This window comes from Alkalibacterium putridalgicola (assembly GCF_900109825.1).
Lineage (GTDB): Bacteria > Bacillota > Bacilli > Lactobacillales > Carnobacteriaceae_A > Alkalibacterium > Alkalibacterium putridalgicola.
Map to the genome: position 1 here is coordinate 1 of NZ_FOBL01000021.1, position 46,524 is coordinate 46,524.

Here is a 46,524-nt window from a genome sequence, read left to right on the forward strand (position 1 = left end):
TCCTCATGGTTTCGGTAAATGTTCTAAAAAGCGTCAGCGGTTAGAACGTTTACCGAAACCTTGAGGCCTCAAAACGGGTCCATGTTTCATTAAGAAATTCTCTTAAATCGTGTCCAAGATATTGACGTAATACCATAATAACAGTCTAAAATATTGCATTTCAAAACTCATTAATAAACTAACATTAAAAATACCCATTACAATAATGGGAACCTATTAAACAGAAATATAGCTGATATAGGAGTATAGACTTGAAGAGGAATGAGAAGCTGAATATTAGCCGAGGAAAAAAGATTGGAAAACAACTTATTTTTGTGGAGAATTTAATAATAAGTGAAATGAAACTATTCGCTATAAATTTATATATTCAAAATAATTTAATTACAATCTGACTCTAGGTGAAAAAAATATTATAAAAGTACAGGAGGAAAAAATGCTAATGTATTATTGGAATGACAGCCTATTTTATGAAGTTATGAATAAAGAAATTTTACATCTACCTATGGAACATGGAGATAAGGATTACTATTATAGTTTAAGAATACTTCTAACAAAGTATTATACAGAAGTAAAATACTTACTCAATAAAAAAGAGAGAAAGAAATTACTCAAAATCATAAAATTACTTTTGGATATAATATTAATGTATGATTTTAATGATTTTGCTAAGATGGATTCATGTTTTGAGAGAGTTGTTGAAATTCTACCAAAAATTGGAGATGATAAAATTTTAAAAAATTTCTATAGTACTCATGGAGATGATCCGTTAAAACTCTATAGAAGTGTTCCGTATTACAAGGGAAATACTCCTGCTCATAAATACGGGAGGAAAGGAATCTTTCATATTCGGTTTAGTGAAAAGGGGAAAGCAAGTTCATCTAGATATAGTATAGAGGGAGAACCATGCTTATACTTAGGTACAAATCTAGCCACATGTATTAATGAAGCTGGATTAGAAGAAGGGTTAATTTCTAGATTTAGATTTGATAGACTTAATTCAAGTAACATAGTATACGTTTATGATTTAGCAATAAAACCTCAAGATTTTTTTGATGAGAGCAAGATAGAAGAAATTAAAGATTGGACAGGTAGGGATATTTCTGAAAAAGATGAAAAAAAGAGATATGTATTTTGGTATCCTCTTATTGCTGCTTGTTCTTTTATACGAAATCAGAAGGATAAAAATGAAGGTATTTACCCATATGAATATTTAATACCTCAATTATTTATGCGGTTTTTAAAGAACAAGAAAAAGAAAGAATCTTATAATACTACTATTAACTATGGAGTAAGATACTTTTCTTGTAAATCAGTAGAAGATTCAAATGTAGGATATAATTATGCATTTCCGACCAGTGAGGTTGAATCTGGCAATTCCGATTTCTGTATATATTTAGCTGATATCTTTCTACTCACAGAACCTTTTCCTTTTTTAAAAAACGATATCAAAGAAAATCATAATCCTACTATTAATATAAAAGATAAACATATGAAAAAAATTTCTGGAAATCAATGAAATTATAATTAAAACATGGGGAGATGATATTACTAAACACTCAATTGCAATTGTTAATTCGCAAGAATTGCATATAATTTATCTCAAGTTAAGATGTTTAGTGGATATTGTAATTTACAGAAACTTCAAGTAGATGAAAATATAATCGTGGAATCTATATCTAGCTCGAGAGGACCGAATCAACAATTGTTTCATTAAACAACGGATCCTTCATGTTATTAAACTTAATGAAGTTAACTTTCAAAAACCATTACTTTTCTGTGGTTATACTTAGAAAACATGCAATGTAACTTAAAAGAATATTTATACTATAGCTAGAGAGGCTGATTTTATGAAGTATACTACACTAGCAGCGACTGAATTAACTCCTCAAAATACAGTAGTTTCTATTTCGCCTGGAAATAAAGATTGGTATAAATTGGAAGAAGGTTTTGAATTTCTGGTCCATATCAATTTGAAAATTCAAGGAGCAGAGGTAACAGATTCTGATGAGGAAGAGAGTGAAACACTAAAATTACTTGAGCAAAATAAGACGGAAGATATCTGTACAATATCTGCTATCCTTATATTAGGTGAAAGCATATCAGAAGAGTTTTATGATCCATACGAACTGTGTGATAATTACTCTGGAGATTTAGAATTTGTCTATTCTGTCATAAAAGAGTATAACTTGGAGTTTGATGAAGACAAAATGAAAATGCGTAATATTGTTTATATCGATGAGCTTTTATGGAATCCTGAGATAGATACCGAGACGAAAAAACAAGTCATTGATCAGTTAAAAGGATTCATTATCCACCACTATCATAATATTCCAGATGTGTTATGCTTTTACTCAGCAGCAATTAAAGAGTATGAAAGTAACAAGCAGTTAACTAAGGACAGAGAAAATATGTTAAATAAAAAAATCTCTTCTGTATTAGAACCGGACGATGATTCTGTTGCAGGTGATAATGTTATCGATCTCAACAGACACTTAAGATTTTCAGAAGATGAGATTAATGAACATTTGGGACGCCGGAATAAAGGAGAAACGTATCCTCGAAAATATATTAATCAAGAAGAGTTTACTGAATTTGAGAACCTAGGATTCGAGGAATTAGGAGAGACGAGATTACTCTTGAAATTCATATGACTAGAATAATCTGAAGATCAAATAGCTTAGATAAACCTGTCATAAGATTAAATCTAATTGGGAAAATCCACACTAACCCAGAAGGAGATTTCCCTTATGCAGGGGAATCAATTCCTAAGCCTCATATTCATATCGCAAAAGAAGATTATGGAGACAGTATAGCTTTTCCCTTAGGAGCTGAAGAAGCACTTATTCATCTCTCAGAGGAAGAGAAAAAAGACTTTGTGAAAGTGGTCGAACGTTTTTTCACAGCAATAAACACCGCAAATATAAGTGATTTCAATATAAAAACGCTAGGAGAATTATTTGATAAGGAAGGGGGAATAACTAATGATCGATGTACAGCAGATTGAAAAAGAAGCTTCTCGTGCACTGACAAATTGGTATAAACAAAGTTTTAAATTTATTAGTTATGATTCATTTTTAGAATTTGAAACTCCCTTTCTTGACATGCATAATGATCGAATAAAGACAAAAAAGAAAAACTTATTAAGACAGTAAATAATCCTGCAAATGTACATCCTAATCAGTTAACATTCCGATTTATTGATGTAAAAGACACATGTCAAGATGCCGAATTCTTTATCATCGCCAATGACTTAGGCAAAAACATAAAGAAAACATTACTAAATTCTCTATCGGCTTATGATATAGAACTTATCAAATGGTCAGAAAAAGAGCAGTGGGTCGACAAGTTAAAAATTGTCTGAAATTTTTAACTTTTGACGGTATGATCCCGGTAAGATCGATAATAAAGGTGAAACTGTTGTAGAGGTATTCCAAACAATTACCTCTACTCATTAGAAAATAATGAAATCAATACACAATAGGTATCACATGAAAATAGATTAGTGAGATGAGCTGAGGATAGTCGTTCCTCAGAAAAGTATTATAATAAACAAAAAGGCGTTGAGCCGAAAACCTAGCTCAACGCTTTTTTGCGAAGAAAAGATAAGTAGTCGTTTGCTTATCTTTTCTTCTTTTTCTTTTTAGCTTGCTTTTTGAAGTACTTTAAGCGCATTTTCTTCTCACGTGCGATTCGCTCTTCCGGCGAAAGCGTTGGAGATGACGTTTGTTTGCCCTGCTTTTTAGGTTGTGCTGGCTGAGATTTCTCTTCATTTTGTGAAGCTTTTTCTTCGGTTGCTTCACTTGATTCAGCTGGTTTATTTGATGCAGTATCAAAAGTTTTAGCAACTGCTTCAGGTGCCCATAGCTGCCCGTCAGCGTTAAAGACGAGTCCGTGTTCGACAAGACTTAATACACTTTCCTGTTCTTTATCAGACAGGTCGTCGTTGATTTCAAGTGGCTGGTCTGCATTAACTACTTTATTTGAATAAAACGCGTTAAGCTCTTCATTAGATTCTAACAATTCTTTTTGTGCTGATTCCATCCACTCGATGAGCGCATCGATAATCTCTGCTTTTTTCCAGCTCTTAGCAATGTCCAGATCGAAGCGCTCGATAAAATGAGCCAGCTGCTTCTTTGTGTACTGGTTGAGTGCTGCTTCTAAGGACTGTTCCTCAGGCGCACTCTTGATTTCCATTTCCTTAATTGTATCGATTAACTTATCGTTCATAATTAATTTTCTCCTTTTACCCAGATATAGCTAGTGTACCATAAAAGCACTACAATCTAACAGTTTTTTCACTGATATAGCGTGAGACAGAGGGATTTACGAATTGAAGTAAGGTAATTTTTCGCTCAGCGAAAAATAACAGCATTGAAAAATAGTAATCGTGACAAGTGAAGACGATATTTGAGTCCACTTGTCACGATTATCCGGAAACTTTACAAGTGGTGGAAGAGAAGTACAGTCACTTGTAACAATTAAGACGAAACGATACAAGTGGATAGTTATTTGCCTCTTACTGATAACGATTTTGCCATAAAGAAAAAGCTGGCGAGGCCAGCTTTTACATATAAAAATTACATAAAGTCATCTCGGTTCATGAACTCGTCCTTCCATCCGTCGAATCGGTAGATCTCGTTGATGTCTTCGGTGATCTCTTTGCCGTTCGGGTTAGTCAGATCGAGCTGACCGGACATCAAATCCCGGCGAGCGCCTTCAAAAGGAGCGTCATTTTTCGCCTTCGTGCAAAGCGGGTACTGTGCATCGGGATCAGGCTCAAGTATCTTTTCCAGAACGATCTCGTGCTCCCAGTCGTCTCTAAAATCATAAATGTAAATTGCCCGGTCTTTCTCCTGCTTGAACCAGTCAGACAGCTTTTCTTTCTCATCAACCAGATAGCGGGGCAGGTCATAGTCTTCCGGATTAGAAAGCCTTTGTCTAAGCATAAGCAGCAGCGGATCGCTTTCTATCATCGGCGTACCTTCCTCAGGACCGATCCGGGTACCGTTCAACCTTTTACCGCCTGACTTTCTTAGATCAAACTCATACAAGGAGTACCCCATCCAGTCGAACGCCGCCATGAGTATGTAGTGAAGCTCCGCGAATGTCGTCTCACTATCCACCTGAAGCATCCGCCACACTGGCATCCCCACGTCTTTTAGTGTCACCTTGAATTGATAGATCATTTAAGCACCTTCTTTAGTTTTGTAGTTTTATGATACCAGAAGGTGTGGCAGATTCACAGTTTTTGTAGTTTGAAACAGTCGAATCGTTACAAGTGAGAGCTAAGTTTAACCTCACTTGTAATGATTAGCCGGAAACTTAACAAGTGAGCTTAATTAAAGTGGGTCTACTTATAAAAATCAAGCCGAAACGTGACAAGTGACGCAATATTTCCTGTCTACTTATCACGTTTAAAGCTTAAAAGTGGACATTTTTCGCCCGGCGAAAAATAACAACATGATCAATCATCAGTATAGTAGCTGCCTCGGCCACGGTTATGTACTCGGTAGTGAGTCTCCAGCACTTTTCGTATCCGGGACTTCTTCCATTCATTCCCGCACCAGGTATACGCGATGTCTTTAGTAAGTGGTGTCTCTGGAAAAAGCAACTTGAATTCTTCAATGCTGCGGTGGATCGCTTGTGCTGCCGGTTCTTTTTTCCCACAGACATTGCAGTAAATATTCTGCCGGCTTTTGTTATAAGAGAATGAATCACAGCTTGAGCAGCGGATCCCTTTTCTCAACTGATCGAATGAGTAGGCAGGCAAATTAGTCGGGTGATACATATCGTTATGCCTCTTGATAAGCTGTTTGGCAAGAACCAGGTTCTTATCAGATTGTTTCGGCAAGGGCTCAGCTAGGTCTTTGAAGTGACCGGCAAGCTGTCCTGCAAATAGGATAGCATCTTTCTTGGGTAGATCATAAATATAAGAGTTAGAGTTTATGAAAACGACGTACACCTCGATGTCTATGGAATAGTCCAACTGTATCAGTAAGTTATAGAGATAAGAACGCTTTCGTTCAGCTTGAGCGACGGGGTCCTGGATCGCGTGACCGGACGTTGAATAAAGCCCATTGTCCTTGTATACGAATGTTCCGCTGTAGTTCTTTACTTCGTATAGATAGATCTTTTCATCAGTAATCACCAGTGAATCGATTTGGTATGATGTGTCTTTTGTACTTAAAAGCAGGTCATTAATGACAAGGGCATCAATGCCAGTCTCGTTGAGTATATGATCAAACATCTTCTCACCCTTAAGACCTTTGATCTGATTTGCATACTGTACTTTCTCGTTAGCAGATAAAGTCATCCGGTTATTCAACACTTCTAAAATGCGGTGGCTGATCGACTTCGAACGTTCTTTAAGTATCATGTGTGCCTACTTTAAGCATTTTTACTATACATACTATATAATCGCAAACGATTTAAAAACTCACGAAAATAAATAAGGAAATTTTTCGCTCGGCGAAAAATAACAACATATAAAGCTTTTCTTGTTACAAGTGACGAGAATAAGTGGAGTCACTTGTAACGATTGAGCAGAAACGTAACAAGTGGGAATGAAAAATCGGTTCACTTATAACGATTACCAAGAATCTTTACGAGTGACCAGAATTAATGCACTCACTTGTAAAGATTCTCAAAAATTACATTAGAATTCGCTGAAATATGTGCTTTCCAGCTGACGTTATGAGCAGATCCAAAACCAAATAACAAGATTAAGTCCTTTTCGTCCATAAATCCATCTTTTTCGTCACTTTGAATGAGAAAGCCTCCCAGCGTAAATTAAGGGTGTACACAGGCCATGTACGACTACACTTAGAAGATCTTCTGGAATAGGAAAACCGATGAAAATGCAGGAGAAAACGAGAGAATTGACGGATGAGATGGCAGCCGACTTTTTCTTTGTGCACGATGCTATCGTCTACGGGGCGCTGAAGAAATGCCAGATCCCTTATAATCATCCGGACTACGAGGATTATGTGCAGATGGGAAGGATGAAACTGGTGGAAGCTTATGAAATCTTCCCGAAAGACATGACGGAAGAAGAGGCTTTTTATCAGTTCACAGGCTATGCCTTTCAGAAAGTGAAGTGGGGTGTCTTGGACGAAATACGGATAATGGTCCGCCGGGCTGAGCGGGAGATGCCGATGCCGGAAGACTTTGAGCCGATGGTCGTGGTTGATAAGTCTGGGGTGGATGAAGATGTGCTGATGCGGGATGTGTATCAGTCAATGCTGGCGTGTCTCACAGAAGTGGAACAGACGTACTTGAACGATGCTGTGATACATCAGCTGTCGGTGACAGATATTGCGAAAAAACGAGACGTCAGCCGGAAGACGGTATATGCCTGGCGTCAACGGGTGGCTGAGAAGCTGGCGCAGTACAAGACGGTATTAAAAAACTAATCAGAGAAAGAAGGAAAAGAAATGAGTAAATCAATCATACTGGATGCGGGACACGGCGGGAGCGATCCGGGAGCGAATGGTTTTGGAGTCCTGGAGAAAGACTGGAACTTAAAAATCACATTGTATCAGTACAAGCGATTGAAGGACTTAGGGGCTGATGTCCACCTGACGAGAGACAAAGATGTGACGCTGGAACATGTGCAGCGAGTGGCTCGGATCAAGAATCAGTATAACGTCTGTGTATCCAATCACTGGAATGCCTTCAACGGACAGGCGCGGGGGATCGAAGTGATCCACTCTGTCCATGCCAAGCCGGCTTTTGCGGAGGATCTGGCTGAACGTCTTTTGGGAGCGACACAACTTCCGTTACGTCGGGTGTTCTCACGGACCATGAAGCCGGGGGTGGATTACTACTATATGCATCGACTGACTGGCAAGACCGAGACCGTGATCATCGAGTACGGCTTTATCGATAATGTGACGGATCATCAGGTGTTTCTAAATGACGAGTTGTTCTACGCTGCCGCAGAAGCAGTGATCGAAGGGATATGCAATAAAATCGGGATCGGTTATCAGCGTCAGGAGAGAGAAGGTTCTAGTAAGGTAGAGACTGAAACACCGGTTAAGGCAGTCAAGTCTGGAAATTACAGTGGGAAGCGACTGGTGAGCCACCACGACGGTAAGCTACGCTTTTACACTAAGCCCAGCTGGGAGGACAAAGACGTGTTCGGCTACATCACCAAAGATCAGGGCTTCCCGACTGTCCTGGAAAAGGTGACTATCGGACGAGGATCACAATATAAAGTGAAGAACTCGAAAGGTAAGGTATTCTATATCACTGCCAGTCCAGTGTATGTGAGTGTGAAATAACGTGTTTAGTTAATTAGTAGAAAGAGTCTGCCTAAGAGTCATGACGGCAGATTCTTTTTTTGCAGAAATAAGGGTACTATAATTTAAAAATAGGTGCTGACATTAATCCCATTCCTTATTTAAACTGACTAAGTATCTTAGAAACTTATCACGACGGGTAAGTTAATTAGAATCCCTTTGAAAAAAATGATATAGTAAGCTGTAATAGATACAGTAGATAACGAGACATTAAATCAACTCTATTCAAATCTCACATAAGGAGCGTTTGTATTGTATGGAAATGGATAAATTTAAAAATGGTAACAAGTATGTAGACATCGTGCAGTCAGTCACCGCTGAGGAATTGACGAATGCTGAAGGGATCAATGAGGCCTATACAAATTTTAAATGTATGAAATTCATACCTGCCAGCGGAGCAGCGACGCGGATGTTCAAAGACTTATATACATATCTAGAAAACAGAGAAGAGACGCCTTTCGTCCGTCGATTTTTTGAGAATCTTCACCATTTTGCCTTTTACAAGGATTTAGTCGAAGAAGGAAACAAGGTGGATGCCGGCGAACTTGATCAGGCAGACAAAGTGGAAATCATTGATCGTCTATTAACCAGTAAGCTGAAGTACGGGAATTTTCCTAAGGCACTGATCAAAATGCATGCCTATGAAGACGCAATGGCGACGCCTATCGATGAGCATATTTTTGAAGGCGAACAGTATCTTGATCCTGAGTCTGTGAATCTGCATTTTACGATCGCACCGGAGCATGAAGACATGTTCACCGACTATATCAGCGGGATCGCCGCGGATAAACCGCTTATAGCGATCACTTATTCGTTTCAAAAAGAGGAAACGAAGACCCCGGCAGCCGATATGGAAAATGAGCCGTTTTTACTTGAGGATGGGGAAGTGCTGTATCGTCCCGGTGGGCGCGGCTCCTTGCTTGAAAACTTGAATGATCTGGACGCGGACATACTGTTCATTAAGAATGTAGATAATGTGTGTCACAGAAGCCAGGTAGAAGAGACGATCCAATCGAAGAAGGAATTGGCCTCTGTCGGACTAAAAGTCAAGACACAGATTGATGCGTATATAAAAGACTTAAAAGCAGACGACTATGATTTGGATGAAATTGAAGCTTTCCTAAAGGATACGCTGAATATCTCACTCAAAAAAGAACTCACTAAAGACTGGGCCCTATATTTCCTGGACAGACCTCTACGCGTTTGCGGGATGGTCAAAAACAGCGGAGAACCCGGCGGTGGACCGTTCGTGGTCGATAATGGCGATTATCTTGACCTGCAGATCTGCGAGAAATCGGAGATCGACTTAAATGATCCACATAAGCAGGAAATCCTCAATTCTTCTCAGTTTTTTAATCCCGTAGACTTAGTGTGCTTTGTTAAAGACTATAAAGGACAGAAGTTCAACTTAACGGATTACCGAAAGGAAGACCGTTACTTTATCACCGAAAAATCTTATAAAGGGAGACCCTTAAAGGCGCTTGAACATCCCGGGCTGTGGAACGGCTCGATGCATCACTGGAACACCCTGTTTGTCGAAGTCCCTGAGTCCACCTTCAACCCAGTGAAGAATGTCAATGATCTCTTGAGAGAAGGGCATCGAAAAGCGACCGTGTCAGTCTAACTAATCAATTCTTTTTTACAGAAAAGGTGTTCCTGGCATAGAAATCAGGGACACCTGTTAAATAAACTCATTGATTTTATAAAAGACCTTCAAGGACAGATTTTTTCTGTTCTCGAAGGTTTTTTTATCGTTTATTCAGCTGTTTTGAAACCATCACTGAAATAATGACTAAAATTCATGAAATAGTTCTTCAATAGAGGATCTTGCTTATTAGCTAAGTCTGAAGCGAAGGCTAGCATCCTTGAAATGTCCTCTGGAGTATCTTTGCATAAGAGAACATATGATGTGGCATGCTCACCTGTTGGAATGGTCACGGCTGCAGCACCTGCCATGTTGGCCACTCGGATAAGTCCTTTGTTTCCTTTATGCTGATGTTCTTTCGCCTGGGGCCCCATATGCCCGAGGACAGTATCGCCTAAACCCTGAAAGTCCACAGGCCCTTCTTTAGAGATGATGCAGTCGTGTTTACCCAAGTTCTCTTCAAGATATGGAATGAGTAGTTCTCTTGATTCATTTAAATCTACTTTGTCAGTAGTGCTGATGCTATCTGTTAGGTGCTCATTTTTCTCTAATGCTCCATTGATTTCCAGAAGATCAAAATGGTTATTCTGATTGTTTTGAGTAGGTACAGGTATAACCACTTCTATTGCTCTTATCAATGCGTCAAATTCACGAGTGATAAAACCGATCGAGGGCGTGAAGGCATGTGCATCGGTCGAATATTTCCTGAACTTGCTTGTGTGTTCTTTACAGATGGAAGGAGAGATGAAGCCGAATAAGTTAAGAGACATTGCCGGAGCCAGAACGGATCCGCCGCCATCCGTTCCGATGCCAAGGTCATTGATACCTGTCAGGACATTGATGGCTGTGCCGCTGGACGAGCCGGTCATAGGCCGTCCTGTGATCGGATTTCTCAGACGTGTATCTATGGCTCTACCACCTAGACTGAAAGCATCCACTGTGTGTAAGCCATAATGCTTTGTGGATTCAAATGTTGTTACTAAAGAATCTGGGATTTCTGGTCGGTCCTTTACACCGATATATGAGAAATGGTCATTTTTCACTTTGTCGATGATCTGAGGGTAGACCTTTACCACAGTATGGTAGGGATTCTGCAAGGCAATAAAAGTCTTCTTCGCTAGATGACGCATAATGTCTACGTTCACGTAAATTCATCCTTTTCGATTTATTTACTTAAGTTTAAATTAAACCTTGCAAAAAAGAAATAGGCGTAATATACTATGAGCAAGAAAGCGTTTCAATTTATTAAATCGTGTAAATTTGAGAGGAGGATAAATCGTCACTCTTTAGCTGGTTTTATAGTAAGACAGTAAGAAAGCCCATCTATTATCTCGACAGGTTGATAGATGATATTTTTAACTATCAATTTACAAAAAAATGTAAATTGAAATAAATCAAAAGGAGAATCACTATGATTAAAATTGTAGTCGGCGGACAGATCGATAAAAAAGAAGTTGCCAAAATGGTCGAAGAACACGCGGGTGATAAAGCAGAAGTGGTCGTAAAGAGCGACTTGGATGCAGCCATGTCACTGAAAAACAATGAAGCAGATTATTACCTGGGTGCCTGCAACACAGGCGGCGGTGGTGCACTAGCGATGGCGATTGCCATGATCGGCAGAAAGAATACCTCAACTGTTTCTATGCCGGGAAATATCATGTCAGATGAGAAAATTGCAGAAGAGGTCCAGGCAGGCAAGCGTGCCTTTGGTTTTACAGCTCAGCATAAAGACAAAGTCATTCCAGTTATTATCAGAGAAATTCTCAAAAAAGAAGAATAAAGGAGACTAAAAAATGGATGTATTACAGTTAGTTGTGATTGGTGCACTGGGTGCGATGGCTACCATCTTAACAAATAGAGGGATTGCCGTTTTTAATGATGGTTTGAGACCCATCATGCCAGAATATTTTGATGATCATGCCATCAGCAGACAGGAACTTGCCGCGACCAGTTTCGCCGTCAGCTTCGGTCTGGTTATCGGCTTTGGTATTCCGGTATCCATCGGTGCAAGTATTTTACTTATTCATAGTGTCCTCTTGATGACAGACATCATCGGTACCTGGACACCCAACACTAAAATGGGGTTGGTCCTAGCCGGCGTCTTAGGTGCTGCATGGGGGATCGGGTTAACATTAGGTTTGCAATTTATCGTTGATTTATTTGCAATGTTACCGGTCGACTTCCTGGCAGCCTTGGGAGCCGTTGGGAATCCGATCATCGTGGCCTTTGCCCTCTTCCCGGGTATTGCCGTTGCCTACCAGCATGGCTTCGGTAAAGGTGCTTTGACTGCCGGTGTCAGTGCCTTCGTTTTAGTGCTGATCAGACAGTTTGGTACATTCACTTTACCGGGCGGACAAGCCGTTACAATCAGTGCAGAAGGAGTGACCTTACTTACAGGTATGATCTTCATGCTGTACTTCGCCATTAAAGTTAAAGGCGATTCGAATGAAAACCAGAACTTAGTCAATATTTTTGCAGAACGTGTCAAAAAAATCAAAAAAAATATGATCCTTCTATCATTGACAGGTGGATTAGTCGCTGCCGCAACCAGTTTGACATTGATTGCCGGTGACCCGATTTCATTGAGCTTGATGGATGGTGGGCAATTCGGTGAAGCGGCATTAGCTGCATTCGCCCGAGGCATCGGATTCATTCCCTTAGTCTTTTCAACGGCTATTGTTACCGGAGTCTACAGTCCTGCCGGTGCAACCTTCGTTTTCGTCGTAGGGATACTGCTTCAAGGTAATCCGATCCTTGCCTTTATCTTAGGTGCTTTAGTCATGCTGATAGAAATCTCACTACTAAGTGGAGCTGCTAAAGGGCTGGACCGTTTCCCTGGTGTTAGAGAGATGGGGGAACATATCCGTTCAGCAATGAACCGTGTGCTGGAAGTGGCCCTTCTGATTGGTGGGGCATTAGCCAGTGAACAGATCGCTCCTGGTATCGGGTTCTTCTGGGTCATCGGTGTGTATCTCCTAAACCGTACAGCTAAAAAACCATTGGTCGATATGGCTGTCGGTCCAGTAGCCGCTATCGTCCTGGGAATAATCGTGAATATTCTATTCCTGTTGAACCTATGGACACCAGCTGCATAAAACATTTTAGAGGCTGGAGTTAAAAAACCGGCCTCTTTACTATTACTTGAAATATAAAAAGGGGAATCATTATGTTAGTAGACGGTTATACCTATGCACATGAACACACGACGATCGATCTGTCGTCGCTGAAAAAAACAGAAGATACAAATTTGAATCTCTTCGATGAAACAGTGGAAGAGTATAAAAAGCTCTACGACAAAGGGGTGCGCAATGTCATCGATGTGACCGTCAGAGGCATGAAGCGTAACCCGGATTATGTCAGACGGGTCGCCGAAGCCAGTGGCATGAATATCCTGCAGTCCACCGGCTGGTATCAGGACAAGTTTCTACCCGATTATATCGAAACGAAATCGGTGAGCGAGCTCGCTGACATGATGATCAAAGACATCAGAGAAGGATTGGATGATACAGACATTAAAGCTTCCTTGATCGGAGAAATCGGAACGAGCAAAAACGAGATGACCAGCCGCGAACGGAAAGTCTTTGAAGCAGCTGTCATCGCACATAAAGAGACAGGTGTGCCGATCACGACCCATACCACTTTAGGCACATTCGGGAAAGAACAGGTCCATTTCTTTAAATCACAGAATATGGATCTCAGCCGTGTAGTCATTGGACATGTCGACTTGACCGGAGATATCGACTATGTGCTTGACCTTTTAAAAGAAGGGGTCTATGTGGAGTTCGATACTGTGGGCAAGGAAAACTACATGCCGGATATGACGCGCGTAGAGATGCTGAAACGCATTGAGTCAGAAGGCTACGACGATAAAGTCTTTCTGTCTATGGACATCACCCGCCGGTCACACCTGAAAGCGAATGGCGGACTAGGATATTCCTATCTGCTGGACACTTTTGTACCGTTAATGAAGGAAAACGGCATATCCGAACGGTTCATCGAAAAAATGCTTAAAGATAACCCGAACACATTTTACAGCTAGAGGAGGGATACTATGCAGACCTACCCACTGGAGAGTATCAGTATAGAAGAAGCAACGTTAAAACAATTCAGATTCGTTGATTGCATGACAAGAGTTTTTCCCGGAAATGACATGCTGACCCGGGGTGACTTGGGGGTCGTGCCTGGATTGAACAAACCGGAGACGACAAAAAAAGTCGAACAGGTCATCGCCGATTTTTTTGAGACGGAAGACGCTATGCTTGTCAGAGGTTCGGGGACGATGGCTATCCGCTACGCCTTATATAAGACAGTCAAACCGGGCGGGACCCTGCTCGTGCATGATGCGCCGATCTATCCGACCACGAACGTGTCGCTTGATATGTTCGGCATCACAGTCGTCAAGGCGGACTTCAACGATTTAAACCAGCTGCGGGAGGTCTTGGAAAATAAAGAGATCGCTGGTGCGCTGGTTCAGCTGACGCGTCAGAAGCCGGATGACCGCTACGACTCGGAAGAAGTTATTGGAACGATGAAAGAGCTGAGACCAGACTTGTTCGTCGTGACAGATGACAACTATGCGGTAATGAAAATACCAAAAATCGGAGTGGAAATGGGTGCGACTTTATCCTGTTTTTCCACATTTAAATTACTTGGACCAGAAGGCATCGGCTGTATCGTCGGCGACAAAGAAATGATCGCGCAGCTGAAAAAGGATAATTATTCAGGCGGCCTGCAAGTTCAGGGACACGAAGCGATGGACGTCCTGAAAGGTCTGACTTATGCGCCAGTATCTCTAGCTATTTCAGCAGAAACGACGCAAAGGGTTTATAAAGACCTTAATAACCAAGCCGTCAACGGCGTGAAACAGGCAACGATCGCTAATGCCCAGTCAAAAGTGCTGCTGATAGAACTGGATGAGCCGATCGCTAAAGAAGTGTTAAAAGCAGCGGAGAAACTGGGGGCTGCCCCTCATCCCGTCGGAGCCGAATCTAAATATGAGATCGTCCCGATGTTTTACCGAGTGTCAGCCACCTTTTTAGAATCAGATCCGACTTTAGAAAAACGCATGATCCGGGTCAATCCGATGCGTTCAGGACCGGAAACAGTAATCAGGATTCTTGGTGAGGCCATTTTGAAGGTCAGGGAAAATGACTGGGCTGACCACCCATGAGTGAATCATTTTTCAAGAAAAAGGGCATCGCGATCGAAAACATTGCGTCAGAGCTATATTTGCTGAACGTCAATGACCGTCTGCCCATTATGAATGAGCTCCAGCAGAAATATGAGCTGTCGCGTGGGACCGTGCAAAACGCGCTGACTTTTTTAAAAAAGGAAGAAGCCATCAAGACGAAGAGCCGGGGGCACCTGGGGACTTTCCTCGAGGAGATCGACTACAAAAAACTACAGAGCTTTGCGAATGCCGATCGCTTGGTCGGGACCATGCCACTGCCTTATTCCAAGCTCTATGAAGGCCTGGCGACCGGGCTTTATACCCTGTTCAACGATCAGGAGATCAAGCTGAACCTGGCCTTTTTGAGGGGAGCGAAAGAACGCATCGAAGCCTCAGAAAGCGGGACCTATGACTTTGCTGTCGTTTCACGCTTTGCGGCAGAAGAAGAAATCAATCATGGCAAAGATATTGCCATCGCTTTAGCCTTTGGCCCGAATACTTATCTGTCCAAACATATCCTGATTTTTTCAGACAAAGATAAAACGGAAATCGCGGACGGCATGAAGATCGGTATCGATGAAGACTCGCTTGACCATTATCATCTGACGAAGGACTTGATAGAGGATAAAAAAGTCACACTGGTCAATTATCCAGCCAATCAGCTGATCCATGCCATCAGAGAAAAAGAAATCGATGCGGGAGTCTGGAATTATGATGAAATTATCGAAAAGGCATATACCGATTTGAATTATGTCGAAATCCCAGTGAAAGAGTATCATGCAAGTATCAGCGAGGCAGTCATCGTCTGTTCAAAAGAACGGCTGATGATCCAGTCACTGTTCAAAAAAAATATTTCGATCGAACGGATGCATGACATCCAGCATAAAGTAAAAACGGGACAACTTGTCCCAAGATTCTAGAAAAAGGGGAAACAGTTATGATACAAGAGAAACTAGATCTATTAAAAGAAAACAAGGTGATCGATCAGACTGCTTATGACTACTCACAGGAAGCTCTAGCTTACTTGAAAAAGGAAAAGGTCATCGAGGAAGATGATGACGCAGATGTACTGATCACGCACCTGGCTATGGCAACTGCGCGTCAGAACACCGATGAAAAAATCGAAGGTGTGGATGATGCGATCCTGGCCGAGATTCAGTCGGACAGTCATTACGACCAGGCTAAAGAATTATGGAATGAACTCAAGGCATTTGCCCCAGCAGAATTTGAAACCAACGAAGAAGGCTATTTCCATCTTCATTTAGTGACTTTGTTACAAGAAAAGCAGTAGAGGAGACGATAACATGTTCTTGGAGATGGTAAAGAAGCGCAATCCGGAATTGATCGATTATGCTGTTTCTCTTCACCAGCAAGGCATTATCTTGCCGGATACTTACGTCATTGATCTGGATAAAATAAAAGAAAATGCTGCTAAAATGGCAAAAAAAGCAGAAAGTCTGGGGGTCGAACTCTACTTCATGACCAAGCAAATCGGCCGTAACCCTAAAATAGCGGAAACACTTATTGAAGCAGGCATAAAAAAAGCCGTTGTGGTCGACTTCAGGGAAGCAGAAGTCATGATGAAACACACTATCCCTATCGGCAATGTGGGACACCTCGTCCAGTTGCCGAAACACTTTATCAAGAAAGTGATGACTTATGGTGTGGATTTCATCACCGTCTATTCACTGGAAAAACTGAAGCAGATCGATGCTGTCGCAGAAGAACTGGGTATGAAACAAAAAGTCATGCTGCGTGTGATCGACGAAGGGGATGCGTTGTACCCGGGTCAGTACGGCGGGTTTCAGCTAGATGACTTGAACGAAATAATGGATGAACTGAAGTCTTTTGCGCATTGTGACATTATAGGCTTGACCTCGTTCCCATGTATTTTATACGACAAAGAACTGAAAGACTTCAAGTTGACACAGAATGTAAAGACACTCAAAAAAGCAAAACAAAGCATGCAAGCATCCGGGTTTGATATCCAAGAGATGAATGTCCCGTCCGCCACGTCTATTAAGACCTTGCCCTTGTTCAAAGAAATGGAAGGCACTCAGGGTGAACCGGGGCATGCCTTATCAGGAACATCGCCCATGCATGCGGAAGTGGAACTGGAAGAAAAACCAGCCTACGTGTATGTCAGTGAGGTCTCACACAACAGTCAAGACAGTGCGTTTGTTTACGGCGGCGGCTACTATGCACGAGGCAATCTTGAAAATATATTGATCGATGACGAAGGCAAACGAACGGAAAGCAAAGTCAAACCTTTCCCGAGCGACAATATCGATTACTACCTAGAAATCAATGGGAAGCAGACGATCGGTGCCACGGCTATTATGGCCGCGCGTACGCAGATATTTGTTACCCGGAGTCGGGTCGCTCTTGTTAAAGGATTGAATGACAATAAACCGGAACTTGTCGGTATCTATACCAGTCAAGGCAGTGAGGTGGAAAGGATTTAAAATGGGAAAATTTATAGTAATCGTACTGGACAGCTTTGGCGTCGGGGCCATGGATGACGTACCCGAAGTCAGGGCACAGGACACAGGAAGCAATACAGCGCTCCATATCATTAAAAATAAGCACGACTTAAAGATCCCGCATCTACTAAAACTGGGACTTATGAATGCTATCGGCGAAGAGTGGGAAGGTTTCACATTTTCAAAAGGGGCGAATTGGGGGACGTCTAACTTATCTCATCAGGGAGCCGATTCATTTTTAGGTCATCAGGAGATCATGGGTACGATCCCACCGATCCCTTTGAATGAACCTTTCAGTGCATCGATCGATCGGGTGAAAGCACACTTAATTGAAGAAGGCTATTCAGTCAGAAAAGTCGGTGAAGACAACGAACCCAAAATTTTAGTCGTCAATGACTGCGTGACTGTCGGAGATAACCTGGAAACGGATCTGGGACAGGTCTATAATGTCTCGGGGTGTCTGGATATCATTTCTTTTGAAGATTTGACAGAAATCGGCAAAGCCGTCAGAGACGTCGTGAAAGTCTCGCGCGTCATTACGTTCGGCGGGGAGAATGTTTCCTTAGAAGATTTGCTTGATGCCCGGAAAGTGAAACACGGGGGATTTGCAGGTGTGGATGCACCGGAATCGGGTGTCTATGATAAAGGTTATCAGGTCGTGCATTTAGGCTACGGCATCGATCCGAATGTCCAGATCCCGACTATTCTGGATAAAGAAAACATCGACGTCTCGCTGATCGGGAAAGTCGCGGATATCGTTCAGACCAAAAGCGACCGTCTTTTCCCGGGAGTAGATTCGCAGTACTTGTTTGACCAGCTGATAAAGCAAGTGGATGAGATCAGTCATGGCTTCATCTGTCTAAATATTCAAGAGACTGACCTGGCTGGACACGGTGAAGATGTCGATCGCTATGCTGACAGGCTGGAAGTCAGTGATAAAAACATTGGCCAGCTGCTTCCGAAACTTTCTGAAGATGACATTCTGATCGTCATGGCTGACCACGGCAACGATCCGACCATCGGCCACAGTCAGCACACCCGTGAACGTGTCCCTTTGCTGATCTATTCTAAAGGTATGCAGGACAAGCAGATCGGGAACCGCGAGACCATGTCTGATGTTGCCGCAACGGTCAGCGAGTACTTTAACGTCGGAAAACCGGCGAACGGCGAGTCGTTTTTGACTAAGTTGAAATAAAAAGTAAGGCTTTTTGGAGGTGGTGCTTAGGGTCAAAGAGTGGATACTGATTTTTAAGTTGTTGTCGATGAGTGATAGTCGTCTTAGAAGATGTAGGAGGAAATAAGTTGAAAAAGAAATTTATTACAACAGCAAGTTTACTCGTCAGTCTCATGTTCATGTCGCCAAGCACTGCACTGGGTGCGTCCGATAAATTGAGTCACGGCTCGCCTCAACAGGCAGATATGGATAAGGAAACTTTATCTGGAATCGATACACTAGTGGAAGAAGCCATTAAAAATGACGTGACCCCCGGGGCTGTTGTTTTAGTGGCCAAAGACGGACGTATCGTCTTTGAAAATGCCTATGGCTATGCTCAGCGTTATGACATGGGGGAAGAACTGAAGAACCCCAAAAAAATGACGAACCAAACATTGTTTGACTTAGCATCTGTCACCAAAGTAATGGGGACCACGCAAGGGATAATGAAACTCGTTTCTGATGGGAAACTAGATGTCAACGAAACGGTCGCTACTTACATTCCGGAATTTGGACAAAATGGTAAAGAAGACGTTACAATCGCTGACTTGTTGACACATACGTCTGGGTTGACTCCTTGGGAACCGACTTACCTGTACGCAAGTAATACTTCAGAAGCGAAAGACTATCTCTATGACCTTCCTCTTGAATATGAAACAGGAACTGATAGAAGATACAGTGATTTCAGCTTTATGGTATTAGGGTATGTGATTGAAGCAGTGACGAATGAAACCTTAGACGAGTTCTTGGAGGGCGAGATTTATCAGCCACTGAAGATGAATAATACGTTCTTCAATGCAAGCGCGAAAACTAATCGTCCTATCGCAGCTACTTCGTGGGGAAATCCTTATGAATACAAAATGGTCGATGATCCCAACTTCGGTTATTACGTTGAAGATGATCCCGATATGTTTGATGGCTGGAGAGACTACACATTAGTTGGCGAGGTGAATGACGGAAACAGTTACTACTCGCACCAAGGCGTAGCTGGTCACGCAGGCGTGTTCTCGACGGCTCGAGACTTAGCTATATTAGGTCAGACAATGCTTAATGGCGGGACTTACGGAAATACGTCTCTCTATTCATCGGAAGTTGTCGACCAGTTTACTTCTGAACAGCGTTATGGCCAGGGCTACGGATGGGAATTGAATAAATCCTGGTACATGGGCTACAGTCATCCCGAAGAAGCCTTTGGACATACAGGATTTACAGGCACTCAAGTCGTTTTTGACCCCGTCAATGATATACAGATCATTGTTCTAGCTAATAAGCAGAACAATGGACAACTGCCAAGCGGTTCTTACCGAAGCACTGGAACCTTGTCAAGAAATATAGCAGATACCGTTTATGAATCACTAGAACAGTAGATTTTCAGAAAAAGAGATCTTTGACACTGAACTTTATCATGTCAAAGATCTTTTTTTGTCTATCTTGTGAAAAAAATTGTAATCCTATTAAAAACAGGTATACTTTTGATTGGTAAGGTGAATACACTATTATTTGTAATTATTATCATTTGATGCTTATATATAGGGCGATGTTTACCGGCGAATATAACGAATTAGAGATTTTTAAAAAATTGGTTCTAATTTTGAGAGGTGTGAATACATGAGTATTTTGGGTTTTTCACAAAGAGAAGCAAGCAATCAGATAACAATAGGAAGAGAGGGGATTCAAGGAGAAGCAGGAGCGAACGGCGTGAAACATCGGATATCCTTCCTATCAAGAAACGGATCAAGCGCATGAAATCGAATGAATCAGGCCTATACCCGCACGAAATCCTTCTCCTGTCCTATGCCCCTACTTACTACATAGAAAAGAACAGCTTCCCTAAATTCTGGTGGTACCGATACGGTGTGAAAAATGTTGATAAAAGCTTGAAGTCCCTGAAAAAGAGAGGATTCTTGAAAGTTGGCTCCATAGAAGCATCTATCCAGAATGAAACGGCTGAAGACTTGAAAGAGATTTTGAGAGCGCATCATTTGGAAACGTCTGGAAAGAAAGCGGAGCTCGTGCAGCGTTTAGTCGACGAAATGCCTAGAGACAAGCTGGACGATCTGTTCCGTGACCGGACGTATGAACTCACAGATAAGGGGCAAGCCGTTCTCTCAGCAGAGGAGCACATTCCCTATATCCACCGGCGCAGCATCGAGGATCTGGATATCTGGTCATTGAATGAGAAAGTAAAGGCAAACCCGGGTTATTCTTATAGAGACATCGTCTGGGAATACATGAACAAGAAAAGCCTGAAATACTATAAGCATTCGGACTTTGGGATGTACCGCAACTGCCGACTGTCGATGGCCGAGTTCCTTGAAGAAGAAGGCAAGGACGATTCCGCCTTTATCAATCTGGCAGAAGTCGTGCGGATCGACCTGAACGGACTATCTAATGGTTTTAATATGGAGGATTTGTCGGATCAAGCTGATCGCTTCTTCCCGTATAGTGAATCTCAAGCTAAGATGGCCCCTGGTATAATGAAAAAAATCCAGAAGTATCAAACAGAAAAAGACATGTCAGATGACGAACTGAAGTTGAAACTCATCGACCTCATGAACCGCCTCCAGCTCCCATTCAGCCTCTTCACCGTCGAAGAAGCCGCCGAGAGCGTGGTCATGGAGATACATGAGGATAAAGAAGGGTTGGAGAAGATTTACCGGAAAGCGAAGGAGCGGTTTGAAGGGGAGTATGACAATTAATGTTGGTTCAATGCTGAAAATAGAAAGAAACTGATACTTATATGGAGGATTATAGTGAATTATAATGCTGAAAAACCAAAAGATTCATTCTTTAATTTTGATACCATGATCACACCGAAAATCATACAAATCATTTTTTACATTGGACTCGCTGTAAGTATAGTATCGGGATTGACGACGATAATTAGTGGCGACTCCGTTTTTTTAGGATTAGCTATTTTAATCATAGGTCCATTAGTGATCCGAGTGAATTGTGAACTCGTCATAGTGATTTTCAAAATCCATGAAGCACTGCAGGATATGCGGTATAGATAATAGGTTTGGAAAACTTCTAAAGACCATACAACTCTTTAGAAGTTTTTTTACGTGATGAAATCATTTTTTTTTGTACTCGAATTTAAATAGAAAAAAGAAAGTGTAAGCGTTATACTTGTATCATGACTTTTCTTAGAAATCTTAAGTAGCTGGAGGGATAATATGAACCAAACTTTTACGCTCGGCATTGATGTGGGCGGGACGAATATCAAATATGCGCGGGTGTTTGCTGACGGGACACTGGATCAAAAACAGAAAGTCGATACACCGGACACGTTGGAAAGCTTTTTAGACCAGCTCGATAGGATCTATAAGCAGTTCGATCCAGAAATGATCGAAGCGGTGGCGATCAGTCTGCCGGGGAAAGTCGATTCAGAAAAAGGCATCGTCTATTTCGGCGGCTCCGTGACGTATCTGCATGGCTTCGACTTTAAAAAACACTTCAGTGAGACATTTGGAAAACGCTGCACGATCATCAATGACGGGAAAGCAGCCGCCTTATGCGAACTCTGGCTGGGGAACCTTCAAGGCGTGAAAGACGGGCTGGTCATTACTTTAGGGACAGGTGTCGGCGGCGGCATCATCATTGACGGCAGGCTGCACCAGGGCAATACGTTTCAGGCCGGGGAGCTGAGTTTTATCACGCAGGAGCCTTTCAACCCGGACAGAGAAAACCTCATCGGCTATCAGCTGTCGGCCGTCGACTTCATCGGAAAGTGCGGGGACATGCTGAAGCTTGAGAAGCCCTATGACGGCGAGAAGGTCTTTAAAGCAATCTGCAAAAAAGATAGTCCGACCCTGAATGCCATGTTAGCTGCTTACATAAAAAGACTCTTGAACCTCATTGTAAACTTGCAGGCCATTTTGAACATGGAAAAAGTTCTGATCGGCGGGGGCATAAGTGAGCAGCCGATCGTGCTGGATGAACTTAAGCGGCAGTACGCGGAGCTGAGAAAGGTGTCGCCAATTTTTGGACAAGTTTTTGAAGAGCTGGTTTTTGATACCTGCGCCTTCAAGAACAATTCGAATATCCTAGGCGCCGTTTATGCCAGCATGCACGAAGATTTTTAAACTGTCTAAAAGAATGGAGTTTTAATGATGACACAAATGAACGACACGTTTCCCAAAGACTTCTTGTGGGGTGGAGCGGTGGCTGCGCACCAGATCGAAGGGGCGTATGATGCGGACGGGAAAGGCCTGTCGACAGCGGACGTTTTGACGGCTGGGAACAGGGAGAGTCCGAGACAGATCACCCAAGGCGTTTTGCCGGGGCAGTATTATCCGAACCATGAAGCGATCGACTTCTACCACCGCTACAAAGAAGACATCAAACTGTTCAAGGAACTGGGACTGAAAGCCTTCCGGACATCGATCAACTGGTCACGGATCTTTCCAAACGGGGACGACGTGGAACCGAATGAAGCAGGCCTCAAGTTTTACGATGACTTGTTCGATGAACTGCTGAAAAATGGCATCGAACCCGTAATCACTTTGTCCCACTTTGAGATCCCTTACGCGCTTTACGAGAACTACGGCGGCTTCAAGAACCGTAAGCTGATCGACTTCTTTGTCCGGTACGCGGAGACGGTCATGAACCGGTATAAGGATAAAGTCACCTACTGGATGACCTTCAACGAGATCAACAACCAGCTGGACACCTTTGACGAGCTGCATACCTGGACGAACTCGGCAGTTTTGTTTGAAGAAGGGGACAATAAAGAAGAAGTCACGGTGCAGGCCAGTCTGAACGAGCTGATCGCCAGTGCCAAGGCAGTTAAAATAGGAAAAGCCATCAATCCGGACTTTCAGATCGGTTGTATGATGGCCTACGTGCCGGTGTATCCCTATGCGTGCCACCCGAAAGACATGCTGGCTTCGAGCAAGATGATGGAACGCCGCTTCTTTTACAGTGACGTCCATGTACGCGGCGAGATCCCAATCTATGCCTTGAAACGCTGGGAGAGAGAAGGGTTCGATCTGGAGTATACAGAAGAGGATCTTTTGAGTCTTAAAGAAGGGACGGTGGATTATATCGGCTTTAGCTATTATATGTCGACAGCGGTCACGACGCTGGATGATCTGGACGGTCAGCCGATAAGGGACTTCCCGGAGGCCAAAGTGGTCGGGAACCCGTATCTCGAAGCCAACGACTGGGGCTGGCAGATCGACCCGGACGGTTTGCGGTACACCCTTAACACCGTCTATCAGCGCTACAACAAGCCATTATTTATCGTTGAAAACGGGATGGGGGCTTACGACACGGTCGACTCTGACGGCAAGATCCGTGATGACTACCGGGTCGAGTACCTTGAAGCGCATATCAAAGCCATGCACGAAGCGATCGCTATCGATGGTGTAGACGTGATGGGCTATACTCCGTGGGGAGTCATCGACATCGTGAGTTTCGGCTCCGGTGAAATGGAGAAACGCTACGGCTTCATCTATGTGGACAAAGACAACCAGGGCAACGGGACCTTGAAGCGCCGGAAAAAGGAATCCTTTGCCTGGTATCAGAAGGTGATTGAAGAAAATGGCCTTCAGGATTACATAAGCGGCGTGGACGACAAGATGTAAGGAACAGCAGGAAATATTCTAACTGAAAAGGGAGATGAGTGATTGATGAAAGAAAAAATCAAAGGCGTGAATCTGGGCGCCTGGCTGGTGCTGGAGAAGTGGATGACGCCACGGTTGTTCGACCGGACACCCTCAGACGACGAATATTGCTTAGCGCATGATATGGATCCAGCGCCTTACGAAGAGAAAATCAAGACGCACCGAGCGACGTTTATTACGGAAGGTGATTTCGTCAAGATCGCTGCGGCCGGCTTCAATGTCGTACGCATCCCTGTTCCGTATTTCATCTTCGGTGACCGCAAGCCCTTCATCGGCTGTCTGGATGAACTGGACCGGGCCTTCAACTGGGCGCGGGCGTATGGGCTTGAAGTGCTGATCGATCTGCACACGGCGCCGTGCAGCCAGAATGCCTTTGACAACGGCGGGATCTCCGGCGTCTGCAAGTGGGCCCAGCATCCCGAAGAAGTCGAATTCGTTCTGGATGTCCTGTCGCGACTGGCGGAACGCTACAAAGCAGATGACGCTCTGTTTGGCATCGAAGTCCTGAACGAACCGCTGACTCCTGAGATGTGGGACATCATCGATCCCCAGGACCAGTATGAACCGCGTGATAAAGAACTGGCCGAAGGCAGCGCGCCGGTATCCTTTGCTTTCTTGTATGACTTTTATCAGGAAGCCTATGACCGGCTGCGTGAGATCCTGCCGTCAGACAAGACCATCGTCTTTCATGACGGCTTTGATTTGTTGAAGTGGGAAGGGTTTTTCAAGGAGCGAGAGTTTGACAACGTTATGCTCGATACCCACCATTACTTAGTCTTTAACGGTGAGCCGGATCAAGAAAACTTAAAGAATTATCAGGTACACCTGAGCCGGATCGGTGAACAGATCAAGGAGATCTCAAATTACGTGCCTGTCGTGGCCGGCGAGTGGTGCCTGTTCAACCAGCATATCGCTAAAAACAAGCCGAACATGACTGACGACGAGGTCACAGACTTCTATAATGAATTGTGGCAAGCCTCCGTCGATGCCTGGAACAAAGGCGACGGCTACTTCTACTGGACCTACAAACTGTTGATCGACACCGTGAACACCCCTAACAAAATCGGAAAGGACGCCTGGGACGTCAGCCGCGCCATCGCTCGTGGATGGGCTAAAGTGTAATCATAATCGTAACTGTAAAGAGCCAAGTGCAGCTGATGAATCAGTTGCGCTTGGCTTATTTTTTTATTGTAAATAGACGTTTGCGGTACAAGTGGATAATGAAAAGAGGATTACTTGTACCGAATACCGTTTTGCGGAACAAGTAACCAACTCCTACAACCGGCACTTGTTCCGCAACAGTCTATTCGGAACAAGTGAACAGTAATTAACGTATCACTTGTACCTGTAAAGCCCAAAAGAGCTTCAAGAAGGTAGATTTTGTCAGCATAGCTGCCAAAATCTACAGCATTTAAATGCTAGGGATGAAGTTTTTCGCCTGGCGAAAAACAACTGCATATTATTTAAATCATTTAGTCATAATAACTGCTTCTGCTAGATGAATGCAGCTGATAATGCTTCTTTAAAACCCTTTTGATCCTGGATTCGGACCAGTCTTTTCCACACCAGTCATAGATCCCCTTCTTAGTGACAGGTTTCTCGGGAAAAAGAAGGCGAAACTCTTCGATGCTTCTGTGAATAACCTCTGCTGAATTTTCTCGATAACCACACTTAGAGCAGGTTCGGCATTGTCTTGATGTCGTGTACGCAAATGAAAAACATTTACTGCACATGGTTCCATTCTTTAACTCTGTCAGCAAATAGTTAGGCAAGTTTGTCGGCCGGTACGAAGCGTCGTGCAGAGCTATAAGTGTGTTAGCCAACTTTAAGTTTTTATTTTCCTGGTGAGATGAGAGTGATTCAAAATGACTAGTCAACTGCCCAACAAATAGAATCGACGACGTTTTGGGTAATGAATAGATGTAAAAGTTCGGAGTGATATAGACAACGTGAGCAATAATCTCGATGTGGTAACCGTTATTCAAGAGTAAGTTATGAAGATACGCACGTTTTCGTTCGACTTGATTCACCGGACTTTGAATCAAGTGGCCAGAATCAGAATAAATATCACCGTCTTTATAGTGGTATGACCCCGTGTAATTCTTGATCTCGTATAGATAAATGCGTGTGTCGGTTATGAGTAGTGAGTCGATCTGATAAGAGGTGTCTTTCGTACTCAGCAGCAAGTCACTGATCAGTATCCCAGGCACTCTGGCATCTTTCAATTTGTTATCGAATTCGAGTTCACCAGCATACCCTTTGATCTGGTTATCATACTGAATTTTTTCACTGGGGGATAATGTAGTTCGGTGATCCAGCGATTCTAAAATACGGTGAGTGACAGATTTCGTGCGTTCTTTAAGTATCAATTCGTTTAGCTCCTTTAAAAGTCGTTACTATTAATATATGCAAACGAATCAAAAACTCACGAAAATAGTTGGATCGATTTTTATGTTTGATAGAAATAGTGTCAGAAGACCATTAATATAGAACGATTTTGGAAGCCGAGCTGACAAAATTTACAGCCTTGTAGTTAAAGAGAGATGGCATTTTTCGCCTAGCTAAAAATCACTTCATTAATCTAGAGAAAAACGAATTTGGTACAAATACGCAATAAAATTCAGCTCACTTGTGCCGAGACTGCCTATATAGATCCACCTTTTCAAGCGATGGTAGATAACAAAACATTTAAAAAAATTGGAAAGCTAATATATGAAAATATGAATAAGTATATGCACTAAAATACCCGCATTCAAATCAAGGAGCGGGTGTTTAAGTGTGTTTTTGTTTTAACCGGAAAGAAGACAATCAAGTGAGGGAACTTTCTTGCTTATCGAGAGGCTGGTATGAGATGAAAATTAAAAATAATCATCAATAGTAGGAAGAAAATCTTTAAAAGGTCGATTTTGACAGGCAAGCTGGCAAAATCGTCAACCTTGTTACCAAAGAAGTCTTATTTAGAACAAGTGGTAAAAGAAAGTTAGCTCACTTATCTTGGAAAGTGGTTTGCGGTACAAGTAGCTGTTTTAACTCAGGGTTACTTGTGCCAAGTCCGGCTATTCGGAACAACTTGACAGTTATTCTGACATCACTTGTACCTCAACTGAAATACCTTGATCCAGAATGTTCATTTGTAGATTTCAAATAATACTGTGGTACGATCATTGTATTAATCGAGACTGCTCAGTATAATTAAAGACGAGGAGTGATTATTATGGGAACAGCTAAGCTACGCAAACAAGGCAGTTCAGTTGTTGTGACGATACCAGCTTCTGAAGCAAAGGGAATTGATATAAACTCAGAATACATCGTTAAAAAGGATGAACACGGGATTATTATGTTGATTCCTAAACTTGACAATCCATTTAAAAATGCGAAGCCTGGAGAGTATTATGAAGAGGATATATGGGCAGATATGAAAACGACTGGAAATGAAGTATGGTAATGTCAGTAAAAAAGTATGTTCCGTACAAAGCTGCTAGTATCTCAACTAAACTGGTTTATTCTATGAGTAAAAGCGATTTTATTGAAAAGATGTATAGAAAGGAGGTATTGGCAGCTGAGCTGCCAATACCTCCAACTTTTTTGCACTTAAAGATTGAGATGAGATTTTTCGCCGGGCGAAAAATAACTGCATTGATCTAAAAAACTGTATTTGGAACAAGTGACATAATAAATGAAGCTCACTTGTATCGAATACTTGGTTGCGGTACAAGTGAACGCTAAAAACGGGGACCACTTGTACTGAATAATCATTTGCGGTACAAGTGGAGGTCCGACAAGCTGTCACTTGTACCAAAAGAATCTTCCAACGACATCTCGTAGAACCACTGACCCAATATATTGAATGTATGTACATTAAAATTCGCCTAAGCTAACAAACTTAACAAAGCTGTATGCCGTCTACAAGATCGATCGACTTCAACAGGCGAGTTTCCTCTTCTCTTAAATCAGAATAACTGCTCAACCGTCTTAACTCGTCGTCCACTATTGCCGGATGGACCATGACTTCCACAGAGCGATAGGGAAGGGAGGTCAGTTCTTTCAGCAGACTTTCTTTCACGCCGTCTTTATAAAAGTTCAACCAGAGACTTTCTGTCAATAGACATTCCGGTGTATCTTTCAAGGTGTCAACGCAGCGGACAGGTACATTATAGTGAGCACTCAATTCCCGGACGACATCTTTTAAATCTTCCCACCCGTGGACATGATGGTGACTGTCGATATGGTCCAAAGTCAGTCCTGTATTCAAGAAGGCGTCGATTTGAGCATGCCATTCATTTTTTACTTGTTCCACTTCTTTAGGAGTCAGGGATGTTTCAATACTCGTATACTTGAACTTCCCATTGTCGTCGATTAGTTCTGTCGCACTGCTTTTGTTCAAAGGGTGTCCAAATGTCAATGTTAAATGGATACCTACTTTTAGTGAAGGCGTTTCTTTAGCAAGCCTGAGGGCGTCTTCAAGTGCATGCCCGTTCATCATCAGAGTTGTACGTGTGACGATGCCGTTTTTGTGAGCGTCGATAATGCCTGCGTTTACCCCTTTAGTCAATCCAAAATCATCTGCGTTTACAATTACTTTCATAAGATGGATCCTCCTTTAATTATCCTGGTAGAAACGTTCGATCCTGAAACTCGTCTTGTCTCCTCTGAAGTAGGAGCGGGAAAACTCGATGACGCGACCATCTTTGTCTTCAGCGACTGTTTCAATATAGAAACAGGGCAGGCCGACTTCACATTCCAAATAGTGACTGATGTCTTTATCCGCCAGTGTGATCTCAACGATTTCGGTGGTTTTGTGAATAGAAATATTATAGGTATCTTTCAATGTGCTGTATAAAGAATTCTCCAATTGTTCTTTTGTCAATCCTGGAGCGACATCCCAGGGCACACAGGCTACTTCATATTGTGTCACTTCATCATTGGCAGAACGCGTCCGTTTGATTTTTTGAATCGGTGCGTTTTCCGGAATATTAAAGCGTTTCTGCTGCGTATCTTTAGCGGGGACAACCTCGATTTTCTGCAGGGTGATTTTACCTTTTCTGCCCTGGGCCTGAAGTTGTTGAGTGAAGCGGTCGTCAGTGTTTGAAAGTGTCTGATTGACCTTTGGCTCAGCGACGAAACTTCCTTTACCACGCTGACGGATAAGATACCCTTCTTGAACCAGCTGAGTCAGCGCCATTCTTACTGTCGTACGGCTGACATTGAATTCTTTGCATAATTCATTTTCTGTAGGGAACTGGTCGCCCACTTTATACACACCGGTTTTTATACGATCGATCAATTCTTCTTTTATAAATGCATGTAATGACTTTTTCATCCTCACAAGACTTCCCTTCGGTTCGATAGTTGCATTATAGCAAAAAAATAAATGTATGTACATTTTAAAATAGTTTATATAAAGTGTTTACAATTATAAATTTGTATGATACATTTTGATTGTAGTTAATTACAATACATACAAAGGAGATGCATGAGAATGAAGATAGTTATCGTGGGAGGAGGGTCAAGTTATACTCCAGAAATCATTGAAGGGCTGATCTTAAGACACGATGAGTTCCCTGTCGATACGATCACACTGGTCGATATCGCGAGTGGGAAAGAAAAGCTGGAGATCATCGGGCAGCTGGCTGAACGTATGATCGACAAAGCTGGTGTTCCAATAGAACTGACATGGACTCTGGACAGACGTGCGGCTCTTAAAGATGCTGACTTTGTTTCTACTCAGATCCGTGTGGGAGGTTTGAAAGCTAGAGAAAAGGATGAACGGATTCCCTTGAGCCATGGTCTGATCGGTCAGGAAACAAATGGAGCGGGCGGTATTTTCAAAGCACTGCGAACGATTCCTGTACTGATGGAACTGGCTGAGGACGTTAATGAGATCTGTCCGAATGCCTGGATCGTCAACTTTACCAATCCGGCAGGGATCGTTACGGAGGCTTTACTGAAATACGGTGCACATAAAAAAGTCATCGGTGTTTGTAATATTCCCTACAACATGACCCAGTCAGCAGCAGAAATACTGCAAGAAGACCCCAAAGATGTCCGTATTGAGTTTATCGGTATGAACCATTTCGTGTTTGGATCAAAAGTACTGGTCAGAGGGGAAAACAAACTGGATCAGGTGATCGACGCTTTAGTCAGTCAGTCCGTAGACTTTTCACCAGCCAATATCGTGAGTTCCGGCTGGTCGGAGACCTTTTTGAGAGCAGTCAATATGTTGCCGAACCCGTATCATCAGTATTACTTCCAGAAAGATTCCACATTGAAGAAAGACCTGGAAGCTTATGAAGACAACGGGACACGCGCCGAACAGGTTCAGAAGATCGAAGAAGAACTGTTTGAAACGTACAAAAATCCAGATCTGGATATTAAACCGGAAGCTCTGGAGCAGCGCGGGGGAGCGTACTATAGTGATGTGGCCTGCAGTCTGATGTCGTCGCTTTACAATAACAGTCAGAACATCATGACGGTAAATACACTGAATAACGGAGCGATCGTTGACTTGCCGCATGATTCCGTTATCGAAGTTAATTGTTTCATCACCAAAGACGGACCGATCCCGTTAACTGTGGGACGTATTCCGCAGCAGATCAAAGCAGATATCCTTATGATGAAAGCGTTTGAAGAACAGGTCATTAAAGCCAGCCTATCGGGAGATTACTATGACGCCTATCGAGCCTTTATTATGAATCCTTTGATCAAAGAGGAAAAGACAGCCAAGATGGTGTTGGATGAGCTGCTTGATGCGCATAAAGACTACTTGCCTCAGTTTAACTGATAACCTATTTTTACACGATCGATTATCTATTAACGGGTTACTCAGTTTATCGGTTGTTTAGAGTGTCAAAACAATCAAGGGTCTCATATTTTTGAAGGAGGTGTATGTATCTGGAAAACTGTGGACATAGTTAGGAAGAAGCAATAGTATTAATTAGAATCATTTCACTACTTATACACTAATTGGAGGGTACTAAATGGACGCTTTAACAGCTTGGTTAGAAAAATACATTCTTCCGATAGCCGGAAGGATCGGGTCACAGAAACACCTTGTCGCATTGCGTGACGCATTTATCGGAACACTGCCTGCCACTATGGCCGGTTCAGTTGCCGTTATGCTCAATGCTATTTTAAGAGATCTCCCGCCGCAATTTTTTGAAGGGTATGATGGGAGTTCGATTCCAGTCATCAGTCAGATCATTACGATCAATGGGTATGTCTGGAATGGTACACTGGCCGTAGCGGGACTGATATTCGTCTTCTCGTGGGGATATAATCTTGCCCGGGCATACGGAGTCAATGAGCTCGCCGGGGGGATCGTTTCTACTGCCTCATCGATTGCCGGTATCACATTTGCCTTTGCCGGTGGGATCACGGGTCTAAATCTGGACCAGACAACCATCGATGCCATTAATGAAGCAGGATGGACCGCAACGACGACAGGCATCACAGCAACCGGCTGGGGCTGGCTGCCACTCAATAACTTAGACAGTAATTTCTTCTTTACAGCAATGATTATCGGATTCGTTTCTACTGTTATTTATGCTAAACTGATGCTGGCTGATATGACCATCAAATTACCGGATACAGTACCACCAGCTGTGTCAAAAGCTTTTGCATCGATCATTCCGGCTACAGTGGCCATTTATGCGGCAGCTATTTTTTACTGGGTCTTTTCACTTATGTTCCCTGGAACCACATTCCTGGCATGGGTGCAAGAAACGGTTGCTTTGCCACTTTTAGGTATGTCGCAAGGTTTTGGCGCCGTTATCCTGGCTACTTTGTTCGTACAGATTTTCTGGTTCTTCGGAATCCATGGACCGAACGTTCTGGCACCGATTCTGGAAGGAGTCTTTGGTGTTGCTCAACTTGAAAATGTAAACCTTTTCCAGGAAGGTGGAGCAGAGCTCGTTATCCAAGAAGGTTATCACTGGGTTCGTGGATCGTTTGATGCTTATGCATGGTTTGGCGGATCAGGAGGGACGATCGTTCTGATCATTGCCTTACTGATGTTCTCGAAACGTTCAGACTACAAGACAGTCGGAAAACTCTCTGTCGGCCCTGGTATTTTCAACATCAATGAACCACTGATGTTCGGACTGCCTATCGTATTGAACCCGATCATGTTCGTGCCGTTCTTGCTGGCACCAGTCGCATCTGTCTCTATAGGCTACTTCGCCACGATCTGGGGACTGGTCAATCCGGTATCGCAGCAAGTCGCTTGGGTCACACCGCCGTTCCTATTGTCATTCCTGGCAACAGGCGCTGACTGGCGTGCACCGATCGTGACCTTAGTTGCTTTCGTCGTATCCTTCTTCATCTGGCTGCCATTCGTACTGGCCGCTAACAAAATGGATCCGGCTTTAGGCGAAGAGGAAATGGAAAAAGCAGAATAGAAAACTGAAATCAGCGGCTGATCCTCTAAGTCTTTAGAGTCAGTCAGCCGTCTGATTTTTATTATTAAAGGAGTAATCGTTTATGATCAAAGTTAATTCAGCATTGCAGCAGGACAAAATCATTGAACTTTTAAATGACTTTGAGGAGGATGGCATCACATTTACTTACAGTAAAAAACAGGGGATATCCCTAGTGTTTGAAACGAATGCTGAGGATCTTGAAAAAGCCGCCAAGCTTGCAAAATCGACAATCAAAGGTCAAAGCTGGGGATCTGTTCTTTATTTTCAGGTCGTTCCCGCATAGAAAGTATAGAAAGGATTTAAACAATGTCAAAAAACGGACTATTTTTATTAAGTATTGGCTGCCTTATTTTGATGTTCAGTGCCAATGCTCAGACCGCAGTTTATGATATTTTCAGCATGACGACTGCATTGACGCTTATAGTGTCAGGATTATTCATGCTACTAAAAGACAAGACACGAAAGAAGAGCAGGTGATGAAATGGAATTCAAAAGAAAAATGAATATGTCAGCTGAACAATTATTTAATACGATCACCCGTTCCGTTCTCTATGACATTGAAGAACAAACTGGAAAAAGTGTGTCAACAGATCAGATAGAAGGCTTCGAATACACTAAGACATTTGGTAAAAACAGTCGAGCCACGATTCAAATCGATCAGGTTGAAGAAAACAAATCTTACCATTACAGGACTAAAACGACCAAGAATGACTTTCTGGTGAAGTATGATATCGAACCCCTTTCAGAAGGATCATGCAGGGTCACGTATACTGAAGAGTTAGAGTCTTACGGACACATGCAGAAACTGAATGATGCTCTAGTGGGAACGCTTTTGAGCTACTTCAGAAAGAAACGCCTTAAACTTATGCTCGAAAGCATGGAAAAAGCTTAAAAATCAATCAACTAATAATGGAGGAATTCATCATGGCAAAAAACACGATCATGCTCGTCTGTTCTGCAGGCATGAGCACATCACTACTCGTAGCAAAAATGGAAAAGGCAGCAGTGGCACGGGATTTGGATGCTGATATCTTCGCCGTATCCGCAAGTGAAGCCGACACACATATAGAGAAAAAGGAGATCGACGTCATCATGCTCGGCCCACAAGTGAGATATATGAAAGGCCAATTTGAAAAGAAAGTGGCAGGTAAAGGCATAGATGTCGCAGTCATCGATATGAAAGATTATGGTATGGTCAACGGCGAAAAAGTACTGGATACTGCACTAAGCTTGATAAAATAAAGATTCGATCGAGGAGGACAAAAATTTGGACGATTCAAATCAGGAATACTTGGAACTTGTCATGGGGCTCATCACACATGCAGGTAACGCCAAAAGTTTATGCATGGAGGCTTTCCAGCTGGCAAAAGAAAATCAGTTTGAAGAGGCAGATGTATTATTGAAAGAGGCTGATGAAGCAATAAATAAAGCACATAACCTGCAGACAAGTATGCTGACAAAAGAAGCTTCAGGAGAAACGGTTGAGCTTACGCTGTTGATGGTTCATGCTCAGGATCACATCATGAATGCCATGAGTTTTAAAGACATGACCGAAGAAGTCATCTATCTGCATAGAGAATTAAACAAGGTTAAGTAATCTGATTACTTAGCCTTTTCTTCTAATCGGATAGTGAGTTTATGAATGCGGCTTGAACCAGGAGGAGCTTATCGATACTTGAAATGATAGAATCCGGACGAGTAAGAGAGACCGTAAACGATTCTACTTGTTCATGTAGAACAGACAGGTTATGACACTTATATATCTAGAGTTTAATCGAGAATAATAGGAGTGAAGCAGTTGAAAAAAATAGGGATTTCAATCTATCCATCTAAAAGTGAATTTGAACAAGACAAAACGTATCTGGATTTGGCACATAAATATGGATTTACTCGCATATTTACCAGTTTATTGGAAATCGAAGGCGACGGTTCGGAAATCATTGAAAAGTACAAACGAATCATTGAATATGGCAACAAACTGGGAATGGAAACGATGCTGGACATCAATCCTAAATTGTTTGGCCAGTTAGGGGTAAGTTACGATGATTTGAGTTTCTTTAAGTCTTTTGGTGCATCTGGTATTCGTCTGGACTTAGGTTTCTCTGGAGCAGAAGAAGCATTGATGACGAAAAATGAGCACGGCTTGAAGATCGAAGTGAATATGAGCAGTGGGACCAAATACATTGATAATGTTATGAGCTACTGTCCCAACAGGGAGCATTTGCTTGCTTCACAGAACTTCTACCCCCAAAGGTATTCGGGGCTTGCTCACGATCATTTTGAACAGACTACTGCTCAGTACAACGACTACCGATTGAACACGGCAGCCTTCATCACTTCACAAGTGGGCGAACTGGGTCCTTGGGAGATGCAGGATGGACTCTGCACACTGGAATCACACAGAACATTACCCATTGAACTGCAGATTGCCCATTACAAATTGATGGATACGATCGACGATGTTTTGATTGGAAATGCTTATGCGAGTGAAGAAGAATTGAGAAAAGTCAGCGAAATTTTCCACAGCCCTCATCATCTTCTGCCTATTGTATTCAATAAGGATGCTACAGAACTGGAACGAAAAGTCATTTTGAATGAAGTGCACAGCTATCGCGGAGATCGTTCAACCTATATGATCCGCTCAACCCAGACACGCGTGAAGTATAAAGAGGAAACCTTCCCGGTAGGCAAAACGGACACGATGCAAAAAGGAGACGTTGTTATCGGCAACGACACTTTTGGCCAGTATAAAGGGGAAACGCAAGTCGTCATTCAGGAGATGGAAGATGATGGAACACGTAACATCGTCGGGACTGTTCAAGAAGATGCCCTTTTCTTGCTGGATTATTTAGAACCATGGACAAGCTTTAAGTTCATTGAACGTTGATAATTTCATAAAGAAATCTGTGAGAGCCAGGTATAGCTGATGATTCAGCTGTGCCTGGGTCTTGTTTTTTGTTTTGGAGAGGTTTATTTGGAACAAGTGAAGGTGGAAAAGGTGCTCACTTGTACCGAATACCGAATTGCGAGACAAGTAACATACTTTTATACCGCTCACTTGTGCCGCAACGGTCTATTCAGAACAAGTAGACAGGATATTAAGTTTCACTTGTTCCGAAAAGAACTTAAAGATCCTTTAGAAGGTGGATTTTGTCAGCCTAGCTGCCAAAATCAACGACAGTGTAATAAAAAGACAAATATGAAATTTTTCGCCGTACGAAAAATAACATCCTTGGTCTAAAATATCGTATTTGGAACAAGTGTCTACATATATTCATGCCACTTGTGCCGATATCGATTTTACGGTACAAGTGGCCGCTGTTGAACCTCTTACTTGTCTCGCAACGGTCTATTTGGCACAAGTTGATTGCAAATTTAACGTCACTTGTACCGAAAAGTGCACATAGTTCTTTAAGAAGGTAGATTTTGGCAGTCAAGCTGAAAAAATCATCTACACAAAAGCATTTCTATACCTGAAGTGACTAGAAGGAATAACTGGACTTGTATTAGCCTATTCAACAGGTGCTTTTCCAAAAGGTGTCTCATTGTGATACGTTTCATTTGGATATTAAAACCTTATAGTGGTAATCTCAAGTTAAATAAGAACAAAAGTTAGGAGGTGAAAAGAATAATGTCAGGAAAGTTTATTCATAATAAAGCGCCTCTTCTGATTGTCATGTCACCTTTTGTATTAGCAATGGCAAGCTGTGACGCAGAAGAGACGCAGGACGAAGCAGACATAGTAAAAGAAGTCAGTCGTGTAGATGAAGTGGTCGCAGAAAACGAACCGGAAGAGACCGAACAAATCGAAGAAACCGTGGTCGAAGAAGAGGATGAAGAAGCGTCGGAAGAACTGGACGTCGAAGAGAACGTTGAAGAACCGGAAGTTGAAGAGCCAGAGACCGAAGCAGAGACGGAAGAAGAAACGACAGTGGATCTGGGCAAGCGGACCAATCCGGTCCCATTAAACGAATCGATCCAGTTTACTGTTCAGATCGTTGATTATGAAGCGGAGGAGTATAACCCCGAGGAAGGTCTTTTAGAAGTGACGTTGAGCAACCTCATGAGCGGAGACGATGCCTATACATTCATTCCGGAAGAAAATCAGTTCAATGAGGAAGCACCCGAAGGCTATGAATGGATCGTGTTCGATATCGAGGCCACTTTGCTGGAAGGCGACGAGAACATACCGTATATGCCGATGCCGACGATCTCCACCGTTTCCGAAAGCGGCGCGGAATCCCCAGATGGGCACTATGCTACGCTGAATAATGAATTCGGTTACATCGATTTGTTTGACGGCGGAACGACCAGCGGCAAGCAGGCAGCGATCGCACCGGTCGAACCGGTCGACGAGCCGTATCTGATCAAATGGTCCGAAGACAGCACCGTGTTCTTTGATATAGAAGCAGGAGACGACCTTGGGGATGATGATCAGGAAACAGACACTGAAACCGAAGAGGCAGTTGCAGAGGAACCTATCGAAGCTGAAGTGGAAGAAACCGAAGAAACTGAGGAAGAATTGATCCAGGACGAAATGGTCGAGCCGGAGCGTATCTAAGGGATAGGCGAAGGAAACATACTCGAACCGGAAGTCATCGTGGAATTCCTGCAGGACGATGAAATAGGTCAGACGGCTGACATTCATTACGATGAAGACATTATGGCCGTTGCCGTCACCCCGCATGATCCGGCGATCGCCGATGCCTTCGTGTTCTCGGATATGCCTGAAGTCAAGGAAGAGTTTGAGCTTATGATCGACAGTTTTATTTACTTGAGCGAAGTAGTCTATCAAGCAAGCGAAGTCGGCGTCATCTTACTGAACCCACTGGACGATGACTATATTCTGTTGTGGCTGGAAGACGGCATCGTGCTATACAATACCGCAGATGACTTGTAAAGACAATAGAGGAAAAGGGCCTCAACTATGGGGCCTTCTTTTCATACATAGGGTGACAGATGTGCTATACTTTTAGATAACTCACACATACACGAACGGATATAAGGAGAGAATATTATGGAAAAAAAGATATTCACTGGACTTGTGCTGGGGGCCGGTCTGATGCTGTCAGGGTGCAGTCAGGTGGAGCCGATACTGGATGATGTCATTGAAGAGGAACTGTCCCAGACGACCGACGAGATCCGGAATGAAACGATCGATGAAGACGGCTATTACAGTTCCCCCGAAGACGTGGCTTTATATATCCATACATATGATGAATTACCGGATAATTACCTGACCAAGGAAGAAGCACGTGACCTGGGCTGGGAAGCCAGCGAAGGGAACCTGTGGGAAGTGACTGACGAGATGCTTATCGGCGGGGACTATTTTGGGAACCGTGAAGGCCTGCTTCCTGAAGAAGAAGGACGGGACTATTACGAAGCCGACGTCAATTATGAAGGCGGCTACCGCGGGCCCGAACGTCTTGTTTATTCCAACGATGGCCTGATTTACTATACCGACGATCATTACGACAGTTTCCAGCAGCTTTACGGGGAGGACGAGTAGATGAGAACAGTAAAATTAGACGGCGAGCGCATGACAAACAGAGAAGCTGCCCATCGCTATATCCAGGAACAACTTGATATCCCCAGTTACTTCGGCTACAACCTCGATGCCTTGTATGACGCCTTGAGTGTCTATGACAAAGACCTGTCGATCATGTTGATCAACAAACCCGAACTAATCGAACACTTAGGACCTTACGGTGATAGGTTGATCAATACCTTCAAGGATGTCGAGAAAGTGAATCGGAACGTTGGGTTTAAAGTGATTTAAGAGATGAAATTTTTCGCCCGGCGAAAAATAACAACTTAATTAAAGAAGTGAATGCTAATTACACGAAAACTCCTGAAGATAATGGCTAATCTTAAGGAGTTTTTGACTTTGTTCAGGTCACTTCTTAATATACAGCAGAAAAAACTCTTATATAATGTTTACTTTGTCAGTTACCTGACAAAATATCCACTTAGAATTAACTTTGTGGTGATTAAACAACTGTCTTAGTACCTATTATCAGTCACTGCGTCTGCATTACTTGATACTTGAGGAGAACCTTCCTCTACATCATCCGGGTGATTAGGTATTTCCGCATGATTCTTCGCCAGCAGCTTCTTAAAGGTGATAAAGAAGACGATGACGGTGATCGTGACGGACAAAAAGTCAGCGATCGGTTCAGAAACAAGGACTGCAAAGACTTTATTGTCCATGAATTGCGGCAGGATATAGATCAGCGGGATTAGTAAAATGATTTTTCTGAGCAAGGCTAAAATCAGTGACTGACGTGCCTGACCTAATGCAATCAGGGTCTGCTGGGTAGCGATCTGTGCACCTAAGACAAAGACGACGGCCATGTAAACATTGATGGAGGCAATGGTCGTTTCCATCAGGACCGGATCAGTCGTGAAGAATCGGATCAAGAAGCGCGGTGTCAGTTTCATGACCAGCCAGAAAAGTGTTGAATAGCCCATGGATAGTCCGAACAGCCAGGTGAAGGCTTTTTTGACGCGTTCATTATTCTGCGCACCGTAGTTGTAGCTGATGATCGGCTGAGCACCCTGCGTCAGTCCCGTAAGCGGCAACATCAAAGCCTGCATGAGGCTCGCGATGATCGTCATGGCGCCGACGTTGATGTCACCACCGTATGTCGACAGGGCCGTATTGAATGAAATGTTGAGTAAACTTTCGGTACTCTGCATGATGAAGGGTTAGATCCCTAGACTCAATACGCCGATCGCAAAGCCTTTATTTACTTTCAGGTGTTCCTTTTTGATTTTCAGTGTCGTCTTTTTGCCTAACAAGAAGTGCAGGACATAAATGGCCGACATCATTTGCGAGATGACTGTGGCGATCGCTGCACCTTGAACGCCCATATCGAAGCCGTAAATCAGGATCGGGTCGAGAACGATGTTGAAGACTGCCCCGATCAAGACAGCGAGCATGCTTTCTTTGGCAAAGCCTTGAGCTGAGATAAAAGGCGTCAATCCTAAAGCCAGCTGGACGAAAATCGTTCCGAGTGTATAAAGTTTCATGTAGTCCCAGGCAAAAGGTAGGGTCTCAGCACTGGCACCGAAGAGGACCAGGAGCTGTTCACCGAATGCGAGGAAGAGTACCGTCAGGGTGATGGAAATCAAAACCAGCATCACAACACTGGTTCCTAAGATCCGTTCGCCGTCTTCCTTGTTGCCTTGGCCCATTTTTATGGAAGCTAAGGGAGTTCCGCCCATACCGATAAAGTAGCTGAATGCCATGATAAGCATCACGATCGGGAAGGCGACGCCGACACCGGTCAGAGCCAGGGAACCGACTTCCGGGATGTGACCGATAAACATACGGTCGATCACATTGTAGAGCATATTGATGAGCTGGGCGACAATATTCGGGATAGATAAAGTTAAAAGCAGTTTCTTGACGTTTTCTGTGCGCAGACGCTCTTCAGTATTTGACATCTTCATTTAATCTTTCTCCTTTAAATCAATTATTTAGTTGTTGTCTTCAATGTTTAGTATCAGTCGAGCGAACTGATTTAAGTAGTCTCGGTTAGCCTGATTATCGTCAGGGAAGGAAATCGTCAGCCGTAGAATGGTACTAACTAGTGTTTCCTGGATCCGTCGTCGAGTCTGTTCGCTGTATGACTTGTCGGTTTCGCCAGAGAGTTCTTGAAAAAGGTCAGCATAGCGTGAAAATAGACCGTTCACTATTTTCTGATTCACGTCATCGCTGATGACCTTCTGACGGATCAGTTCATGACCGACCGCTTTTCGTTGGCTCATTTCAGAATACAAGGCATCGTGAAAGGCTAGCCACTTGGTCAGACTGTCCTTAGATCCATTAAGTACATCGTCTAATACTTGAAAAGACTGGTACCAACTGTACTGAATCGCTTTTGAGATCAGTTCCTCGCGGTCAGGGAAGTAGTTATACAATGTCCCGACGGCAATCCCGCTGTTTTTTGCGATCCGTTTCATACTCAGCTGGTCGATCCCGTCAGTCGTCATGACCGCCATCACGGCTTTGAATACTGACTGTTCGACATCTTTAATAATTTTGGGCATAAAAAAAGCACCACCTGATTCTAGTTGAATTTATTATGAATACAGATTCATTTTAAATGAAAATGAAAGCAACTGATTTTCTGAGAACGACCTTTAATTATAGTATTCGGAACATGTTTGATGAATATAGCGAGTCACTTGCACCGAATAGACTTATATGGAACAAGTGACCGAATGTATTTACTTTACTTGTGCCGAGAAACGTTATACAGCACAAGTAGCAGGAAATAATTGATACACTTGTACCTCGATTTTATAAATATTAATGAAATGAATCCAAATTAAAAGTATACTAGAGTATATATACTTATTTGGGTCCATGAACTTCTTTATACATAATAAGTAAAAATCCATTCAGCAGAAGAGGGAGATCGATGCTTTTTATACCATTAATGATTGTTCTGTTTGTGATAATCATTATTTTACTACCGAGTTATTTGAAATTTATAGATACTTCATATGAAAAAGCGAGTGGGAACAGTTTTTTCGAAATATTCTCAGATAAAGGTAATTGGGGAGAATTTAAGATATATGCTAAGCTGGAAACTATTCAGATAAAAAAATACTTGATGACTAATCTTTACATACCCACTGATAAAGGTCATACGACTGAAGTCGATTTGATTATGATCAACCAGAGAGGGATTTTTGTTTTTGAGTCAAAGAATTATAGTGGTTGGATATTTGGAGCTGAAAACCGTAAACAGTGGATGCAGACGTTTAGGAATGGCATCAAAAATCAGTTTTTCAATCCGATATGGCAGAATAAAGGACACGTTAAAGCTTTAATGACAGCAAGCGGTTTAGAGAATCCAAATTATTATTACTCTTATATCGTATTTGGTGACGACTGTACTTTAAAAGATGTCACTGTGCTGTCTGATGAAGTCAAAGTCATTAAGCAAAGTCAGCTGACACCATATTTAATTAGGGATTTAAAGTCCATGCCATCTATACTTACATATCAGCAAGTTAATACGATCTATGCTAATTTAAAAAGATATCAATTGGCAGATGATGCAACAAAAGCACTTCATGTTGAAAAGCTGAAAGCTATTCATAATAAATAATTTAATAGATTATAAGGGGAGAAAACGATGGGATTTAACAATGATGACTACTTAAAGGGGCAGATCGCCAAGCAGTACCGTGATCCGAAAGAATCGTCGGTGAAACAGACACTGGAATATGAACCGTTTGAAGTGGATGAAACGTTGATGGAAAAAGTTACTGGTAGTGATATCGAAACGCTGCAGACATTCGTTCGTGACGGGGAAGCGACTTATGTTGATATCGCTAAGTGTTATTGGAACCAGGTTTTAAAACACAAAGAGTATAATGCTGTGATCGCCTTGAATCCAGATGTAATGAAACAGGCAGAGACCTTAACTTATAATGAAGCTAACGACTTGATGTACGGGATGCCTGTATTGGTCAAGGACAATATCGCTACAAAAGATATGCCCACGACTGCCGGTGCAGCTGTGCTGAAAGACTATCAGCCAGAAGAGGACGCAGAAATCATCAAGCGGCTGAGAGATAAAGGGGCGCTGATCTTGGGCAAGACCAATTTATCCGAGTGGGCCAACTTCATGTCGACCGACAGCTCGAACGGTTATTCAGCCATCGGCGGACAGACGAAGAATGCATACGGCGAGTTTGATGTGGGCGGCTCAAGTTCTGGAAGTTCGGTGGCTGCCGCTCTTGGCATGGCACCAGTCACGATCGGTTCAGAAACATCGGGATCCATCATCTATCCGGCGAGTCAGAATGGTGTGGTCGGACTCAAACCGACATTGGGGCTGGTTTCTCAAGAGGGGATCATCCCGATATCAGAAACGCATGATACGGCGGGACCGATCACTAGAACCGTCAAGGATGCGGCTGTTTTACTCCAGGCGAAGACTGATTTGGAAGAAACAGCTGACTGGGATGCGAAAAGTTTATCTGGTATCAAAGTCGGCATCATAGACAATGAAACCTTAAAAGCCGTATACCGGTCTGAAGATGAAGAAATATTATCCAGAGTCAAAGGTAAATTGAATGAAGCAGGAGCAGTTGTTTCTTCTATGGAAATCGATGAAGAAGGGTTTAATGTCAATTACCTCAACATTCTGAAAAATGAATTCAATTTGGGTGTTGCATCCTATTTTGAGTCCAGTACCTTTACTTTAGATAACGTTCTGGCTTTCAACCAGCAGAATGAAAAAGACTTTGCACCATACAACCAGGAACTGATTCGTCAGTCGATCGAAGAAACCTACACCAATGAGGAAATGGCGGAAACGATCAGACAGAACCAACGATCGGCCAGGAAAGCCCTGGATAAAGCATTTGAATCAGTCGATCTTATAGTTACCTTGAGCAACTATGCGACAGTGCTGTACGCTGCGGCGGGCTATCCGGCGGTGACGCTGCCTGGGCACAAACGCTTGAGTGGCGAACCGGTCGGGGTGACTTTTATCGGCAAAGCAGATCAGGACATGACACTTCTTGAATGGGCGTATGCTTATGAACAGCATCTAAAATCATGATAACAGCTCATCTTTGTAGCTAAACCTTATGCTTTGATGTCTATTTCGTCAATTGCTATAATTAAGATAGTGAAGAACTTAGACAGGAGGAATTATTGTGGCAGAGAATGTATTAAGAGACCGTATATTGGAAATTTACAAGAGTGATGACGGGATCAACGAAAAGATCGCTGAACTGAAACCGGCTTTTCCAGATGGCGAAATCATCGACGATGTTGAAAAACTTTATGATGAAGGTAAACTCGCACTGCGTTCAGATGATGATTCCGGCAAGAAAGCCTTCCTGGATCGTCCCGAAGGCAGTCAGGAAATCACTTATTTCTACCCTGAAAAACTGAAATACAAAGGCTAAACCTTATGATTTAAAGAAGTGGCATCGGTGAGTGTAAGCTCGCTGATGCCACTTTTTCGTATGTGAGGGTTTTTTGTTGATTCTGGCATGGTTTATGACAGACTCAAGGAAAGAAGTGGGGTGGGTTTGTCGTTTCGAGGATGGCATGACAGACTGGGAAAGAAATGCTGTCTGAGCCTGTCATTTTCTTCATGAAATGACAGGCTCACTGAATTTTGATTATGAGCTAGTCATTTTAGCTGATAAATGACAAAGTCAGAGAGCAGAATGGGATGGGTTGGTCATGTTTCTCTTCGGATGACCAACGGGGCTCGTGATCTGTCTGCGACTTTGTCATATCTGCTTGATAATGACAGGGTCATATATTTTTTTCTCGTGGGCTTGCCATTTGAGGGCGCCGATGACTAGCTCAAAAGTTATTTTTAACTGACTTTGTCACAGTGAAATGAATGGAGACGATCTATTCGCAGCATTAACTAGAAATACGGCATTCGAGGCTGAAAAGTGTTCACTCACAGCTGACATATTTACTGACTGCGACCTTCCATAAGGAAAAATGTTGACTCAACATTTTATCATTAGATGAGTGCAACATTTAGCGTAGAAAAATGTCGACTGGCGCATTGCATTGCTCATCAGTACGACATTTCAGTCCCCAAAATGTTCACTCAGGTGGTTTTTGACGAATGAATGCGACATCTAGAAGAAAGAAGTGTCGGCTCGGAGATTCTACTTTCAGCGAGTGCGACATTTTCTTCGGATACATGCCCACTCAGCAAATGTATCGTTTGCGAGTGAGCAACAAAGCCGCATAAATGGAAGGATACCGTATCCGTATCTTAATAGCGGTATTCAATGTCAGTTATCAATAATCCTGCAAAAAAGAAGAGCGACCATTCTAAAAAAGTAGAATGGTCGCTTTTCTATTAACCTTAAAATTCTATTAACTCTTAATAGGTTGCTTCATGTTCAGTCGGTTCCCGCCTGTGCACAAGCAAGGCACCGAGGCCGGTTATGGCAACGATGAATCCAAAGATCCAGCCGATGTAAGGGATCAGCATCAGCAGTTCCAGTATGAAAAGACCTAAAAGGACGAGCAGGAATTCCTTACCGAGACTTTCCCGGTCGTAGGCTTTCAGGATGAGTGAACCGATAAACAGCGCCACGATGATCTTTGCAATATACAGCGCGATGCCATACAGCAGGGCAAGTATGATTCCCATCGGGATACCGATGAGAGTGACCATTAAAAGTATGATCAGAAACGGTGTGGCGATCAATGCCAGTAAACCGAACCCCATCGTTTTAAGAGGTATGGTGGAAATGGGTCTGGTGTTGTCCGTCCAAAAGTGAGGGCGCAGGAGTCGGATGACCAGCCAGACGACGAGTGCCGAAATCAGGCTCCATAAAGCAAACAATACTCTGAACAGCCATTTTTCCTGCTGGCCGATCGTCCATTCCATGTTGTCCCAGGGTTCTCTTTCGGTGTAATCAGTTTGACCGGCTACTGTTGCATTTTGAGACATATTCGCTTCGTTAGGGCTTTCGTAAATGAAATCTCCTTCGATAGAAGCCGAGTCGTTCAAGGTGATGTCTTCACCGGTCACATTGGCGTCCCCACCGATCATACTGTTGAGGGTGACAGATTCCCCTGCTAAAAAGAGGTGACGCGGGACTTCACCATATATCAGTACATCCATACCGGCTACAAAAAGATCACGACCTGTTTGAGCTTCTTGATCGATCGTGACTGTTTCTCCGGCAAGGAAGACTTCTCCGTCATTTTGACCACTGAAGCGGATTTTCTGGCCGAGTCCGTAGACGTTACCATTGACTTCACCGTTTACCCTGACCGATTCGCCGATGACGAAAAGGGCCCCATTAATATCGCCGTTGACTTCGATTTGATCGCCGGATGCAAACGTCGTCCCGTTGATGTCACCATCGATCTGGACTGTGTCTCCCGCAAAGAATCCGGGGCCGTCGATCGTTTCTCCTTCCTGATGCGTATGCCTGGCCTCGCGGTTGAACACGTGTGGCTGTGCTGAGACGGTACCGGCCATAACAACGAGTGAGAGTAAGAAAAAAATGATGACTGAAAGTTTTCGCTTGCTTAGTTTATTACTGATTTGCTTCATTATAATTGACCTCCTTTTTCTGAAAAACTGGACTGGCAGCTATTTAATCTTCATATAAAGGACACCTCTCTTGGTAAGTAAAAGTAACGTGATCGAGACAGGGATTACTGAGCGGAAGTAGATGATGGAATAAACGGATGAGAAGGTAGCGGACAGAAAGCCATCGTGACTATCTTTCTTGAGTCTATTTTACCACTATGTGAAAAAAAGTCGTTAGTGATAACGATCCTTTTCATACTAGGAAATGGTATTACGTCAATATCTTGGACACGATTTAAGAGAATTTCTTAATGAAACATGGACCCGTTTTGAGGCCTCAAGGTTTCGGTAAATGTTCTAACCGCTGACGCTTTTTAGAACATTTACCGAAACCATGAGGATAGCTAAAGTCTTTCTATTTAACCGTCCTATGGTTCCGTCTAACTTAAATGACTACTTGATCTAAGTATGCTTGCTCAATGGCCAGGGGCGTTCGGTTCCCAAGTGCCGAGTGGATTCTCTTCCGATTGTAGAAGGCTTCAATGTATTGAAATAATTCTCTATAAGCCGTATCGAAATCAGGATAATTCTTTTGGTAAACTTCTTCCTTT

General features: G+C 42.9%; 49 protein-coding genes. 37 read left to right on the forward strand and 12 right to left on the reverse strand.

Annotated elements, in window-relative coordinates; genetic code table 11:
- Window positions 1–439 precede the first annotated feature (439 nt).
- The 5 genes from BMX84_RS07810 (at window position 440) to BMX84_RS12865 (ending at window position 3,361) form a co-directional block, all read left to right on the forward strand.
- A complete protein-coding gene (locus BMX84_RS07810) occupies window positions 440–1,516 on the forward strand; it encodes a hypothetical protein (RefSeq protein ID WP_143058696.1) in 1,077 nt (358 codons plus the stop codon).
- A 331-nt stretch (window positions 1,517–1,847) separates the two neighbouring features.
- On the forward strand, window positions 1,848–2,651 hold the full coding sequence (locus BMX84_RS07815; RefSeq protein ID WP_091488654.1) for a hypothetical protein: 804 nt from the start codon (window positions 1,848–1,850) through the stop codon (window positions 2,649–2,651).
- A 41-nt stretch (window positions 2,652–2,692) separates the two neighbouring features.
- Window positions 2,693–3,004: a DUF6978 family protein gene (locus BMX84_RS12860; RefSeq protein WP_371860961.1), complete on the forward strand. Its 312-nt coding sequence runs from the start codon at window positions 2,693–2,695 to the stop codon at window positions 3,002–3,004.
- Complete coding sequence (locus tag BMX84_RS12515) at window positions 2,982–3,152, forward strand: hypothetical protein (protein ID WP_177165511.1); 171 nt, start codon at window positions 2,982–2,984, stop codon at window positions 3,150–3,152. Before BMX84_RS12860 ends, BMX84_RS12515 begins: the two co-directional genes overlap by 23 nt.
- Window positions 3,140–3,361, forward strand: coding sequence for a DUF1829 domain-containing protein (locus tag BMX84_RS12865; protein WP_091488718.1), 222 nt, complete (start codon window positions 3,140–3,142; stop codon window positions 3,359–3,361). Before BMX84_RS12515 ends, BMX84_RS12865 begins: the two co-directional genes overlap by 13 nt.
- A gap of 257 nt (window positions 3,362–3,618) precedes the next feature.
- Here BMX84_RS12865 and BMX84_RS07825 read toward each other — a convergent pair whose 3' ends face one another.
- The 3 genes from BMX84_RS07825 to BMX84_RS07835 form a co-directional block, all read right to left on the reverse strand.
- A complete protein-coding gene (locus tag BMX84_RS07825; RefSeq protein WP_091488655.1) occupies window positions 3,619–4,227 on the reverse strand; it encodes a hypothetical protein in 609 nt (202 codons plus the stop codon).
- 350 nt (window positions 4,228–4,577) lie between these two features.
- Window positions 4,578–5,186: a plasmid pRiA4b ORF-3 family protein gene (locus BMX84_RS07830; RefSeq protein WP_091488656.1), complete on the reverse strand. Its 609-nt coding sequence runs from the start codon at window positions 5,184–5,186 to the stop codon at window positions 4,578–4,580.
- 278 nt (window positions 5,187–5,464) lie between these two features.
- Window positions 5,465–6,376, reverse strand: a complete 912-nt coding sequence (locus tag BMX84_RS07835) for a nuclease-related domain-containing protein (RefSeq protein WP_091488657.1) — start codon at window positions 6,374–6,376, stop codon at window positions 5,465–5,467.
- 481 nt (window positions 6,377–6,857) lie between these two features.
- Between BMX84_RS07835 and BMX84_RS07840 the strand changes: the two genes are divergently transcribed.
- From BMX84_RS07840 to BMX84_RS07850, 3 genes are all read left to right on the forward strand, one after another.
- A complete protein-coding gene (locus BMX84_RS07840) occupies window positions 6,858–7,412 on the forward strand; it encodes a sigma-70 family RNA polymerase sigma factor (protein ID WP_091488658.1) in 555 nt (184 codons plus the stop codon).
- Between the two features lie 21 nt (window positions 7,413–7,433).
- Window positions 7,434–8,282 carry an N-acetylmuramoyl-L-alanine amidase family protein gene (locus BMX84_RS12790; RefSeq protein WP_091488659.1) on the forward strand — a complete coding sequence of 283 codons (849 nt, stop codon included), beginning with the start codon at window positions 7,434–7,436 and terminating at the stop codon, window positions 8,280–8,282.
- A 274-nt stretch (window positions 8,283–8,556) separates the two neighbouring features.
- Window positions 8,557–9,924: a DUF4301 family protein gene (locus BMX84_RS07850; RefSeq protein WP_091488661.1), complete on the forward strand. Its 1,368-nt coding sequence runs from the start codon at window positions 8,557–8,559 to the stop codon at window positions 9,922–9,924.
- Window positions 9,925–10,055: 131 nt separating this feature from the next.
- On the opposite strand, the gene BMX84_RS07855 is transcribed toward BMX84_RS07850, so the two are convergent.
- On the reverse strand, window positions 10,056–11,090 hold the full coding sequence (locus tag BMX84_RS07855) for an amidase family protein (RefSeq protein WP_091488662.1): 1,035 nt from the start codon (window positions 11,088–11,090) through the stop codon (window positions 10,056–10,058).
- Window positions 11,091–11,356: 266 nt separating this feature from the next.
- Here BMX84_RS07855 and BMX84_RS07860 point away from each other — a divergent pair, with 266 nt between their 5' ends.
- The 14 genes from BMX84_RS07860 to BMX84_RS07925 all read left to right on the forward strand — a co-directional run bounded on the left by BMX84_RS07860 (window position 11,357) and on the right by BMX84_RS07925 (window position 25,560).
- Entirely contained in the window at window positions 11,357–11,725 is a 369-nt protein-coding gene (locus BMX84_RS07860; protein ID WP_091488664.1) for a DUF2620 domain-containing protein, read from the forward strand.
- Between the two features lie 13 nt (window positions 11,726–11,738).
- Window positions 11,739–13,040 (forward strand): YhfT family protein, encoded by a 1,302-nt coding sequence (locus BMX84_RS07865; protein WP_091488665.1) that lies wholly within the window; start codon window positions 11,739–11,741, stop codon window positions 13,038–13,040.
- A gap of 71 nt (window positions 13,041–13,111) precedes the next feature.
- Window positions 13,112–13,984 carry a phosphotriesterase family protein gene (locus BMX84_RS07870; RefSeq protein WP_091488667.1) on the forward strand — a complete coding sequence of 291 codons (873 nt, stop codon included), beginning with the start codon at window positions 13,112–13,114 and terminating at the stop codon, window positions 13,982–13,984.
- 12 nt (window positions 13,985–13,996) lie between these two features.
- A complete protein-coding gene (locus BMX84_RS07875) occupies window positions 13,997–15,115 on the forward strand; it encodes an aminotransferase class V-fold PLP-dependent enzyme (protein ID WP_091488668.1) in 1,119 nt (372 codons plus the stop codon).
- A complete protein-coding gene (gene yhfZ / locus BMX84_RS07880) occupies window positions 15,112–16,035 on the forward strand; it encodes a GntR family transcriptional regulator YhfZ (protein ID WP_091488670.1) in 924 nt (307 codons plus the stop codon). The genes BMX84_RS07875 and yhfZ overlap by 4 nt, the downstream gene beginning before the upstream one ends.
- 17 nt (window positions 16,036–16,052) lie before the next feature.
- The gene (locus BMX84_RS07885; protein ID WP_091488671.1) at window positions 16,053–16,406 is read left to right on the forward strand and encodes a hypothetical protein; all 354 of its coding nucleotides are present in this window, start codon (window positions 16,053–16,055) and stop codon (window positions 16,404–16,406) included.
- Window positions 16,407–16,419: 13 nt separating this feature from the next.
- Complete coding sequence (locus tag BMX84_RS07890; protein ID WP_091488673.1) at window positions 16,420–17,580, forward strand: YhfX family PLP-dependent enzyme; 1,161 nt, start codon at window positions 16,420–16,422, stop codon at window positions 17,578–17,580.
- 1 nt (window position 17,581) lies between these two features.
- On the forward strand, window positions 17,582–18,793 hold the full coding sequence (locus BMX84_RS07895; protein ID WP_091488674.1) for a phosphopentomutase: 1,212 nt from the start codon (window positions 17,582–17,584) through the stop codon (window positions 18,791–18,793).
- Between the two features lie 107 nt (window positions 18,794–18,900).
- Window positions 18,901–20,178: a serine hydrolase gene (locus BMX84_RS07900; RefSeq protein ID WP_218142357.1), complete on the forward strand. Its 1,278-nt coding sequence runs from the start codon at window positions 18,901–18,903 to the stop codon at window positions 20,176–20,178.
- A gap of 375 nt (window positions 20,179–20,553) precedes the next feature.
- Window positions 20,554–21,510, forward strand: coding sequence for an SAP domain-containing protein (locus BMX84_RS07905; protein ID WP_091488676.1), 957 nt, complete (start codon window positions 20,554–20,556; stop codon window positions 21,508–21,510).
- A gap of 54 nt (window positions 21,511–21,564) precedes the next feature.
- A complete protein-coding gene (locus BMX84_RS07910; protein ID WP_218142358.1) occupies window positions 21,565–21,825 on the forward strand; it encodes a DUF4282 domain-containing protein in 261 nt (86 codons plus the stop codon).
- 162 nt (window positions 21,826–21,987) lie between these two features.
- Window positions 21,988–22,896, forward strand: coding sequence for an ROK family protein (locus BMX84_RS07915; RefSeq protein WP_091488678.1), 909 nt, complete (start codon window positions 21,988–21,990; stop codon window positions 22,894–22,896).
- 36 nt (window positions 22,897–22,932) lie between these two features.
- The gene (locus tag BMX84_RS07920; RefSeq protein WP_091488722.1) at window positions 22,933–24,399 is read left to right on the forward strand and encodes a 6-phospho-beta-glucosidase; all 1,467 of its coding nucleotides are present in this window, start codon (window positions 22,933–22,935) and stop codon (window positions 24,397–24,399) included.
- 102 nt (window positions 24,400–24,501) lie between these two features.
- The gene (locus BMX84_RS07925; protein ID WP_246119124.1) at window positions 24,502–25,560 is read left to right on the forward strand and encodes a glycoside hydrolase family 5 protein; all 1,059 of its coding nucleotides are present in this window, start codon (window positions 24,502–24,504) and stop codon (window positions 25,558–25,560) included.
- 350 nt (window positions 25,561–25,910) lie between these two features.
- Here BMX84_RS07925 and BMX84_RS07930 read toward each other — a convergent pair whose 3' ends face one another.
- Window positions 25,911–26,807, reverse strand: a complete 897-nt coding sequence (locus tag BMX84_RS07930; protein WP_091488681.1) for a nuclease-related domain-containing protein — start codon at window positions 26,805–26,807, stop codon at window positions 25,911–25,913.
- A gap of 845 nt (window positions 26,808–27,652) precedes the next feature.
- Here BMX84_RS07930 and mazE point away from each other — a divergent pair.
- A complete protein-coding gene (mazE, locus tag BMX84_RS07935; protein ID WP_091488682.1) occupies window positions 27,653–27,883 on the forward strand; it encodes a type II toxin-antitoxin system PemI/MazE family antitoxin in 231 nt (76 codons plus the stop codon).
- Between the two features lie 438 nt (window positions 27,884–28,321).
- Here mazE and chbG read toward each other — a convergent pair whose 3' ends face one another.
- Window positions 28,322–29,023, reverse strand: a complete 702-nt coding sequence (chbG, locus tag BMX84_RS07945) for a chitin disaccharide deacetylase (protein ID WP_091488686.1) — start codon at window positions 29,021–29,023, stop codon at window positions 28,322–28,324.
- 15 nt (window positions 29,024–29,038) lie between these two features.
- Window positions 29,039–29,758 carry a GntR family transcriptional regulator gene (locus BMX84_RS07950; RefSeq protein ID WP_218142359.1) on the reverse strand — a complete coding sequence of 240 codons (720 nt, stop codon included), beginning with the start codon at window positions 29,756–29,758 and terminating at the stop codon, window positions 29,039–29,041.
- A 159-nt stretch (window positions 29,759–29,917) separates the two neighbouring features.
- Here BMX84_RS07950 and BMX84_RS07955 point away from each other — a divergent pair, with 159 nt between their 5' ends.
- From BMX84_RS07955 to BMX84_RS08010, 11 genes are all read left to right on the forward strand, one after another.
- Window positions 29,918–31,219 (forward strand): 6-phospho-beta-glucosidase, encoded by a 1,302-nt coding sequence (locus BMX84_RS07955; protein WP_307723342.1) that lies wholly within the window; start codon window positions 29,918–29,920, stop codon window positions 31,217–31,219.
- Between the two features lie 196 nt (window positions 31,220–31,415).
- A complete protein-coding gene (locus BMX84_RS07960; protein WP_091488691.1) occupies window positions 31,416–32,834 on the forward strand; it encodes a PTS sugar transporter subunit IIC in 1,419 nt (472 codons plus the stop codon).
- A gap of 82 nt (window positions 32,835–32,916) precedes the next feature.
- Window positions 32,917–33,138, forward strand: a complete 222-nt coding sequence (locus BMX84_RS07965; RefSeq protein WP_091488692.1) for a hypothetical protein — start codon at window positions 32,917–32,919, stop codon at window positions 33,136–33,138.
- A 198-nt stretch (window positions 33,139–33,336) separates the two neighbouring features.
- Entirely contained in the window at window positions 33,337–33,747 is a 411-nt protein-coding gene (locus BMX84_RS07970) for a DUF3284 domain-containing protein (RefSeq protein ID WP_091488694.1), read from the forward strand.
- 32 nt (window positions 33,748–33,779) lie between these two features.
- Complete coding sequence (locus tag BMX84_RS07975; protein ID WP_091488696.1) at window positions 33,780–34,097, forward strand: PTS sugar transporter subunit IIB; 318 nt, start codon at window positions 33,780–33,782, stop codon at window positions 34,095–34,097.
- Window positions 34,098–34,122: 25 nt separating this feature from the next.
- The gene (locus BMX84_RS07980; protein WP_371860960.1) at window positions 34,123–34,452 is read left to right on the forward strand and encodes a PTS lactose/cellobiose transporter subunit IIA; all 330 of its coding nucleotides are present in this window, start codon (window positions 34,123–34,125) and stop codon (window positions 34,450–34,452) included.
- Window positions 34,453–34,653: 201 nt separating this feature from the next.
- The gene (locus tag BMX84_RS07985) at window positions 34,654–35,742 is read left to right on the forward strand and encodes a DUF871 domain-containing protein (protein ID WP_091488699.1); all 1,089 of its coding nucleotides are present in this window, start codon (window positions 34,654–34,656) and stop codon (window positions 35,740–35,742) included.
- 744 nt (window positions 35,743–36,486) lie between these two features.
- Window positions 36,487–37,416, forward strand: a complete 930-nt coding sequence (locus tag BMX84_RS07995; RefSeq protein WP_091488702.1) for a hypothetical protein — start codon at window positions 36,487–36,489, stop codon at window positions 37,414–37,416.
- 39 nt (window positions 37,417–37,455) lie between these two features.
- The gene (locus BMX84_RS08000) at window positions 37,456–37,755 is read left to right on the forward strand and encodes a hypothetical protein (RefSeq protein WP_091488704.1); all 300 of its coding nucleotides are present in this window, start codon (window positions 37,456–37,458) and stop codon (window positions 37,753–37,755) included.
- 117 nt (window positions 37,756–37,872) lie between these two features.
- Window positions 37,873–38,364, forward strand: coding sequence for a ribonuclease domain-containing protein (locus tag BMX84_RS08005; protein ID WP_091488706.1), 492 nt, complete (start codon window positions 37,873–37,875; stop codon window positions 38,362–38,364).
- Window positions 38,365–38,634 carry a barstar family protein gene (locus BMX84_RS08010; RefSeq protein ID WP_091488708.1) on the forward strand — a complete coding sequence of 90 codons (270 nt, stop codon included), beginning with the start codon at window positions 38,365–38,367 and terminating at the stop codon, window positions 38,632–38,634.
- 224 nt (window positions 38,635–38,858) lie between these two features.
- Here BMX84_RS08010 and BMX84_RS12635 read toward each other — a convergent pair whose 3' ends face one another.
- From BMX84_RS12635 to BMX84_RS08020, 3 genes are read right to left on the reverse strand one after another with little or no spacing between them, the layout of a single operon-like run.
- Window positions 38,859–39,554, reverse strand: a complete 696-nt coding sequence (locus BMX84_RS12635) for an MATE family efflux transporter (RefSeq protein ID WP_218142360.1) — start codon at window positions 39,552–39,554, stop codon at window positions 38,859–38,861.
- 9 nt (window positions 39,555–39,563) lie between these two features.
- Window positions 39,564–40,310 (reverse strand): MATE family efflux transporter, encoded by a 747-nt coding sequence (locus BMX84_RS12640; RefSeq protein ID WP_218142361.1) that lies wholly within the window; start codon window positions 40,308–40,310, stop codon window positions 39,564–39,566.
- Between the two features lie 27 nt (window positions 40,311–40,337).
- Window positions 40,338–40,910, reverse strand: coding sequence for a TetR/AcrR family transcriptional regulator (locus tag BMX84_RS08020; protein ID WP_091488709.1), 573 nt, complete (start codon window positions 40,908–40,910; stop codon window positions 40,338–40,340).
- A gap of 374 nt (window positions 40,911–41,284) precedes the next feature.
- Between BMX84_RS08020 and BMX84_RS08025 the strand changes: the two genes are divergently transcribed.
- The 3 genes from BMX84_RS08025 (at window position 41,285) to BMX84_RS08035 (ending at window position 43,796) form a co-directional block, all read left to right on the forward strand.
- Window positions 41,285–41,980 (forward strand): nuclease-related domain-containing protein, encoded by a 696-nt coding sequence (locus BMX84_RS08025; protein ID WP_091488711.1) that lies wholly within the window; start codon window positions 41,285–41,287, stop codon window positions 41,978–41,980.
- A 27-nt stretch (window positions 41,981–42,007) separates the two neighbouring features.
- On the forward strand, window positions 42,008–43,444 hold the full coding sequence (locus BMX84_RS08030) for an amidase family protein (protein WP_091488713.1): 1,437 nt from the start codon (window positions 42,008–42,010) through the stop codon (window positions 43,442–43,444).
- Window positions 43,445–43,541: 97 nt separating this feature from the next.
- Window positions 43,542–43,796 (forward strand): hypothetical protein, encoded by a 255-nt coding sequence (locus tag BMX84_RS08035; RefSeq protein WP_091488715.1) that lies wholly within the window; start codon window positions 43,542–43,544, stop codon window positions 43,794–43,796.
- A gap of 950 nt (window positions 43,797–44,746) precedes the next feature.
- Here the strand turns inward: BMX84_RS08035 and BMX84_RS08040 are convergent.
- Both BMX84_RS08040 and BMX84_RS08045 read right to left on the reverse strand, forming a co-directional pair.
- The gene (locus BMX84_RS08040; protein ID WP_091488716.1) at window positions 44,747–45,934 is read right to left on the reverse strand and encodes a DUF8173 domain-containing protein; all 1,188 of its coding nucleotides are present in this window, start codon (window positions 45,932–45,934) and stop codon (window positions 44,747–44,749) included.
- Between the two features lie 424 nt (window positions 45,935–46,358).
- The coding region (locus tag BMX84_RS08045) for an IS3 family transposase (RefSeq protein ID WP_143058698.1) at window positions 46,359–46,524 on the reverse strand (166 nt) is incomplete at its 5' end.

Excerpts from the sequence above, each read along its gene's own strand:
- BMX84_RS07810 (WP_143058696.1), top strand. The coding sequence starts at position 440 with ATGTATTATTGGAATGACAGCCTATTTTATGAAGTTATGAATAAAGAA.
- BMX84_RS07815 (WP_091488654.1), top strand. The coding sequence starts at position 1,848 with ATGAAGTATACTACACTAGCAGCGACTGAATTAACTCCTCAAAATACA.
- BMX84_RS12515 (WP_177165511.1), top strand. The coding sequence starts at position 2,982 with ATGATCGATGTACAGCAGATTGAAAAAGAAGCTTCTCGTGCACTGACA.
- BMX84_RS07825 (WP_091488655.1), bottom strand. The coding sequence starts at position 4,227 with ATGAACGATAAGTTAATCGATACAATTAAGGAAATGGAAATCAAGAGT.
- BMX84_RS07830 (WP_091488656.1), bottom strand. The coding sequence starts at position 5,186 with ATGATCTATCAATTCAAGGTGACACTAAAAGACGTGGGGATGCCAGTG.
- BMX84_RS07835 (WP_091488657.1), bottom strand. The coding sequence starts at position 6,376 with ATGATACTTAAAGAACGTTCGAAGTCGATCAGCCACCGCATTTTAGAA.
- BMX84_RS07840 (WP_091488658.1), top strand. The coding sequence starts at position 6,858 with ATGCAGGAGAAAACGAGAGAATTGACGGATGAGATGGCAGCCGACTTT.
- BMX84_RS12790 (WP_091488659.1), top strand. The coding sequence starts at position 7,434 with ATGAGTAAATCAATCATACTGGATGCGGGACACGGCGGGAGCGATCCG.
- BMX84_RS07850 (WP_091488661.1), top strand. The coding sequence starts at position 8,557 with ATGGAAATGGATAAATTTAAAAATGGTAACAAGTATGTAGACATCGTG.
- BMX84_RS07860 (WP_091488664.1), top strand. The coding sequence starts at position 11,357 with ATGATTAAAATTGTAGTCGGCGGACAGATCGATAAAAAAGAAGTTGCC.
- BMX84_RS07865 (WP_091488665.1), top strand. The coding sequence starts at position 11,739 with ATGGATGTATTACAGTTAGTTGTGATTGGTGCACTGGGTGCGATGGCT.
- BMX84_RS07870 (WP_091488667.1), top strand. The coding sequence starts at position 13,112 with ATGTTAGTAGACGGTTATACCTATGCACATGAACACACGACGATCGAT.
- BMX84_RS07875 (WP_091488668.1), top strand. The coding sequence starts at position 13,997 with ATGCAGACCTACCCACTGGAGAGTATCAGTATAGAAGAAGCAACGTTA.
- yhfZ (WP_091488670.1), top strand. The coding sequence starts at position 15,112 with ATGAGTGAATCATTTTTCAAGAAAAAGGGCATCGCGATCGAAAACATT.
- BMX84_RS07885 (WP_091488671.1), top strand. The coding sequence starts at position 16,053 with ATGATACAAGAGAAACTAGATCTATTAAAAGAAAACAAGGTGATCGAT.
- BMX84_RS07890 (WP_091488673.1), top strand. The coding sequence starts at position 16,420 with ATGTTCTTGGAGATGGTAAAGAAGCGCAATCCGGAATTGATCGATTAT.
- BMX84_RS07895 (WP_091488674.1), top strand. The coding sequence starts at position 17,582 with ATGGGAAAATTTATAGTAATCGTACTGGACAGCTTTGGCGTCGGGGCC.
- BMX84_RS07905 (WP_091488676.1), top strand. The coding sequence starts at position 20,554 with ATGAAATCGAATGAATCAGGCCTATACCCGCACGAAATCCTTCTCCTG.
- BMX84_RS07915 (WP_091488678.1), top strand. The coding sequence starts at position 21,988 with ATGAACCAAACTTTTACGCTCGGCATTGATGTGGGCGGGACGAATATC.
- BMX84_RS07920 (WP_091488722.1), top strand. The coding sequence starts at position 22,933 with ATGAACGACACGTTTCCCAAAGACTTCTTGTGGGGTGGAGCGGTGGCT.
- BMX84_RS07925 (WP_246119124.1), top strand. The coding sequence starts at position 24,502 with ATGACGCCACGGTTGTTCGACCGGACACCCTCAGACGACGAATATTGC.
- mazE (WP_091488682.1), top strand. The coding sequence starts at position 27,653 with ATGGGAACAGCTAAGCTACGCAAACAAGGCAGTTCAGTTGTTGTGACG.
- chbG (WP_091488686.1), bottom strand. The coding sequence starts at position 29,023 with ATGAAAGTAATTGTAAACGCAGATGATTTTGGATTGACTAAAGGGGTA.
- BMX84_RS07950 (WP_218142359.1), bottom strand. The coding sequence starts at position 29,758 with ATGAAAAAGTCATTACATGCATTTATAAAAGAAGAATTGATCGATCGT.
- BMX84_RS07955 (WP_307723342.1), top strand. The coding sequence starts at position 29,918 with ATGAAGATAGTTATCGTGGGAGGAGGGTCAAGTTATACTCCAGAAATC.
- BMX84_RS07960 (WP_091488691.1), top strand. The coding sequence starts at position 31,416 with ATGGACGCTTTAACAGCTTGGTTAGAAAAATACATTCTTCCGATAGCC.
- BMX84_RS07965 (WP_091488692.1), top strand. The coding sequence starts at position 32,917 with ATGATCAAAGTTAATTCAGCATTGCAGCAGGACAAAATCATTGAACTT.
- BMX84_RS07970 (WP_091488694.1), top strand. The coding sequence starts at position 33,337 with ATGGAATTCAAAAGAAAAATGAATATGTCAGCTGAACAATTATTTAAT.
- BMX84_RS07975 (WP_091488696.1), top strand. The coding sequence starts at position 33,780 with ATGGCAAAAAACACGATCATGCTCGTCTGTTCTGCAGGCATGAGCACA.
- BMX84_RS07995 (WP_091488702.1), top strand. The coding sequence starts at position 36,487 with ATGTCAGGAAAGTTTATTCATAATAAAGCGCCTCTTCTGATTGTCATG.
- BMX84_RS08005 (WP_091488706.1), top strand. The coding sequence starts at position 37,873 with ATGGAAAAAAAGATATTCACTGGACTTGTGCTGGGGGCCGGTCTGATG.
- BMX84_RS08010 (WP_091488708.1), top strand. The coding sequence starts at position 38,365 with ATGAGAACAGTAAAATTAGACGGCGAGCGCATGACAAACAGAGAAGCT.
- BMX84_RS12635 (WP_218142360.1), bottom strand. The coding sequence starts at position 39,554 with ATGCAGAGTACCGAAAGTTTACTCAACATTTCATTCAATACGGCCCTG.
- BMX84_RS12640 (WP_218142361.1), bottom strand. The coding sequence starts at position 40,310 with ATGAAGATGTCAAATACTGAAGAGCGTCTGCGCACAGAAAACGTCAAG.
- BMX84_RS08020 (WP_091488709.1), bottom strand. The coding sequence starts at position 40,910 with ATGCCCAAAATTATTAAAGATGTCGAACAGTCAGTATTCAAAGCCGTG.
- BMX84_RS08025 (WP_091488711.1), top strand. The coding sequence starts at position 41,285 with ATGCTTTTTATACCATTAATGATTGTTCTGTTTGTGATAATCATTATT.
- BMX84_RS08030 (WP_091488713.1), top strand. The coding sequence starts at position 42,008 with ATGGGATTTAACAATGATGACTACTTAAAGGGGCAGATCGCCAAGCAG.
- BMX84_RS08040 (WP_091488716.1), bottom strand. The coding sequence starts at position 45,934 with ATGAAGCAAATCAGTAATAAACTAAGCAAGCGAAAACTTTCAGTCATC.